Source organism: Streptomyces sp. NPDC030143, assembly GCF_055573695.1.
On the sequence record NZ_JBVIAY010000001.1, the window covers coordinates 629101 to 685600 of the forward strand.

The 56500-nt window shown below is 73.8% G+C and carries 50 protein-coding genes and 1 other RNA gene (2 of these 51 running past the window's edge); 25 read left to right on the plus strand and 26 right to left on the minus strand.

What is annotated here, in order from left to right; genetic code table 11:
• On the plus strand, window positions 1-108 hold the 3' portion of the coding sequence (locus ACZ4YY_RS02775) for a SpoIIE family protein phosphatase (protein WP_468283232.1). Its footprint begins 1716 nt before the window's first position; 108 of the gene's 1824 nt are visible here — the last part of the coding sequence; the start codon falls outside the window, past its left edge; its stop codon occupies window positions 106-108.
• Between the two features lie 3 nt (window positions 109-111).
• Here ACZ4YY_RS02775 and rnpB read toward each other — a convergent pair.
• Window positions 112-512, minus strand: an RNA gene (gene rnpB, locus ACZ4YY_RS02780) — RNase P RNA component class A.
• Window positions 513-1083: 571 nt separating this feature from the next.
• On the opposite strand from rnpB, the gene yaaA reads away from it, so the two are divergent.
• Window positions 1084-1866 (plus strand): peroxide stress protein YaaA, encoded by a 783-nt coding sequence (gene yaaA / locus ACZ4YY_RS02785; protein WP_468282967.1) that lies wholly within the window; start codon window positions 1084-1086, stop codon window positions 1864-1866.
• A 269-nt stretch (window positions 1867-2135) separates the two neighbouring features.
• Here yaaA and ACZ4YY_RS02790 read toward each other — a convergent pair whose 3' ends face one another.
• From ACZ4YY_RS02790 to ACZ4YY_RS02800, 3 genes are read right to left on the minus strand one after another with little or no spacing between them, the layout of a single operon-like run.
• On the minus strand, window positions 2136-3707 hold the full coding sequence (locus ACZ4YY_RS02790) for a bifunctional RNase H/acid phosphatase (protein ID WP_468282970.1): 1572 nt from the start codon (window positions 3705-3707) through the stop codon (window positions 2136-2138).
• A 13-nt stretch (window positions 3708-3720) separates the two neighbouring features.
• Window positions 3721-4464: a zinc ribbon domain-containing protein gene (locus tag ACZ4YY_RS02795; protein ID WP_468283235.1), complete on the minus strand. Its 744-nt coding sequence runs from the start codon at window positions 4462-4464 to the stop codon at window positions 3721-3723.
• Entirely contained in the window at window positions 4461-5300 is an 840-nt protein-coding gene (locus ACZ4YY_RS02800) for a Nif3-like dinuclear metal center hexameric protein (protein WP_468282973.1), read from the minus strand. The genes ACZ4YY_RS02795 and ACZ4YY_RS02800 overlap by 4 nt, the downstream gene beginning before the upstream one ends.
• 224 nt (window positions 5301-5524) lie before the next feature.
• On the opposite strand from ACZ4YY_RS02800, the gene ACZ4YY_RS02805 reads away from it, so the two are divergent.
• On the plus strand, window positions 5525-6754 hold the full coding sequence (locus ACZ4YY_RS02805) for a hypothetical protein (RefSeq protein ID WP_468282976.1): 1230 nt from the start codon (window positions 5525-5527) through the stop codon (window positions 6752-6754).
• A gap of 94 nt (window positions 6755-6848) precedes the next feature.
• Window positions 6849-7007 (plus strand): hypothetical protein, encoded by a 159-nt coding sequence (locus ACZ4YY_RS02810; RefSeq protein ID WP_468282979.1) that lies wholly within the window; start codon window positions 6849-6851, stop codon window positions 7005-7007.
• A 168-nt stretch (window positions 7008-7175) separates the two neighbouring features.
• On the opposite strand, the gene ACZ4YY_RS02815 is transcribed toward ACZ4YY_RS02810, so the two are convergent.
• The 5 genes from ACZ4YY_RS02815 to ACZ4YY_RS02835 all read right to left on the minus strand — a co-directional run bounded on the left by ACZ4YY_RS02815 (window position 7176) and on the right by ACZ4YY_RS02835 (window position 13138).
• Window positions 7176-8126 carry a 3-oxoacyl-ACP reductase gene (locus ACZ4YY_RS02815; protein WP_468282982.1) on the minus strand — a complete coding sequence of 317 codons (951 nt, stop codon included), beginning with the start codon at window positions 8124-8126 and terminating at the stop codon, window positions 7176-7178.
• An 11-nt stretch (window positions 8127-8137) separates the two neighbouring features.
• Window positions 8138-9214, minus strand: a complete 1077-nt coding sequence (locus ACZ4YY_RS02820) for a Zn-dependent alcohol dehydrogenase (protein ID WP_468282985.1) — start codon at window positions 9212-9214, stop codon at window positions 8138-8140.
• Between the two features lie 93 nt (window positions 9215-9307).
• Complete coding sequence (locus tag ACZ4YY_RS02825) at window positions 9308-10165, minus strand: MaoC/PaaZ C-terminal domain-containing protein (RefSeq protein WP_468282988.1); 858 nt, start codon at window positions 10163-10165, stop codon at window positions 9308-9310.
• Window positions 10166-10649: 484 nt separating this feature from the next.
• Window positions 10650-11306, minus strand: coding sequence for a class I SAM-dependent methyltransferase (locus ACZ4YY_RS02830; RefSeq protein ID WP_468282991.1), 657 nt, complete (start codon window positions 11304-11306; stop codon window positions 10650-10652).
• A 92-nt stretch (window positions 11307-11398) separates the two neighbouring features.
• On the minus strand, window positions 11399-13138 hold the full coding sequence (locus ACZ4YY_RS02835) for an MFS transporter (protein ID WP_468282994.1): 1740 nt from the start codon (window positions 13136-13138) through the stop codon (window positions 11399-11401).
• A 232-nt stretch (window positions 13139-13370) separates the two neighbouring features.
• On the opposite strand from ACZ4YY_RS02835, the gene ACZ4YY_RS02840 reads away from it, so the two are divergent.
• The 4 genes from ACZ4YY_RS02840 (at window position 13371) to ACZ4YY_RS02855 (ending at window position 18007) form a co-directional block, all read left to right on the plus strand.
• Entirely contained in the window at window positions 13371-14861 is a 1491-nt protein-coding gene (locus tag ACZ4YY_RS02840) for a DHA2 family efflux MFS transporter permease subunit (protein ID WP_468282997.1), read from the plus strand.
• Window positions 14862-14968: 107 nt separating this feature from the next.
• Entirely contained in the window at window positions 14969-15910 is a 942-nt protein-coding gene (locus ACZ4YY_RS02845; protein WP_468283000.1) for an N-acetylmuramoyl-L-alanine amidase, read from the plus strand.
• 167 nt (window positions 15911-16077) lie between these two features.
• Window positions 16078-16893, plus strand: a complete 816-nt coding sequence (locus ACZ4YY_RS02850) for a DUF5336 domain-containing protein (protein ID WP_468283003.1) — start codon at window positions 16078-16080, stop codon at window positions 16891-16893.
• 103 nt (window positions 16894-16996) lie between these two features.
• Window positions 16997-18007: an LLM class F420-dependent oxidoreductase gene (locus tag ACZ4YY_RS02855; protein ID WP_468283006.1), complete on the plus strand. Its 1011-nt coding sequence runs from the start codon at window positions 16997-16999 to the stop codon at window positions 18005-18007.
• Between the two features lie 4 nt (window positions 18008-18011).
• Here the strand turns inward: ACZ4YY_RS02855 and ACZ4YY_RS02860 are convergent, their stop codons facing one another.
• Genes ACZ4YY_RS02860 through ACZ4YY_RS02870 form a run of 3 tightly spaced genes read right to left on the minus strand, consistent with a single transcriptional unit; the run spans window position 18012 to window position 21629 of the window.
• Window positions 18012-18785: a hypothetical protein gene (locus tag ACZ4YY_RS02860; RefSeq protein ID WP_468283009.1), complete on the minus strand. Its 774-nt coding sequence runs from the start codon at window positions 18783-18785 to the stop codon at window positions 18012-18014.
• Window positions 18772-20346, minus strand: a complete 1575-nt coding sequence (locus tag ACZ4YY_RS02865) for a substrate-binding domain-containing protein (RefSeq protein WP_468283012.1) — start codon at window positions 20344-20346, stop codon at window positions 18772-18774. Before ACZ4YY_RS02865 ends, ACZ4YY_RS02860 begins: the two co-directional genes overlap by 14 nt.
• A complete protein-coding gene (locus ACZ4YY_RS02870) occupies window positions 20343-21629 on the minus strand; it encodes a hypothetical protein (protein ID WP_468283015.1) in 1287 nt (428 codons plus the stop codon). Before ACZ4YY_RS02870 ends, ACZ4YY_RS02865 begins: the two co-directional genes overlap by 4 nt.
• Before the next feature lie 150 nt (window positions 21630-21779).
• On the opposite strand from ACZ4YY_RS02870, the gene ACZ4YY_RS02875 reads away from it, so the two are divergent.
• Window positions 21780-22073, plus strand: a complete 294-nt coding sequence (locus tag ACZ4YY_RS02875; protein WP_468283017.1) for a hypothetical protein — start codon at window positions 21780-21782, stop codon at window positions 22071-22073.
• A gap of 73 nt (window positions 22074-22146) precedes the next feature.
• On the opposite strand, the gene ACZ4YY_RS02880 is transcribed toward ACZ4YY_RS02875, so the two are convergent.
• The 3 genes from ACZ4YY_RS02880 to ACZ4YY_RS02890 are packed head-to-tail and all read right to left on the minus strand — an operon-like array spanning window position 22147 to window position 25378.
• Window positions 22147-23217: a prenyltransferase/squalene oxidase repeat-containing protein gene (locus ACZ4YY_RS02880; RefSeq protein ID WP_468283020.1), complete on the minus strand. Its 1071-nt coding sequence runs from the start codon at window positions 23215-23217 to the stop codon at window positions 22147-22149.
• Window positions 23214-23966, minus strand: a complete 753-nt coding sequence (locus ACZ4YY_RS02885) for a class I SAM-dependent methyltransferase (RefSeq protein WP_468283023.1) — start codon at window positions 23964-23966, stop codon at window positions 23214-23216. Before ACZ4YY_RS02885 ends, ACZ4YY_RS02880 begins: the two co-directional genes overlap by 4 nt.
• Complete coding sequence (locus ACZ4YY_RS02890) at window positions 23960-25378, minus strand: glycosyltransferase family 4 protein (RefSeq protein ID WP_468283026.1); 1419 nt, start codon at window positions 25376-25378, stop codon at window positions 23960-23962. Before ACZ4YY_RS02890 ends, ACZ4YY_RS02885 begins: the two co-directional genes overlap by 7 nt.
• A 213-nt stretch (window positions 25379-25591) precedes the next feature.
• Here ACZ4YY_RS02890 and ACZ4YY_RS02895 point away from each other — a divergent pair, with 213 nt between their 5' ends.
• Window positions 25592-26212 carry a TetR family transcriptional regulator gene (locus ACZ4YY_RS02895; RefSeq protein ID WP_468283029.1) on the plus strand — a complete coding sequence of 207 codons (621 nt, stop codon included), beginning with the start codon at window positions 25592-25594 and terminating at the stop codon, window positions 26210-26212.
• On the opposite strand, the gene ACZ4YY_RS02900 is transcribed toward ACZ4YY_RS02895, so the two are convergent.
• Complete coding sequence (locus tag ACZ4YY_RS02900; protein WP_468283032.1) at window positions 26213-26395, minus strand: hypothetical protein; 183 nt, start codon at window positions 26393-26395, stop codon at window positions 26213-26215. It lies immediately after the preceding gene.
• Between the two features lie 170 nt (window positions 26396-26565).
• Here ACZ4YY_RS02900 and ACZ4YY_RS02905 point away from each other — a divergent pair, with 170 nt between their 5' ends.
• Entirely contained in the window at window positions 26566-30150 is a 3585-nt protein-coding gene (locus ACZ4YY_RS02905) for an NACHT domain-containing protein (protein WP_468283034.1), read from the plus strand.
• 259 nt (window positions 30151-30409) lie between these two features.
• Here the strand turns inward: ACZ4YY_RS02905 and ACZ4YY_RS02910 are convergent, their stop codons facing one another.
• A complete protein-coding gene (locus ACZ4YY_RS02910) occupies window positions 30410-30682 on the minus strand; it encodes a ferredoxin (RefSeq protein ID WP_468283037.1) in 273 nt (90 codons plus the stop codon).
• 6 nt (window positions 30683-30688) lie between these two features.
• Window positions 30689-32146 (minus strand): aldehyde dehydrogenase, encoded by a 1458-nt coding sequence (locus ACZ4YY_RS02915; protein WP_468283040.1) that lies wholly within the window; start codon window positions 32144-32146, stop codon window positions 30689-30691.
• Window positions 32147-32271: 125 nt separating this feature from the next.
• On the opposite strand from ACZ4YY_RS02915, the gene ACZ4YY_RS02920 reads away from it, so the two are divergent.
• The 7 genes from ACZ4YY_RS02920 to ACZ4YY_RS02950 all read left to right on the plus strand — a co-directional run bounded on the left by ACZ4YY_RS02920 (window position 32272) and on the right by ACZ4YY_RS02950 (window position 40364).
• Complete coding sequence (locus tag ACZ4YY_RS02920; protein WP_468283043.1) at window positions 32272-33321, plus strand: MBL fold metallo-hydrolase; 1050 nt, start codon at window positions 32272-32274, stop codon at window positions 33319-33321.
• A gap of 567 nt (window positions 33322-33888) precedes the next feature.
• Entirely contained in the window at window positions 33889-35130 is a 1242-nt protein-coding gene (locus tag ACZ4YY_RS02925; RefSeq protein WP_468283046.1) for a prenyltransferase/squalene oxidase repeat-containing protein, read from the plus strand.
• Window positions 35127-35768: an SCO2322 family protein gene (locus ACZ4YY_RS02930; RefSeq protein ID WP_468283049.1), complete on the plus strand. Its 642-nt coding sequence runs from the start codon at window positions 35127-35129 to the stop codon at window positions 35766-35768. The genes ACZ4YY_RS02925 and ACZ4YY_RS02930 overlap by 4 nt, the downstream gene beginning before the upstream one ends.
• 208 nt (window positions 35769-35976) lie before the next feature.
• Window positions 35977-37050 (plus strand): energy-coupling factor transporter transmembrane component T, encoded by a 1074-nt coding sequence (locus ACZ4YY_RS02935; RefSeq protein WP_468283052.1) that lies wholly within the window; start codon window positions 35977-35979, stop codon window positions 37048-37050.
• 60 nt (window positions 37051-37110) lie between these two features.
• The gene (locus ACZ4YY_RS02940; protein ID WP_468283055.1) at window positions 37111-38808 is read left to right on the plus strand and encodes an ABC transporter ATP-binding protein; all 1698 of its coding nucleotides are present in this window, start codon (window positions 37111-37113) and stop codon (window positions 38806-38808) included.
• Window positions 38805-39629 carry an ECF transporter S component gene (locus ACZ4YY_RS02945; protein ID WP_468283058.1) on the plus strand — a complete coding sequence of 275 codons (825 nt, stop codon included), beginning with the start codon at window positions 38805-38807 and terminating at the stop codon, window positions 39627-39629. Before ACZ4YY_RS02940 ends, ACZ4YY_RS02945 begins: the two co-directional genes overlap by 4 nt.
• 312 nt (window positions 39630-39941) lie before the next feature.
• Entirely contained in the window at window positions 39942-40364 is a 423-nt protein-coding gene (locus ACZ4YY_RS02950; RefSeq protein ID WP_468283061.1) for an aggregation-promoting factor C-terminal-like domain-containing protein, read from the plus strand.
• A gap of 290 nt (window positions 40365-40654) precedes the next feature.
• On the opposite strand, the gene ACZ4YY_RS02955 is transcribed toward ACZ4YY_RS02950, so the two are convergent.
• Complete coding sequence (locus ACZ4YY_RS02955; RefSeq protein WP_468283064.1) at window positions 40655-41890, minus strand: cytochrome P450; 1236 nt, start codon at window positions 41888-41890, stop codon at window positions 40655-40657.
• A gap of 170 nt (window positions 41891-42060) precedes the next feature.
• Here ACZ4YY_RS02955 and ACZ4YY_RS02960 point away from each other — a divergent pair, with 170 nt between their 5' ends.
• The gene (locus tag ACZ4YY_RS02960; RefSeq protein WP_468283067.1) at window positions 42061-43230 is read left to right on the plus strand and encodes a steroid 3-ketoacyl-CoA thiolase; all 1170 of its coding nucleotides are present in this window, start codon (window positions 42061-42063) and stop codon (window positions 43228-43230) included.
• A gap of 133 nt (window positions 43231-43363) precedes the next feature.
• On the opposite strand, the gene ACZ4YY_RS02965 is transcribed toward ACZ4YY_RS02960, so the two are convergent.
• Complete coding sequence (locus tag ACZ4YY_RS02965) at window positions 43364-45421, minus strand: bifunctional glycosyltransferase 87/phosphatase PAP2 family protein (protein ID WP_468283070.1); 2058 nt, start codon at window positions 45419-45421, stop codon at window positions 43364-43366.
• Between the two features lie 282 nt (window positions 45422-45703).
• Between ACZ4YY_RS02965 and ACZ4YY_RS02970 the strand changes: the two genes are divergently transcribed.
• The gene (locus ACZ4YY_RS02970) at window positions 45704-46867 is read left to right on the plus strand and encodes a DUF2330 domain-containing protein (protein ID WP_468283073.1); all 1164 of its coding nucleotides are present in this window, start codon (window positions 45704-45706) and stop codon (window positions 46865-46867) included.
• Between the two features lie 127 nt (window positions 46868-46994).
• On the plus strand, window positions 46995-47666 hold the full coding sequence (locus ACZ4YY_RS02975) for an O-methyltransferase (RefSeq protein ID WP_468283076.1): 672 nt from the start codon (window positions 46995-46997) through the stop codon (window positions 47664-47666).
• Window positions 47667-47677: 11 nt separating this feature from the next.
• Here ACZ4YY_RS02975 and ACZ4YY_RS02980 read toward each other — a convergent pair whose 3' ends face one another.
• Window positions 47678-48070, minus strand: coding sequence for a hypothetical protein (locus tag ACZ4YY_RS02980; RefSeq protein ID WP_468283079.1), 393 nt, complete (start codon window positions 48068-48070; stop codon window positions 47678-47680).
• A gap of 119 nt (window positions 48071-48189) precedes the next feature.
• On the opposite strand from ACZ4YY_RS02980, the gene ACZ4YY_RS02985 reads away from it, so the two are divergent.
• Window positions 48190-48606: a DnaJ family domain-containing protein gene (locus tag ACZ4YY_RS02985; RefSeq protein ID WP_468283082.1), complete on the plus strand. Its 417-nt coding sequence runs from the start codon at window positions 48190-48192 to the stop codon at window positions 48604-48606.
• Between the two features lie 71 nt (window positions 48607-48677).
• Here ACZ4YY_RS02985 and ACZ4YY_RS02990 read toward each other — a convergent pair whose 3' ends face one another.
• Window positions 48678-49376 carry a hypothetical protein gene (locus ACZ4YY_RS02990; RefSeq protein ID WP_468283084.1) on the minus strand — a complete coding sequence of 233 codons (699 nt, stop codon included), beginning with the start codon at window positions 49374-49376 and terminating at the stop codon, window positions 48678-48680.
• A gap of 3 nt (window positions 49377-49379) precedes the next feature.
• Entirely contained in the window at window positions 49380-50063 is a 684-nt protein-coding gene (locus ACZ4YY_RS02995; RefSeq protein WP_468283087.1) for a hypothetical protein, read from the minus strand.
• Window positions 50064-50208: 145 nt separating this feature from the next.
• On the opposite strand from ACZ4YY_RS02995, the gene ACZ4YY_RS03000 reads away from it, so the two are divergent.
• Window positions 50209-50724, plus strand: a complete 516-nt coding sequence (locus tag ACZ4YY_RS03000) for a GNAT family N-acetyltransferase (protein WP_468283090.1) — start codon at window positions 50209-50211, stop codon at window positions 50722-50724.
• Here the strand turns inward: ACZ4YY_RS03000 and ACZ4YY_RS03005 are convergent.
• On the minus strand, window positions 50717-52765 hold the full coding sequence (locus tag ACZ4YY_RS03005) for a DHA2 family efflux MFS transporter permease subunit (RefSeq protein WP_468283093.1): 2049 nt from the start codon (window positions 52763-52765) through the stop codon (window positions 50717-50719). The two genes, ACZ4YY_RS03000 and ACZ4YY_RS03005, sit on opposite strands and share 8 nt — an antisense overlap.
• A 170-nt stretch (window positions 52766-52935) precedes the next feature.
• Here ACZ4YY_RS03005 and ACZ4YY_RS03010 point away from each other — a divergent pair, with 170 nt between their 5' ends.
• On the plus strand, window positions 52936-54366 hold the full coding sequence (locus tag ACZ4YY_RS03010) for a peptidoglycan-binding domain-containing protein (RefSeq protein ID WP_468283096.1): 1431 nt from the start codon (window positions 52936-52938) through the stop codon (window positions 54364-54366).
• A 100-nt stretch (window positions 54367-54466) separates the two neighbouring features.
• On the opposite strand, the gene ACZ4YY_RS03015 is transcribed toward ACZ4YY_RS03010, so the two are convergent.
• On the minus strand, window positions 54467-55129 hold the full coding sequence (locus ACZ4YY_RS03015) for an HAD-IA family hydrolase (RefSeq protein ID WP_468283099.1): 663 nt from the start codon (window positions 55127-55129) through the stop codon (window positions 54467-54469).
• 186 nt (window positions 55130-55315) lie between these two features.
• Entirely contained in the window at window positions 55316-55897 is a 582-nt protein-coding gene (locus ACZ4YY_RS03020; protein WP_468283102.1) for a TMEM165/GDT1 family protein, read from the minus strand.
• A gap of 397 nt (window positions 55898-56294) precedes the next feature.
• Between ACZ4YY_RS03020 and ACZ4YY_RS03025 the strand changes: the two genes are divergently transcribed.
• Window positions 56295-56500, plus strand: partial view of an HNH endonuclease family protein gene (locus ACZ4YY_RS03025; RefSeq protein ID WP_468283105.1) — the 5' end (the start) only. The gene runs 439 nt beyond the window's last position; only the first 206 of its 645 coding nucleotides appear in the window; its start codon is at window positions 56295-56297; its stop codon lies beyond the right edge, outside the window.

Genomic DNA, 56500 nt, shown 5'->3' on the forward strand with positions numbered 1-56500 from the left:
TTCCTCGTGGACCAACTGGCGGCCCGCTGGGGAGCGACCCGGGTGAGCACGGGAAAGGTGGTGTGGTTCGAGGTGGCAGTGACGGGGGGTTCGGTCCCCCGACGATGAGGGCAGACGAGTCGGGCTGTACGCCGGGTTCTGTTCCGGGGGTTCTCGCGAACCCTCCGGTGACGGCCATCCATCTAGGGCCGGCGTTGCCGCCGGCCTCGTGCGGTCTACCCACGGACTCGGGCGGGCAGCCCTCGAACGTCCGCGCAGAAACACCGGGGTGTTTCCTTTTGACCTTGCTCCGGGTGGGGTTTACCTAGCTGCCCAGGTCACCCTGGGCACTGGTGGTCTCTTACACCACCGTTTCACCCTTACCGAGGACCGAGGTCCCCGGCGGTCTGTTTTCTGTGGCACTGTCCCGCGGGTCACCCCGGGTGGCCGTTAGCCATCACCCTGCCCTGTGGAGCCCGGACGTTCCTCGGGAAGCCCCCTGGGGGGCTCCACGCGGCCGTCCGCCCGGCTCGTCTGCCGTTCGACCATGGTACCGGGCGCAGGCCTCGCCTCGGTCCGCCGGCCGGGGCGCCGGCGGCGCGAGACGTCGCTCGACCCTGCCGCCGGGTCAACGCCTCCCCTGGTGCCAAGCGGATCGGAGGAATCGACGGTCGCTGGAGCTGACCGGGCCGGTCGTCCAGTCACGGGCCAGTCGTCCAGGTCACGTTCCTGGGGCGCCGGCGGGAGGTCGGCGTGGTGCGTCTGCACGCCGACGAGGCGCGGGACCTCGTCCGGGCCGTCAGGCGGGCGCGCACCGCGGTGTCGACGAGGGCAGCCTCCCGGCGGGCGTAGGGCATGGACGGGCGGGTCCATCCCACCCCGTAATCTGGCGCGGGGCCTCCACTGCCGGACGGTCCCACCGCGGGACGGTCCGACCGCCGGACGGTCCGCGGTGGACCCCGGTCCAGGACCGGACCCCGGGTCCACCGCGGGGACCCACCCCCGGGGCCCGCACGGGACCCCGCCCCAGGCGCCCCGCCGCGGGACCCCACCCCCGGCAGCCCGCCACGGGGCCGCCCCGAGTCCACCGAAGGAGAAACGCTCGTGCTCGTCCTGCTGCCGCCGTCCGAAGGAAAGGCCGCCTCCGGTCGTGGCGCCCCGCTGAAGCCGGAGTCGCTGTCGCTGCCGGGGCTCGCCACCGCCCGCGAGGCCGTCCTCGCCGAACTGGTGGAGCTGTGCGCGAGCGACGAGGAGAAGGCGCGTGAGGTGCTCGGGCTGAGCGAGGGGCTGCGCGGGGAGGTCGCGAAGAACGCGGAGCTGCGTACGGCGGGTGCCCGGCCGGCCGGGGAGATCTACACCGGCGTCCTGTACGACGCCCTGGACCTGGCGTCGCTGGACGCTGCGGCGAAGAAGCGTGCGGCGCGGTCGTTGCTGGTCTTCTCGGGGCTGTGGGGTGCCGTCCGGGTGACGGACCGCATCCCGTCGTACCGCTGCTCGATGGGGGTGAAGCTGCCGGGGCTCGGGGCGCTGGGGGCGCACTGGCGGGCCCCGATGGCGCAGGTGCTGCCCGAGGTGGCCGGGGACGGGCTGGTGCTGGACCTGCGGTCGGCGGCGTACGCGACGGCGTGGAAGCCGAAGGGTGAGGTCGCCGGGCGGACGGCGAGCGTGCGGGTGCTGCACGCGCCGACGCGGAAGGTGGTCAGCCACTTCAACAAGGCGACGAAGGGGCGGATCGTGCGGGGCCTGCTGGCGGCGGGGATCGCGCCCCAGGGTCCGGCGGAGCTGGTGGAGGCGCTGCGGGACCTGGGACACGTCGTGGAGGCGCAGGCTCCGGCTCGGGCGGGGACGGCCTGGTCCCTGGACGTGCTGGTGGAGGAGATCCACTGACACCGAGCGAGCGACGGACCTGCCGTTCGCGCTCTGTGCGAGCTCCGGCGCTCCGCGCGAGTGCCGGCCCCGTCCTTTGCGCGGGTGCATCGGGGGGTCACGATGTGGCCGTGGCGCGCCCCGTCCCTCCCGTTGGGCTGTCTCCGTCCTTCCCTTGGGCTGTCTCCGTCCTCCCCTTCGCATGTCTCCGTCCCGGACCTCGCGCCCGACGTGCCCGGCGGCGGCCCGCGCCGGCGCCTCCACCCGCTGCGGCGTCCGCGCCGGCGGGCTCACCCGCGCAGGTGGGACGTGTCGTTGAGGAGGCGGACGCTGGCGTTGCCGTCGGCGTAGTACGCCACCACCGACAGCGAGGCCGCCGACAGCTCCATGCGGAACAGCGACTCGGGCGGGGCGCCCAGGGCGAGCCGTACCAGGGTCTTGATCGGGGTGACGTGGGTGACCAGCAGGACGGTGCGGCCGGCGTACGCGGCGACCAGCTTGTCGCGGGTGGCGGCGATCCGGGTGGCGGTCGCCGCGAAACTCTCGCCGCCGCCGGTCGGTTCGGCCTCCGGGTCGGACAGCCAGCGGTTCAGGTCGTCGGGGTGGCGCTCACGGACCTCGCCGAAGGTCAGCCCCTCCCAGGCACCGAAGTCCGTCTCGCGCAGCCCGTCGTCGACGGTGACCTCCAGCCCCAGGCGGGCCGCGACCGCGCCGGCGGTCTCACGGGTGCGGGTGAGCGGGGAGGCGACGATGTGCTGGATCGTGCCGCGCCGGGCGAGCGCGGCGGCCACCCGCTCGGCCTGCTCGCGGCCGACGGCGGAGAGCGCCGGGTCGGTGCCCCCGCTGCCGGAGAAGCGCTTCTCGGGGGTGAGGGGCGTCTCACCGTGGCGGAGCAGCACGAAGGTGGCGGGCGCGCCCAGATCGGGGGCCGAGCCCCAGCCGACGGACGGCTTCGCGGTGGACGACGGGCCGGCCACCGTACGGGCGGCCCGCAGATCGGCGTCGGCCTTCGCACCGGCCGACCCGGCGGGCGCACCCCCCGAACCAGCCTCGGCCCCCGCACCGACAGACCCGGCAGGCACACGCCCCGGTCCGGCATCGGCCCTCACACCGACGGACCCGGCAGGGACACCCCCCGAACCAGCCTCGGCCCCCGCACCGACAGACCCGGCAGGCACACCCGGACCGGCATCGGCCCCGGCACCGAGGGACCCGGCAGGGACACCCCCCGCACCAGCCTCGGCCCCCGCACCGGCGGGGGCGGCCGGGGGACGGCTCTGGGCCAGCGCCTCCCGGGCCCTGGCCGCACCGGCGGCGGCGTCACCGGGCGGGCCCGACGGCTCCGGGGCCGGGGTCGTCGGGCCGCCCGTGGGCCTTCGGGCCGCCGATGCCGCGCCCGCGGGCGACGGCATTCCCGGCGCCGCCCCGGACGCTCCGGCGTCCCACTGCTCGCCCCGCTTGCCGGCGTCCATCGCCTCGTTCGCCAGCCGGTCGGCGTGTTTGTTCTGCTCGCGCGGGATCCACTCGTAGGCGACCTGTCCGGGCGGGAAGACGCCGGCCGCCTCCGCCGCCAGCGGCTTCATTGCGGGGTGCTTGATCTTCCAGCGGCCGGTCATCTGCTCGACGACGAGCTTGGAGTCCATGCGGACGCGCACCGCGGCGGACGGGTCCAGCTCGCGCGCGGCGCGCAGGCCGGCCAGCAGTCCCCGGTACTCGGCCACGTTGTTCGTGGCGACGCCGATGTACTCGGCCCGCTCGACGAGGGTCTCCCCCGTCGCCGCGTCGATCACCACGCTGCCGTAGCCGGCGGGCCCCGGGTTGCCCCGGGAACCGCCGTCGGCCTCCACGATGAACTCCCGCACGCCGCAGACCCCTTTACAGGCCGGACTCGGAGGTCCGCACCAGGATGCGGCGGCAGTTCTCGCACCGCACGACCGTGTCGGGCGCGGCGGAACGGATGTCGCTGAGCTCGGTGATGGCGAGCTCCTGGCGGCAGCCCTGGCAGGTGCGCTGGTAGAGCTTGGCCGCGCCGATGCCGCCCTGCTGCTCGCGGAGCTTTTCGTAGAGCTTCAGCAGGTCGGCCGGGACGGAGGCGGCGATGACCTCGCGCTCCTTGGTCGCCGACGCCGCCTCGCCGTCGATCTCCTCGACGGCCGCGTCGCGGCGCGCGGTCGCGTCGTCGATCTTCCCCTGGACGGCGCCGACCCGCTCGGTCAGCTCGGCGACCCGCTCCTGGGCGCCCTCGCGGCGCTCCATGACCTCCAGGACGACGTCCTCCAGGTCACCCTGCCGCTTGGCGAGGGAGACGATCTCCTTCTGGAGGTTCTCCAGGTCCTTGGGGGAGGTGACCGCGCCGGAGTCGAGCCGCTGCTGGTCGCGGGCGGCGCGCTGACGCACCTGGTCGACGTCCTGCTCGGCCTTGGTCTGCTCGCGGGCGCAGTCGCTCTCCTCGGTCTGCGCGGCCACGAGCAGGTCGCGCAGTTGCGTGAGGTCCTTGGTCAGCGATTCGATCTCGGCGTGCTCGGACAGCGACCTGCGCCGGTGGGCGAGCTGCTGGAGGCGGACGTCGAGGGCCTGGACGTCGAGGAGGCGGATCTGGTCGGCGGGCGCGGCGTTCAGTTGGGGGCTCCAAGTGACGGGGAGTGGCTGGTCCAGGGGTCGGTGACCGTCTTCGAGACGTGGACCCTCAGGCCCCATCCGTTCCGGTCGGAAATCTCGTCGAGCTGGGCGGCGGCCAGCTCGCACCAGGGCCATTCGGTGGCCCAGTGCGCCGCGTCGAGCAGCGCGAGAGGACTGTGGGCGCGGGCCTCCGACGCCGGGTGGTGGCGCAGGTCCGCGGTGAGGAAGGCGTCGACGCCGGCGGCGCGGACGTGGTCGAAGAGGCTGTCGCCGGAGCCGCCGCTGACGGCGACCGTGCGGACGGTGGCCTGCGGGTCGCCGGCCACGCGGATGCCCTGCGCGGTGGCGGGCAGCCGCTCGGCGGCGCGGGCGGCGAGTTCACGGACGGTGAGCGGATGGTCGAGCTCGCAGATCCGCCCGAGGCCGCGCCGGCCGGAGGGGTCGGTGGGGTCGGGCACGAGGGGCCCGACGACCCGCAGGTCCAGGGCTCCGGCGAGCGCGTCGCTGACGCCCGGGTCGGCGGTGTCGGCGTTGGTGTGGGCGACGTGCAGGGCGATGTCGTTCTTGATGAGGCTGTGCACGACCCGGCCCTTGAAGGTGGAGGCCGCGACGGTCGTCGTCCCGCGCAGGTAGAGCGGGTGGTGGGTGACCAGCAGGTCGGCGTTCAGCTTCACGGCCTCGTCGACGATCTCCTGGACGGGGTCGACGGCGAAGAGGACGCGCACGACGTCCTGGCCGGGGTCGCCCACGACGGTACCGACCGCGTCCCAGGACTCGGCCCGTTCGGCGGGCCACAGGTTCTCCAGCGCGGTGATGACTTCAGACAGACGGGGCACGGGGCAAGGCTACCTGGCCGTTTCCGGGGGGTGTACCGTTGCCGCCCCCCGGCGGGCGGTACGGCCGCGGCCTGCCGGGGCGGCGGCGCGGATGCGCACAGCACACCCCCGGCACCCCCCTCAGACGAATCGCTTCTGCACCACTCGTAAGGGGGAAGCCCCTGCTCGTCGGCCCCCCGCCCGTGCGTACGAAAACTAGCTTCGTCGCCGGAGGTGACCGAACGATGACCGCCTGTGCCATCGAAACCACCGCTGCGGACGGCGACGGGAACGGGGACCGGACGCCGAGCGCGGACTGCGTGATCACGGCGGACGGCGCCTACGCCGCACGCCTCGCCCGCGCCGGCGAGTCCTGGTTCCCGGAGCGCTGGACGCTGGACGGCCCCGAGCCGTACGCCGTGCCGCTGCCCTCGCACCAGCCGGAGGAGCCCGGCACGGAGGTGCAGCCGCTGTCCGACGGACGCGTGCTCATCCGGCGTGCGGTCCAGGGGCGGCACGCCTTCTCGCTCCTCTACCCGACCGGACCCGGCACGGGAGAACTGCCCCTGGGCGCCGTCGAGTGCCCGGACGAGGACACCCGGCTGCGTCTGCTGCCGCCGGCGCCGTGCGGTGAGCGGGTGTACGCCCTCGCCGTGGGCCGGCGTTCGACGGCGCTGTGGCGGGTGGCGGGCGGCGCCTTCGGCCCCGAGCACGTGGCCGAGATCCCCGGCCGCTGCTCGGGCGGGGTCTGGCTGGACCGGACGGGACGCATGCTGGCGCTGGACCGGGAGGCGGGCGGCCGCACCAAGGCGGTCGTGGTGGACCTGGAACGCGGTGGCGAGGTGTCGCCGCTGCTCCAGATCGCCGACGACAGCGACGACCGTCTGCTGCTCGCCGCCCCCGACAGCGGTCTGCTGGTCATCCGCTCGGACGCGCCCTCCCCCGGTGCGGCACGGCTGGGCTGGGGGGTGCTGGGCAGCACGTTCCCGGTGCGGTTTCCGCAGTCGCTGCGGCTGCCGGACTGCACGCTGACGCCGTTCGCGGTCCAGCCCGGGCAGGTGCTGCTGCCGGAGAGCTGCGCGGTGGCGTTGCGCGTCAACGGGCCGTTCGGCAGCTGGGTGGGCGTGTGGCGTCCCGCGGAACGCCGGCTGCACCACCTCGCCGCGCCCGAGGGGTGGCTGGCGGGGGCGGGGTGGTGGACGCGGGACGGTGAACTGCGGCTGCCGTACGCGACGGAGGCGGAGCCGTGCGGGGTGGCGCGGATGGCCGTACCGGCCTCGCCGCCGGCCGCGGAGGCACCGGCCACCGCCGCCCGCGCCCCGGGCCCCCCGGACTCCCCCGAACCGTCGGCCGACGCGGAACACGACGAGCCCGCCGCGCCCTCGGAGCGCACCCCGCGTCCTGAGCCGCGGCCCCTCGTCTCCCGTCCGGTCCCCCTCCGACACGCACCCCTGGATCGCCTTGTAACGAAGTAGCAGCGGTTGGCGTGGCCGCCTGGATCCGCCCCGCGGTGTGCCCGGTACACTCGCCCGGCTGTAAAAGATCATGTTGACGGGGTGAACACATCCGATGAGCGACGCAAGCACCGCGCAGCCGCTGAACGCCGACGCCCAGGAGGCCGCCGGACACGGCCGTCACCGGGGCCCGGTCTCGTCCCACGACGGCGAGTCCGCTCCTCGCGGCCGGCACCGCAAGCCGGCCGAGGAGAAGGCCGGGGTTGCCGTCTGACGGCAGCAGACGACAGGGCCCCGTCCGCCGGACCGGCGGACGGGGCCCTTCTTCCTGTCGGGAGTTTCCGCCGGACCGTCCGTCCGGGGCTTCGCCCGGAGGTCTTCCTCCGAGGGTCTTCCTCAGAAGGCCTGCCTCCGGGGTCTGCGTCCGGAGCGTCCGTCCGGGTCACTCGTCCGGTCGCCCCCTGCGCAGGGTCAGTACCTCCGCCGCCGCGAACGTCTCCCGCTCCGGGCGCGCCGCGTAGTGCGGTGTGAGGACCGCGTCCAGCTCCTCGTAGCTGAAGGAGTCCTCCTTGCTGTCGAACTTCGCCTGCACGCGGGGCCGTTCGACGACGGCGACCATGCCGCCGTGGACGACGAGCAACTGGCCGTTGACCCGGGCGGCGGCCGGGGAGGCCAGATAGCCGACGAGCGGGGCGACGTGCTCGGGGGCGAGCGGGTCGAGGCCCTCCTCGGGCCGTCCGAGGCCGGCGAAGACGTCCTCGGTCATCCGGGTGCGGGCGCGCGGGCAGATGACGTTGGCGGTGACGCCGTACCGGGCGAGCGCGAGGGCCGTGGACGTCGTCAGGCCGACGATGCCGCCCTTGGCCGCCGCGTAGTTGGGCTGTCCGGCCGAGCCCGCCAGGAACGCCTCCGACGAGGTGTTCACGATCCGCCCGTACACCGGACCTCCCGCCGCCTTGGACCGCTCGCGCCAGTGGGCGGCGGCGAAGCGGGTGGTGTTGAAGTGGCCCTTGAGGTGGACCCGGATGACCGCGTCCCACTCGTCCTCGGTCATGGAGAAGACCATGCGGTCGCGCAGGATGCCCGCGTTGTTGACCAGGACGTCCAGCCTGCCGAACGCGTCGATCGCGAAGGCGACGAGGGCGCGGGCCTGCGCGAAGTCGGAGACGTCCCCGGTATGGGCGAGGGCGCGGCCCCCGGCCGACCGGATCTCCCGCGCGACCTCCTCGGCGGGGCCGGCCGAGGCGGCGCCCGAACCGTCGCGGCCGGGCTGTCCGTAGTCGTTGACGACGACGGCCGCGCCCAGCCGGGCCAGTTCCAGCGCCTCGGCGCGGCCGAGGCCGCGTCCGGCACCGGTGACGATCGCGGACAGCCCCTCGAGCGGCAGCGTCATGGCGCTCCCCCTCACATCTCCACGCAGGTGCGCAGGGCGGACCCGGTGCGCATCCCGTCGAGGGCCTCGTTGATCTCGGCGAGCGGCACGCGGTGGGTGATCAGGCCCGCCAGGTCGATCCGGCCGGCCCGCCACAGGGCGATGGTCCGTTCGTAGGAACGCAGGACGTCGCCGCCGCCGTACATCGACGGCAGGATGCGCTTCTCGTCGAAGAACAGCTCGAACATGGTGAGCTGGAGGAAGTCGTCCATGGCGCCCGCGCCGACGACGACGAGGGTGCCGCCGCGCCGGGTGGTGTCGTAGGCGGTGCGGGCGGTGGCGGAGCGGCCGACGACCTCGAAGACGTAGTCGAAGCCCTCGCCGCCGGTGATCCGCTGTTTGGCGTCGGCCAGTTCGTCCGGCGCGACCGCCTCGGTGGCGCCGAAGCGCAGCGCGGCGTCGCGGCGGGAGGCGACCGGGTCGACGGCGACGATCTCGGCGGCTCCCTGGAGCCGGGCCCCCTGGATCGCCGACACTCCCACTCCCCCGCAGCCGATGACGGCGACGGACGAACCGGCCTCGATCCGCGCGGTGTTGAGGGCGGCGCCCAGGCCGGTCGTCACCCCGCACCCGATGAGGGCGGCGATGTCGAAGGGCACGTCGTCCGGGACGGGGACCGCGCAGCCCGCGTCGACCACGACCTCCTCGGCGAAGGTGCCGGTGCCGGCGAAGCCGAACACGTCGCCCCCGGGGCGGCGGAAGTTGGGGGTGCCCGCGTTCATGAACCCGGCCAGGCACAGCTGGGTCTGTCCTCGCCGGCAGGCGGGGCAGGTGCCGCAGGCCGGCAGCCAGCACACCACCACGCGGTCGCCGGGCTTGACCCGGGTGACGCCCTCGCCCACCTCCAGGATTTCGCCCGCGCCCTCGTGGCCCGGTACGAACGGCGCCGGCTGCGGCAGCACGCCGCCCATCGCGGACAGGTCCGAGTGGCACAGCCCCGTTGCGCGGATGCGGATCCTGACCCTGCCCGGGCCGAAGCCCACCGCCTCGACGTCGTCGAGGACCTCCAGCTTGTCCTGGCCGATCTCGTGCAGTACGGCTGCGCGCATGGTGCGGCTCCCCTCAAATCCCCTCGGGTGACGGGTGGTTCAGGACTGTTCGACGATCGTGGCGGTTCAGAGGTGTTCGACGGTCGTGGCGGTTCAGAGATGTTCGACGATCGTGTCGGTGAGGACGGGCGCGTCGTCCCGCTCGACGGCGCTCACGGCCACCCGCACGGCGGCGTTCCCCCGCCACATGCGGATCCGCAGGGTCTCGCCGGGGTACACGACGCCGGCGAAGCGGGTGGCGTAGGCGCGGACCCGGCTCACGTCCCCGTCGAGCAGCGTGTCGACGACCGCCTTCAGCGTCATGCCGTAGGTGCACAGGCCGTGCAGGACGGGCCGCTCGAAACCGGCGCGCTTGGCGAAGTCGGGGTCGGCGTGCAGCGGGTTCCGGTCGCCGGAGAGACGGTAGAGCAGCGCCTGGTCCTCGCGGACGGGGCGCTCCACGGTCCGGTCGGGGGCGCCCGCGGGCGGGGGGAGGCTCGTGGAGGGGCCCCGGTCGCCTCCCCAGCCGCCCTCTCCGCGGACGAAGATCTGGGCGTCGTTCGTCCACAGCGGGCCGTCGGCGTCGGCGACCTCGGTGCGCATGACGAGGACGGCGGCCTTGCCCTTGTCGTACACCGCGGCGATGCGGCCGGTGGCGGTCGCGGTGCCCTCGGCGGGCAGGGGCCGGTGGAGGGCCAGGGACTGGCCGCCGTGCAGGACGCGGGCGAGGTCGACGTCGACGCCGGGCATGGACAGTCCGCTGATCACCCCGGGCGAGCCGGCGCCGGCGACGGTGGCGAAGCTCGGCAGGACGTGCAGCCGGGTCTCCAGGGTGTAGCGCAGTTCGTCGGGGTCGGTGGCGGGGACGCCCGCGCCGATGCCGAGGTGGTAGAGCAGGACGTCCTTGCGGTCCCAGGAGATCTCGCCGGTCCGGGGCTCGGCGGCGAGCGCCTTGGCTGCGTCGATGGGCATGGGGCTCCAAACGGGACGGGTGCGTTCGGGGCGGCGTGCCGAGACCTCGGCACGGCCGTCCGCACCGTCGGCCGCACCGAGGTCGTCACGGGGCCGCGGAACCCGCCCGGGGTAGAACGCGTTCCAGTGCGGCGACCCTCTGTATAGCCGAGCCCCCGACAGTTGTGAAGGCTCCTGACGGTATGTCAGACACGGGGTGCCGCCCGGCCCGCCCAGGCGTTCCCCCCGCCCGGACCGGCCCCCGCTCCCCGGCGTCCCGGCGCGCCCGCGCGCCCGCGCGCCCGCGCCGGAGGGTGGCCCCGCATCCTTTGCCGGAGGGCGGCCTCATGTCCCGGGACCGGGACCGGGACCGGGACCGGGACCGGGACCGGGACCGGGACCGGGACCGGGGCCGGGACCAGACCGCAACCGCAACCGCAACCGCAACCGCAACCGCAACCGGCGACGGTACCGGTACCGGTACCGTCGCCGGGCGCACGGGGGCCTAGGTGCCGGGGCCCGTGCGCCGCAGCACCCGCAGGGAGCCGGTGTCGGAGACCTCCTCGAAGGCGCCGGAGGCCAGGGCGCGCAGGTAGACGCGGTAGGGCGCCTGGCCGGTGAACTCGTCGGCCGGGTGCGGGAAGACGTCGTGGATGACGAGGAGGCCGCCCTCGGCGAGGTGCGGGGCCCAGCCCTCGTAGTCGGCGTTCGCGTGCTCGTCGGTGTGGCCGCCGTCGACGAAGACGAGACCGAGGGGGGTGCCCCAGATTCCGGCGATCTGCGGGGAGCGGCCGACGAGCGCGACGACGTGCTCCTCCAGGCCCGCCCGGTGCAGGGTGCGGCGGAAGGCGGGCAGCGTGTCCATCAGGCCGATCTCGGGGTCGACGGTCTCCGGGTCGTGGTAGTCCCAGCCCGGCTGCTGCTCCTCGCTGCCGCGGTGGTGGTCGACGGTCAGGGCGGTGACCCCGGCCCGGCGGGCCGCGTCGGCGAGCAGGAGCGTGGACCGCCCGCAGTAGGTGCCGACCTCCAGCAGCGGCAGCCCGAGGCGTCCCGCCGCGGCGGCCGCCGCGTACAGGGCCAGCCCCTCGTCGGCGGGCATGAACCCCTTCGCCGCCTCGAACGCGGCGAGGATGTCGGGCTGGGGCTCGGGTGCCGCGGTCATGGGGTCCCTCTCGGTTCGTGCGGGCGTGCAGCGCCCCATGCTGTCGCACCCCCCGTCGGCCGGATGACGGGGGGTGCGGCGGAGCCGGCTCGCTACGCCGTCACCGTCCCCCCCGGCAGCGACAGGTCCAGGTCGACCGCCCGCGCGTCCCCCGCATGGGTCGCCGAGGAGGCGAGCGGGGCGTGGCCGGCGGCCTTCGCGGCCAGGACGTAGGCGCCCTCGGCGGGAACGGCCAGGATGTAGGTGCCGTCCTGCGACGACAGCGTCGCGCCGGCCTGACGGCCCCGGCGGTCGATGAGGGTGACCGTGGCGCGGGCGACCGGGGCGCCGCCGGCGTCCAGGACCCGGCCGCGGAAGCCGCGCAGCGCCTCCTCGACGCGCTCCGGGTGGGCGTCCTCCTCGCTGCCGGCGCGCGGCTGCGGCGTGGCCGCCGGGGTGCGGCCGGGCAGGAACAGGGCGAGGAGCAGGCCTGCGGCGACGGCACCCGTGGCGATGAGGAAGGAGATACGGAAGCCGTGCATGGTGGGGATGTCGACGCCGCCCACCGTGTTCGCCGTGTCGGCCAGCACCATGCCGATGACGGCGCTGGAGACCGACGTGCCGATGGAGCGCATCAGCGTGTTCAGGCCGTTGGCCGCACCCGTCTCCGAGGCCGGGACCGCGCCGACGATCAGCGCGGGCAGGGAGGAGTAGGCGAGGCCGATGCCCGCGCCGAGGACGACCGCGATGACGAGGCTCTGCCAGGCAGCGCTCATCAGGCCGAGGCCGGCGCCGTAGCCGATCGCGATGATCAGCATGCCGAGGATGAGGGTGACCTTGGGGCCGTACCTCGCGGAGAGGCGGGCGTAGACGGGGGCGGTGAACATCATCGTCAGGCCGAGCGGCGCGACGAGCAGACCCGCGACGACCATCGACTGGCCGAGGCCGTAGCCGGTGGCGGTGGGCAGCTGGAGGAGCTGGGGCAGGACGAGCGAGACGACGTAGAAGCTGACGCCGACCATGATCGAGGCGAGGTTGGTGAGCAGGACCTCGCGGCGGGCGGTGGTGCGCAGGTCGACGAGCGGGGCCGCGACCCGCAGTTCCATCACGCCCCACAGGAGGAGGACGAGGGCGGAGGCGGCGAACAGGCCGAGCGTGGTGCCCGAGGTCCAGCCCCAGTCGCTGCCCTTGGTGATGGGCAGCAGGAAGAGCACGAGACCGGCGGACAGTCCGAGCGCGCCCGGCAGGTCGAAGGACCCCTCGGCCCGCATCGGGGACTCGGGGACTACGAGCAGGGTGAGGCCGATGGCGAGGACGCCGAGGCCGGCCGCGCCGTAGAAGAGGGCGTGCCAGTCGGCGTGCTGGGCGACGAGGGCCGCGGCGGGCAGGGCGAGGCCGCCGCCGACACCGATCGAGGAGCTCATCAGCGCCATCGCCGAGCCGAGCCGCTCGCGCGGCAGCATGTCCCGCATCAGGCCGATGCCGAGGGGGATCGCGCCCATCGCGAAGCCCTGGAGGGCGCGTCCGGCGATCATCGTGAGCAGGTCGCTGGTGACCGCGCTGACCAGGGCGCCGACGACCATCACGGCGAGGCTGGTGATCAGCATGCGCCGCTTGCCGCAGAGGTCGCCGAGGCGGCCCATGATCGGCGTGGCGACGGCCCCCGACAGGAGCGTCGAGGTCAGCACCCAGGTGGCGTCGCCGGGGGCGCTGCCCAGGAGCTGCGGCAGGTCCTTGATGACCGGGACGAGCAGGGTCTGCATCACCGCGACCACGATCCCCGCGAAGGCGAGCACGGGTACCACGGCACCGCTCGCGCTGCGTCCGGGCGGGTCGGTCGGCGTGTGCGTCATGGAGCGGGGCCTCCAGGCCTTGGGGTGACGGACGGAGATACGTGCAGACTGAACTATGTATGCGTGGGCAACTATTCCTGTGCTTCGCCTCACTAACGAATTCTTGACCCCCTCTTGGGAAACGGTCGGGGGTGCCGGTTCGGGGGTTGCCGTCCCGGCGTCCCGGCGTCCCGGGTACGGCGGAAGCCCTACGTCTCTGTCCCGATGCACGGGCGCGGCCCGGTTGGGGAAGATGGCCCCCATGCCCGAAGCCGCCCGCACGTCCAGCAGCCGCACCCCGTCCCCGTCTCCCTCCGGGTCCTCGTCGTCGTCCCGCGCCTGGCTCGTCGTGGCGCTGGCGTGCGCCGGGCAGTTCCTCGTCGTCCTCGACGTGTCGGTCGTCAACGTGGCGCTGCCGTCGATGCGGGCGGACCTGGGGATGGGCGCGGCCGGGCTCCAGTGGGTGGTGAACGCGTACGCCATCGCCTTCGCCGGATTCATGCTGCTCGGCGGGCGCGCCGGTGACCTGTACGGGCGCAAGCGGATGTTCCTCGTCGGGCTGGCCCTGTTCACGCTGGCCTCGCTCGCCGGCGGCCTCGCGCGGGACGACTGGCAACTGCTGCTCGCGCGGGCGGTACAGGGCCTGGGCGCCGCGGTGCTGGCGCCCTCGACGCTGACGATCGTCACCGACGCCGTCCCGCAGGGCGCCGCGCGCGCCCGGGCGATCGCGACGTGGACGGCGGTCGGCGCGGGTGGCGGGGCGGCGGGCGGGCTGGTGGGCGGGGTCCTGGTCGACCTGCTGTCCTGGCGCTGGGTGCTGCTGATCAACGTGCCGGTCGGCGCGGTGGTCCTCGTCGGCGCGCTCCTCCGCCTCGGCGAGAGCCGCGCCGGGAACCGCCCCCGCCTCGACCTGCCGGGCGCCCTGCTGGTGACGGCGGGGCTGGCCACTCTGGCGTACGGCATCTCGCGGACGGAGGCCGAGGGGTGGACCGCGTCGGCGGCGCTGGTGCCGCTGGCGTCCGGTCTCGCCCTCGTCGGGCTGTTCCTCGCCGTCGAGGCGCGGACGGCGGCCCCGCTGATGCCGCTCGGACTGCTGCGGCTGCGGTCGGTGTCCTCGGCGAACGCGGCGATGTTCCTGACCGGCTCGTCGATGTTCTCCATGTGGTTCTTCATGACGCTGTACGCGCAGAACGTGCTCGGCTACAGCCCGCTGGAGGCCGGTCTGGCGCTGGTGCCGAGTTCGCTGGCCGTGGTCCTCGGCTCGAAGCTCGCACCGCGCTGCATGCGGGCGGCCGGGGCCCGCACCGTGGCGACGGTGGGCACGCTGGTGGCGGCGGCCGGCTTCGGCTGGCAGTCCACGATGAGCGCGGACGGCGCCTACGTCACGGCGATCATGGTGCCGGGCGTGCTGATGATGCTCGGCGCGGGCCTGACGGCGACACCGCTGGCCGCGCTGGCCACGTCGGGGGCCGGCCCGGGCGAGGCCGGCCTGGTCTCCGGCCTGGTCAACACCTCCCGCACGATGGGCGGGTCACTGGGTCTGGCCGCGCTGTCCACCCTCGCGGCGACCCGCACGAGCGGGCGCACCACCCCCGAGGCCCTGACGGACGGCTACGCGCTGGTCTTCCGCACGGGCGCGGGGGTGCTGCTGGCCGGAGCGGCACTGATGCTGACCTGGCTCCCCCGCGAACCGGCCCACCCGACCCCGGCCCCGGCCCGACCGGCCGAGGCACCCCCGAACTGACCCACCCGGCCGGCGCCGGGGGCTTTCGGCCGGTGCGGCGAGCGGGCGTGCCCGGCGCCGTGGGTGCTGTGCGGGACTTTCGAAAAACACCCCATAGGGTGGCTGGCGTGTCGTACTCAGGCCCGGAAATCGATCCCTCCACTCCCCGTCGCTCCCGGCTGCGCCGCCCGCTGGCGGTGGCGCTCGCCGCGCTCGTACCCGGTGCGCTGCTCGGCTGGCTGGCCTACGAGGCGCTGGGCGGGTCGGGGGACGGCGGGCCCGAGCGGACGACCGGTGCCGCGTCGAGCGGTCCGGCGTCCCGGTCGGCCGGCCCCGGCAAGGACCAGAAGGCCCCCTCCGGGTCCCCGTCGGCCTCCACCGGTGCCGGCGCCGGCACCCTGCGCGGCAAGGTCGTCGTCATCGACCCGGGGCACAACCCCGCCAACCACCTGCACACCGCCGAGATCAACCGCAAGGTCGACATCGGCACCCACTCCAAGGAGTGCGACACCACGGGGACCTCCACCAACGACGGTTACAGCGAGGCGGCGTTCACCCTGGACGTCGCCCACCGGCTGCGCGCGCTGCTGCAACAGCAGGGCGCCACGGTGAAGCTGACGCAGGACGCGGACCGTCCCTTCGGGCCGTGCGTCGACGAGCGCGCCCGGATCGGCAACGCCGCGCACGCCGACGCGGTCGTCTCCGTCCACGCCGACGGCGCCGGGTCCGGACAGCGCGGCTTCCACGTGATCCTGCCCGGCGCGGTGCGCGCGGGCGACGCCGACACCGGTGCCATCGTGGCCCCTTCACGGGATCTCGGGCAGCGCATCGCGACGGACTTCGCGCGCGTCACGGGCAGCGCGCCCTCCGACTACGTGGGCGACGGCACCGGTCTCGTCACGCGTGAGGACCTGGGCGGTCTCAATCTGTCAACGGTTCCCAAAGTGTTCATCGAGTGCGGCAACATGCGCGATACCAAGGACGCGGCGCTGCTGACCAGTGGCGCCTGGCGGCAGAAGGCGGCGCAAGGGATCTCTGAGGGAATCGTGAGTTTCCTGCGCGGGTCGTGATCAGCGGGCTCATCCCGGCGGACAGCCTGATCGTACGGACGATAGTGTCATCCCTACGATGAGGGGCCACCCCCGCGCTTCACACCCGGGCCTGACGGCGACATGGTGTCAGCGACGCCTCTACCGATGCGTGTACCGATGACGAGACGACTGACGAAGGACCTGAAGTGAATATCCGCTCCCTCACTCGAGGCGACGGCGTGGTGATCGGAGCAGCGGTATTGCTGTTCATCGCGTCGTTCCTGGACACGTTCGACGGCTCCGGCGACGACGTCCCCAACGCATGGGACAACCTCGGCCTGGTGATGAGCATGTACATCGGCGGGATCATCGGGGCGGTGTTGATCGTCATCGGCCGCGCACTCCCGCAGCAGCGCAAGATCGCCGGCATCGACCTCGGGCAGTTCGGCGTGGCGCTGTCGGTCTTCGCGGCGTGGACGGCGTTCTGGACGATCATCGACCCGCTGGGCGCGTTCAGCGACACCCTCGGCAGCTCGGGTGTGGACACGGGCGCGGGTCTCATCCTCGGTCTGATCGCGACCCTGTTGCTGGCCGCCGGCGCGGTGGCCACCCCGCTGGTGCCGGCCCTCCAGGGTGGTCTGGTCCCCGCTCCCAAGCCGCCGACGCCCCAGCCGTACGGCGCCCAGCCGCCCGGTGGCTACGGCTACCCGGGCGCGCAGCAGCCGCCGTTCGGCGGTCAGCCGCAGCCGGGACAGCCGGGGCAGCCGGGTGCGCAGCCGTTCGGCGGCGGTCAGCCGGCTCCGGCGCAGCAGCCGCCGGCCGCGGACTTCTCGCCGTTCTGGTTCGCCGTTCCGGTGCCGCGTCCGCTGTTCGCGGAGGACGGCGGACCGATGCAGATCGCCGAACTGGCGCCGGGCACCTGGTACCTGGCCGTCGAGCAGGGCGCCCAGGGCCTGGTCGCGCAGACCCAGGACGGCCGTCGCGGCGTGCTGCGGGACACCTCCGGGATCCAGCGCGGCTGAGTCACTCCCCCGCCACAGGCTCACGGCCCCTCGCCCTTCCGGGCGGGGGGCCGTTGCCGTACAGTCGCCCTCCCGGTTTCTGACGTGTCGTCAGGAGGCAGTGATGCGGCTCGGACTGGCGCTCGGCTACTGGGGGCGCGGCCCCTCCCCCGGCCAGGTGGAGCTGGCGCGGGAGGCGGAGCGGCTCGGCTACGACTCGGTGTGGACGGCCGAGTCGTGGGGGTCGGACGCCTTCACCCCGCTCACCTGGATCGCGGCGCGCACGTCGAGGATCGCCCTGGGCACGGCGGTCGCCCAGATGGCGGCCCGGTCGCCGACCGCGACCGCGATGCACGCGCTGACCCTGGACCACCTCAGCGGCGGGCGGATGCTGCTGGGGCTCGGCCTGTCGGGGCCGCAGGTCGTCGAGGGCTGGTACGGGCGCCCGTTCCCCGCCTCGCCGCTGACCGCGACCCGGGAGTACGTGGACGTCGTCCGGCAGGTGCTGCGGAGGGCCGGGCCGGTGGAGCTGGACGGGCGGTTCCACGCCCACCCCTACCGGGGTCCGGACGGCACCGGGCTCGGCAGACCACTGAAGCCGATCACGCACCCCCTGCGCGCCGACCTGCCGGTCCTGCTCGGCGCGGAGGGGCCGAGGAACGTGGCGCAGACGGCCCGGATCGCCGACGGCTGGCTTCCGCTGTACTGGTCGCCCAGCCGGCCGGACGCGTACGGGCCGGCGGTGGCCGACCTGCCGGAGGGCTTCCGGGTCGCGCCCATGGCGCAGGTGCGCCTCTGCGACGACGTCGGTGAGGGCCTGGTGCCCGTCAAGGCGATGCTCGGCTTCTACATCGGCGGGATGGGCCACGCCCGCCGCAACTTCCACGCCGACCTGATGGCGCGCATGGGCTACGAGGCGGAGGCACGGCGCATCCAGGAGCTGTTCCTGTCCGGCCGTCGCGAGGAGGCCGTCCGCGCCGTGCCCGACGCCTTCGCCGACGAGATCTCCCTGGTCGGCCCGCGCGAACGCATCGCCGAACGCCTGGACGCCTGGCGCAAGGGCCCGGTGACGGACCTGCTGGCGCTCGCGCCCGACCCGCACACCCTGCGGGTGCTGGCCGAGCTGAACTCCTGACGTCTCAGCGGAAGATGGCGATCGGGTCGAGGGTCAGTTCGCCCGAGCGGCGGTCCCAGGTGCGGACCTTGCCCAGACAGCGGGCCTGGAACTCGCCGGTGTAGTAGGCCTCGTCGCGGAACTCGCCGCGGCCCTCGGCCTCGGCGCAGGTGATCTTCACATGGGCGGCCGGTTCACCGGTGCCGTACCGGGCGCGCAGCTCGACGTCGCCGTTGTCCGTGCGGCGGGCGGTGAACCGGCCGGTGACGGACACCCACTCCGCCATGACGGCGCTCAGCGGGACGTGGCCGCTGTCCGGCCCGTCGCGCAGGGCGTCGGCGAGCGAGCGGTTCAGGACCAGGCGGCCGGTGGTGAGGTCGGCGTGCACCACGACGTCCTCCCGGCGCATGGTGTCCATGAGCACGCCGATCACGTTCATCGGCGTGCTCTCGCGCAGGTAGGTGGTGACGCGTTCCTTGGTGACGCCCCGGTCGGCGCGGCCCAGCCAGAAGAACAGCCGGCCCCACACGCCGAAGTTGCTGGTGACGTTGATGCGGTCGGCGACCTCCTGGGCGAGGGACTCGGTGAAGCGGCCGGCCTCGTAGATGTCCATCACCCGCTGTTTGTGCAGGTAGAAGCACATGCCGAGGACGGTTCGCCCGCCGCGCGGGCGGCGGCGCGGCCGGCCCGGCCGTGTCAGCGCGTACCGGAGCAGGACGGCGACGCAGGCCGCCGTCAGCGCCCAGACGGCCAGCCACGGCCACCACAGGCTCCACCACTGACTGTCAATGACACCCACGGATCTCCTTGAACGCCTCGGAGAGCGAGGAGAGGCCGGCGTCGACCATACGGCCGCCGGTCGCGGCCGCGGCCGTCTCCAGGGCGCCCGCGTCGGCCTCTCCGATCTGGACGGGGAAGGTGGGCACCGTCCCCGCCGCGCTGCCGAGCGCGGCGTGACGGCGCAAGAACTCCGCGTACGACAGACCGGCGTTGTTCTCGCCGTCCGTCATCAGCACGATGGCGACGGGCCGTTCGGGCGCGGCGCGCACCGCGTCGGCCGCGATGCGGTAGCCGCGGTCGAGGGCCGACCAGACGGCGGTGGCGTCGTCGAAGCCGCCGTCGGCGACGATCCGGGCGAGGGTGTCCAGATCGGCGTCGGAGCGCACGGTCACCGTGTGCTCCTGCAGGACGCGTCCGCCGAAGCGGACGACGGTCAGGCGCTCTCCCCGGTAGAAGCGGGCGAACTTCCCCGTCGCGGACCGGTCGGCGCCGCTGAGTCCCGCGAACGCCTTCCGCAGCTCGGCGATCCGCCCACCGCGCATCGAGGTGGAGAAGTCCAGCAGGAACACCACCTGGTCGCCGGTGGCGTGCACGGGGTCGCCGTAGTCGTCGACGAGCCGCTCGACGATGGACAGCCGGTCGGGGAACGACAGGGCGTTGCCGACCGGTGTCCTCAGCTGCGGGGAGGGTTCGACGTCCTGGTTCACGGGCCGCCGGAAGGTGCGCTGCATCAGCTCGCGCTGGACCTCGGCGCTCAGCAGCCAGTCGACGACCTTCCCGTACGCCGTGCGCCGGCTCGGGTCGAGGAGGAGCAGCGGGAAGTCGGAGAGGACCATGCCGTCGTCCGGGTGGACGATCTCCAGGGGGCGGCCGATCCTGCCGCCGGTGTTGAGGGAGAGCAGCTCGGACTCGTGGGCGATCAGCGCGTCGGCGGCGTCCTGGTCCTCGACGTAGGCGTCGAGGAGTTCGCGGGAGCTGGCGCCGGTGAGGGTCTGCCCGGAGCGGAAGCCGCGCAGCCGGTCGCAGGAGACGTCCTCCTCGCGCAGGGCGCTGCCGGTGCCGGCGGCCGCGGTGGCGACGCCGACGAGCGCGGCGCGTCCGGTGTCGCTGCGCCGCGGGTCGGCCATGCCGAAGCGTACGGTGCCGTCGGCGGCGGCGTCGGCGAGATCGGCCCAGGAGATCCGGCCGCCGGGGGCGCGCCGGCGCAGCTCGGCGGCGGCGTCGGGGGCGAGTCCGACGACGACGGGCGAGCGCATGACCGCGGTGGACTCGGGTCGGGTGAGGCGTCCGCCGGAGTCCTGCACGCGCAGCAGGTAGGAGCGGTCGGAGGCGAGCCAGGCCAGGTCGTAGGAGGACGTCCCGGCGACGGGCGGCCGGTCGGCGGTCGCGGTGTACTCGATCTTCAGCTCGACGCCGGTGTCCTCCTCCAGTTCCTCCAGCAGGGGCTGGACGTCGGCGAGTTCGGGGCTGGCGAGGACGCGGAGGGTGACGTGGTCGGCGTCGCGGGTGCAGGCGGAGGTGAGGGGGGCGAGCAGGGCCAGCGCGAGGGCCGCCGCCAGGGGGTGCCGGAGCCGTCTCACGAGGCGTCCTGGACGGGGGGCGGGCAGGAGCCGACGGAGGAGATGATCCGCTCCAGGACGTCCAGGTCGGGTTCGTAGGACTTGGTCTGGTCGGGGTTGGGGGCGGGGACCTGGATGCCGTGGGCGCGCAGGTAGTCGTTGAGGCGTTCGCTGGTGCCGTCCTCGCCGGAGAAGCGGACCCGGAACCCGAGTTCGATCGCCCGGTCGCGCAGCTCCTCGTCCTGCTCGATCAGCCGGACGAGACGGTCGCCTCCGTCGGTGAGGGAGATCAGCTGGGGTTCGGTGAGGGCGTAGGGGGTGGGGTACAGCAGCACGCGGCCGGTGTCCTGCTCGCCGTGCCTGCCGTGGTGGGTGATCTGGTGCGCCAGGTACTGGTGCTCGTAGAGGAGGGAGAGGGGGGCGATGCTCTCGCCGAGGTCGGAGAAGTAGCTCTCGGCCTGTTCGTCGGCCCACATGCCCTGGAGGCTGATCAGGGGCTTGATCCGGGCGGCGAGGTCGGTGACGGTGTCCCGGGCGAGTTCGGGGTCGTCGACGTTCTGGGTGCCCGGGGTGCTGTTCCGGTTGGCGACGAAGGCGAGGAGGCTCAGGTAGGCGCCGGCGGCGTTGGACTCGCAGACGTTGGAGGTGCGCACCAGGACGCGGCCGCTGTTGCTGTGGCCGCCGGTGTTGTCGTAGCCGATGCCGTTCCAGGTGTCGGCGCCCTCGGTCCTGCCGTCGCCGTCCTGGTCGGCGGTGCCGGCCCGGCCGTCGAGCAGGCCCATGAAGGTGCGCATGTCGAGGTCGTAGTAGAGGGTGGGCCCGCCGTCGGGGGTGGGCTGCGGGGTGGCGACGCCGGCTTCGACCAGCGTCTCGGCGTAGGCGCGGAAGGTGCCGAGCACCAGCGGGGTGACGAAGGGGCGGACCGAGCGGACGGAGCGCTGCTGCCGCTCGAGGACGAGCTTCGCGGCGGGCTGGCCGGAGGGGAAGACGACGTCCATGCCCTTCAGGGACTGGGTGGCGATGCCTCGGGAGCCGAGGCGGTGGATGTCGACGCGTATACCGTGCCGCAGTAACAGCCGCTGAACCTCGGGGTCCCTGAAGAAGTCGGACTTGGAGGCCATCTTCGCCTCCAGCGTGGTGATCCGCTCGAAGGGCCTGAGCGTGTTGCCCGAGACGAGCAGGGAGAGCAGCCCGGCCACGGCGAGCGGGAGCGCGAGGAGCACGTGCCGGGGGACGCGGCGGCGTCCGACCTGACGGGTGGTGAGTCTCGGCTCCTGGAACGTGGGTCTTCCGGCGTCGGACAACGGCCCTCCTGCCACTCAAGGGGGCAGGATCATCAATGACCCCGTCGACCATCGTCCCCCGGAAGGGCCAACTCCACACCAACGCGGGGAAAAGGTCCTCGGTGGGAACCGGCCGGGTTTCATCCGGACGCGAACGGCAAACCGAGGTTCATGTCCCCTCGATATCGGAACGGTGCGCATTCGGCCGGCACGGTCATCGCCGTCGTCGCCGACGTCATGGCCCTCATCCTGGGCCTGTGGATCCTCATGTACCTGCTGGGCGCCAACCCGGGCAACGAGTTTGTGCAGTTCGTGCACGACGTGGCCCGCTGGCTGGCGGGCTGGTCGCACGACCTGTTCACCTTCGACGAGGCCTGGGCGAGGGTGGTGGCTGGCTACGGCCTGGCCGCGGTGGTGTACCTGTTCGTGGGTCACGCCATCGCCAACCGGGTGAACCGGCACTGAGAGCTCCGAACAACGGGGAGCCCGGCCCGCGGCCGAGCTCCCCGAGGCCACCGGGGCGCCCGCCCGCCGGAAGCTATCCGCAGCAGTCCGGGTCCAGGCCCGTCGGCAGGTGTTCACCACCGAAGACCGTGCAGGTGGCCTCGTGGCCGCCGAGGGCGGCGACCGCGAGGAGGAGGGAGCCGGCCGTCCAGGTGGTGAGCTCCCGCGGCCAGATGGCCCGGTCCTCGAAGACGTAACCCGTCCAGTACAGGCCCGACTCGGTGTCGCGCAGGTGCTGGATGGACTGGAGGATCTCCAGCGCCCGGTCGGACTCGCCCATCGCCCACAGCGCCAGGGCGAGTTCGGCCGACTCGCCGCCGGTCACCCACGGGTTGGGCACGACACAGCGGACGCCTAGGCCGGGTACCACGAACCGGTCCCAGTCGGCCTCGATCCGGGACTTGGCCTCGACGCCGGTCAGCGCCCCGCCCAGCACCGGGTAGTACCAGTCCATCGAGTAGCGGTCCTTGTCGAGGAACCGCTCCGGGTGCCGGCGGATGGCGTGCCGCAGCGCGCCCACCGCCAACTCCCAGTCGGGCTGGGCCTCTTCGCGCTGCCCGGCGATCGCGAGCGCGCAGCGCAGTGCGTGGTGGACGGAGGAGGAACCGGTGAGCAGGGCGTCGGGGGTGGGGGTGCCGTCGTCGTCGCGGCGCCAGCCGATCTGCCCGCCCGGCTGCTGGAGCCGCAGCACGTACTCGACCGCCGCGTAGACCGAGGGCCACATGCGGTCCAGGAACGTGTCGTCGCCGGTGGACAGGTAGTGGTGCCACACGCCGACGGCTATGTAGGCGACGAAGTTCGTCTCGCGGCCCCGGTCGGTGACGTCGTCGAAGGCGCCGTCGGCGTAGGCCGCGTACCAGGAGCCGTCCTCGTTCTGGTGGCGGGCGAGCCAGGTGTACGCCCGCTCGGCGGCCTCGTGCTCGCCGGCCGCGTCCAGGGCCATCGCGGCCTCGGTGTGGTCCCAGGGGTCGAGGTGGTGGCCGCGGAACCACGGGATCGCGCCGTCCTCCCGCTGCACGGCGAGGATGCCGCGGACGGTCGCGGCGGCCTGCTCGGCGGTGAGGACCCCGGGCAGGACGAGGTGTTCTGTCCGGGGGGTGGTCACGTGGCGTCCACCTCGGAGGAGTCGGACAGACGCGGCAGGTGCGGCTTGGTCGCGTAGGCCACGAAGCTCTTGCCGATGAGCGGGTTCAGCGCCTGCTCGGCGACCCGGGTGGCCAGCGGCTTCTTCATGATGTCCCAGACCAGCAGCTTGTGGTACGCCCGCACCGGCAGCGCCTTGTCGTTGTCGACGCCGAACGCGCACTTCAGCCACCAGTAGGGGGAGTGCAGCGCGTGGGCGTGGTGGGTGCCGTACGGCTTCAGCCCGGCCCCGCGGATCTTCGCGAGCAGTTCGTCCGCCCTGTAGATGCGGATGTGGCCGCCCTCGACCTCGTGGTAGGCGTCGGACAGGGTCCAGCAGACCTTCTCGGGGCCGTAGCGCGGGACGGTGATCGCGATGCGGCCGCCCGGCCTGAGCACGCGGACCATCTCGGCGAGGACGCCCTTGTCGTCGGGGATGTGCTCCATCACCTCGGAGATGATGACGACGTCGAAGGACTCGTCGGGGAAGGGCAGCGCGAGCGCGTCACCCTCCATGGCGGTCGCGGTGGCGCCCTCGGGGGCCTCGCCGGCCTCCTCCATCGCCGCGAACCACTTGGCGACCTCGCGGATCTCCTCGGCGTTCTGGTCGAGGGCCACGACCCGGGCGCCCCGCCGGTAGCACTCGAAGGCGTGCCGTCCGGCCCCGCAGCCGAGGTCCAGGACACGGTCGCCCGGGGCGAGCGGGAACCGGGAGAAGTCGACGGTCAGCACGTGGCCCTGCTTTCGCGATCGGATACAACGTCAACAACGGGGGAGGCGGCGGCCGGACGGCGGGGGGCCGGCACCGCGGGCTCGCCCGGCCGTCCGCCTCCGGCGCGTTCGACGGCCTCGCGGTAGCGGGCCACGGTGCCCTCGGCGGCCCGGGTCCAGGTGAACCGCGCCAGCACCCGCTCCCGGCCGGCCGCGCCGAGGCGCGCCCGCAGCCCGGGGTCGGCCAGCAGTCGGCCCAGCGCGGCGGCCAGCGCGCCCGCGTCGCCCGGCGGCACGGCCAGACAGGTCTCCCCGTCGCGTCCGGCGACCTCGGGGATCGCGCCGCCGGTGGTGGCGACGAGCGGCGTCCCGGTCGCCATGGCCTCGGCGGCCGGCAGCGAGAAGCCCTCGTACAGCGACGGCACGCACGCGACCTCCGCCGAGCGCACCAGGTCGACCAGTTCGGCGTCGGAGATGCCCTTGACGAACTCGACGGCGCCCTCGAGGCCGTAGCGCTCGATCGTCTGGGCGACGGGACCCTCCTCGGGGCGCTTGCCGACGACGACGAGGTGGGCGTCCGGGTGTTCGGTGCGCACCTTCGCCAGGGCCTCGACGAGGAAGACCAGGCCCTTGAGCGGCACGTCCGCGCTGGACGTCGTCACGATCCGGCCCGGGACGACGGGCACGGACGGGTCGGGGGCGAACAGGTCGGTGTCGGCGCCGATGTGGACGACGTGGATGCGGTCCTCGCGCACGCCGAGGTGGTCGACGATCTCCTGGCGGGAGGTGCCGGAGACGGTGAGGACGGACGGCAGGCGGCGGGCGACGCGCTTCTGCATGCGGGTGAAGGCGTACCAGCGGCGCACCGAGCAGCGGCGCTGCCAGCCCTCGGCGGCGTCCAGCTCCAGCTGCCGGTCGACGGTGATGGGGTGGTGGACGGTGGTGACGAGCGGCGCGCCGACGTCCCCCAGGAGGCCGTAGCCGAGCGTCTGGTTGTCGTGCACGACGTCGAACTCGCCGCGGCGGGAACGCAGATGGCGGCGGGCGCGCAGGGAGAAGGTGAGCGGCTCGGGGAAGCCGCCGGTCCACATGGTGGCCACCTCGAGCGCGTCGATCCAGTCGCGGTACTCGTCGCGCTTCGGGGTGCGGAAGGGGTCCGGCTGGCGGTAGAGGTCGAGGCTGGGCAGCTCGGTGAGGGAGAGGCGGTCGTCGTGGCCGTCACCGAGGACGTCGAGCACGGGATACGGCTGGGAACCGATCACCTCGACCCGGTGGCCGAGCCGGACCAGTTCGCGCGACAGATGCCGTACGTAGACGCCCTGGCCGCCGCAGAACGGGTTCCCCTTATAGGTGAGGAGCGCGATGTCGAGCGGTCGCCCGCCGTCCGCGGCGAGGTCCTGCGGGGACCCCGCCTGACTGGCCTCAGCGGTCACTCCGGGCCCCCTTCTGCCTGCGATTGTCCCGCGAGACTACGACGGGACGCTAATCTAGAACAAGTTTCAGACTTGATCGTTCGGGAGGCTCTGAATCTACCGGCAGGTAAGGGCGCTGTGACCCGTGGATCAGGTGATTCGCACCACGACCGGAAGCCCTCGTTCTGCTGAGTGATCGCACCCCTCACCGACTGTCACGGAACGGGACCACCCATGCCTGCGGAAGCCAGTACCCAGCGCCCCTCCTCCCCGCCCCTCACCGAGCGGCAGGAGGCCCGTCGCCGTCGCATCCTGCACGCGAGCGCGCAGCTGGCCAGCCGGGGCGGGTTCGACGCGGTGCAGATGCGGGAGGTCGCGGAGTCCTCCCAGGTGGCGCTGGGCACGCTCTACCGGTACTTCCCGTCCAAGGTGCACCTGCTCGTCGCCACGATGCAGGACCAGCTGGAACACATGCACGGCACGCTGCGCAGGAAGCCCCCGGCGGGCGACACCCCGGCCGAGCGGGTCGCGGAGACCCTGATGCGCGCCTTCCGCGCCCTGCAGCGCGAACCGCACCTGGCCGACGCGATGGTCCGCGCGCTGACCTTCGCCGACCGCAGCGTCTCCCCCGAGGTCGACCAGGTCTCCCGCCAGACGACGGCGATCATCCTGGACGCGATGGGCCTGGCCGACCCCACCCCCGACCAGCTCTCCGCGGTCCGCGTGATCGAGCACACCTGGCACTCGGCCCTCATCACCTGGCTCTCGGGCCGCGCCTCCATCGCCCAGGTACGCGTCGACATCGAAACGGTGTGCCGCCTGATCGACGTGCCGGGCCCCGGCGAGCGCTCCTGATCAACGGTTCCTCCAGCGACGCAGCACGCCGAGCAACTGGGTCAGCACCTTGAGGGCGGCCGCCCGCCGGGCCGGCTTGCGGGACCAGACGGCGGGCAGGACGACGCCGACGTAGACGGCGGTGAGGACGGCGGCGACGAGCAGCACGGGCAGGGCGGGCAGGTGAGACGCCTGGAACGGCATGGGACGGCCTCCTGAAGGAGTGGTCGGCTGGTGACGGGTCGACGATCGCCCGCCCGGAGCGCCGCCCGGCCGAATCCCGACTCCCGCCGAACTCCCGGCGGAACGCGCAGGTGGGGCCGTACGCTTCGGAGACGTTCGCCGAAACGCACCGAAGGGTGGGGGAGTTGGCCGTGGTACAGCCGACGGGCCCCGTCGCGGACTTCTGCAAGGCGCTCGGTCGGGTCGTGCGTGCCTGCGGCGTGCCGCAGAAGGCGGTGGCCAAGCGGATCGCCAAGAGCGACAGCACGGTTTCCGCCCTGCTCAACGGGCACCGCGTCACCAAACCCGACTGGCCCGACGTGCGGGTGGTCATCGCGCTGTGCGCCGAGCGGCAGCCGGCCCCGCCGCCGGGGGTGAACCTGGACATCGGGTGGTGGAAGCGCCGGTACGAGGAGCTGGAGTGGGCGGTGGAGGTGCCGCGCGCTCGGGCCGCGCCGCCACCGTCGCCGTCCCCGGACCTCCCCGCCTCACCGCCGAGGCTCGACCCGGCGGGGCTCGACCCGGCGGATTGCGCCGCCATGGACGTGACGGAGGCGATGCGCCTGCTCGCCGACGGCTGCGGAGTGCGCGGCGGACCCCACCTCCTGGACCACCTGCTCGCCCGCTTCCCGGAGCGGGTGCGCGCGGCGCAGGGTGTCACACGCGGCGCTCTGGTCCAGGCCGCGCGGGTGGTCATCGCGCGGGTGGCCGTGGAGTCGTCCGGGGCCTCGGGGCACAACGTCACCGGGGTGGTCCGGGACCTCACGGACGGCATGCATCCGACCTGTCTGTCCCCGCTCGCGGAGACCGAGGAGACCCTGACGGCCCGGGCGGCGTCAGCGATCACCGACCACTACCTGGAGCTGGCCTCCCCGCTCGCCGCCTCCTGCCCCGAGTTCGCGTGGGCGGCGGGCCTGGCCGACGCCGCCCCGGACCCCCGCACGGAGGGCGCGCGGGGAACGGGACTGGCCGGCCTGGCGGAGCTCCTGTCGGGATGCGCCGCCGGGGACGGACACCGGGGCGGTGCCACACGGCTGCTCCGCACCCCCATCGCCTCGCTCGACTCCCCCGGTCCTCGGCTGCCGAGCCTCGCGGAGGGGTACGTCAACCCCCGCTTCCGGCTGGTGACCGGTGCGGCCGGCGGCGGTATCGCCTCGGACAAGTGGTGGGAGCAGCAGCCGGCTTACGACGACATCGAGGAGTTCCTCGCCTCCCATCTCCTCGGCCTCGCCGCCCTGCTGACCCCGCTCGTGGTGCTGGGCCACCCCGGCGCCGGCAAGTCGCTGCTCACGAAGCTGCTCACCCAGCGGCTGCCGGACAGCGAGTTCCGTCCGCTGCGGGTGGAGCTGCGGCACACGCCTGCGGAGGCGGACGTACGCACGCAGGTGGAACACGCCCTGAGCCGGGCCGGGGAGGAGCCGGAGACCTGGCGGGACTGGTACGCGGCGGGATCCGACGCCCTTCCCGTGGTCCTGCTGGACGGCTTGGACGAACTGCTCCAGGCGGGCGCCCAGAGGATGGACTCCGCACGCCAGTGGGGGTACCTGCGGGAGGTCGAGGCGTTCCAGGAGGCCGAGGCCCGCGCCGGACGCCCCCTGATCGTGATCGTGACGAGCCGCACGGTGGTCGCCGACCGCGTGCAGATCCCCCGGGCCAGCGCCGTCCTCCGCCTGGAGCCGTTCGAGGAGCCCGAGGTCGAGCGGTGGCTCGCCATCTGGAACGCCACCAACGCGGGCTACTTCGACCGGCACGGTCTGCGACCGCTGGACCCGGACGTCGTCCTCTCCCATCCGCACCTCGCGGCCCACCCCCTGCTGCTGCTCATGCTCGCGCTGTACGACGCCGTCGGCAACGCGCTGCGCGAACTGCGCGACGAGGACATCAGCCGGACGCAGCTGTACGACCGGCTGCTCGGGGAGTTCGTCCGCCGCCAGGTCGGGAAGGACGGCCCGCTGCCCCCTTCCCGGGTCGCCGCCGCCGTCGAACGCGAGCTGCACGGGCTGTCCGTGATCGCCGCCTCCATGGTCCACCGGGGCTCCCAGTCCCTCACCGCCCAAGAGGCGGACCGGGATCTGCGAGCACTCGGCGCGCAGACGCCGGAAGCGGCGGAGGACGGCTCGGGACCGGTGTTCGGGCGGTTCTTCTTCGTGCACGAGGCGCAGGCCGTCGTCACGGAGGAGCGGCTGCGCAGTTACGAGTTCATGCACGCGACCTTCGGCGAGCACCTGGCCGCAAGGCTGATCGACGGGGCGCTACGGCGGCTGGCCGACGGCCACGCTCCCGTGGACGACGGCGAGTTGTACGCGCTGCTGTCGTTCACCCCGCTCACCGACCGGGCTCAGGTCGTGCAGAACCTCGCGGACATGCTGCGGGCCCGGCCGCAGGGGAGTACGCGTCGCGACCTGGTGAGCAGGCTCATCACCGTGTTCCGCGCGGCGCCGTGGGACCCCGAGCACCGCACCGACCTCGGGTACGCCCCGGTCCGGCTGCGCAGGACGTACCGGGAAGCGGTGTACGAGGCGAACCTGGTGCTGATCGTGGTGCTGGCGGTGGGCGAGGTGCACGTGTCGGAGCTGGTGGAGCCCGGCGACGACCCGGTGGCCGCCTGGCAGCGGCTTGCCCTGGGCTGGCAGGGTCAGCTGTCCGAGGACTCGTGGAAGTCGCTGTGCTCGACTCTCGTATCCGTGCGCTGCCTGCGCGCCAACACCGCGCAGCCGGACATCCTCGTCGGCAGGCGGCGCCGGACGCCTGTGCTCCACCACGAGCTCGGCTGGTGGGTGGGCCACGAGGCCGGCGCCGGTCCACCGCTCCCGGAGGAGGCGGAAGCACGGCTCTCCGCGGCAGGGGTCCTCGACCTGATGGAACGGGTCTCGTTCGCCGGCGTCCTGGACACGGAGCTTTTCCTCCACGCCTGCCACCCCCTCCTGCTCCAGGTGCCCAGCGCCATCGTGAGGGGCCTCCCGAGGACGGGCACCCCTTTCCGGTCGGCGGCACATGCCCTCGTGGCCCTGTCCGCCCCCGGCGTGTACGGGCCGGCGGCGCTCCCCGGCCTGTACCTGGACTGTCTGGCACACGTCGGACGACTGGAGCCCTCCGACCGCGTTCCCTACCTGGAAATCGTCCTGCGCCACCTGGTCCATGACGCTCCCGTCCTGGCGGACGAGGCGCTGGTGTCGGTCATGTCCGCGCTGCGTGAGTCCCTCATGGCAGCAGGCCGCTCCCTCACCACCGAGACGGAACGGCTGTTCCTCGCCTGCGTCCGCCACGCCCTGGACCGGGGCAGCTCTCGCGTGACCGACGCCCTCAGACTCGACCTCATGGTCCTCGTCAGGGCCGACGACCCCGCTGACGAGCGCGACGGCCCCCTCCAGAACCTCCTGCGGCTGGCCCGGACGAGCGGCTCCACGCACACCTGGCGCTGGGCGGGCTCCCTGCGCGGAGAGAGTGCCGTCCGGACGCTCGACGAGCTGCTCGCCGGCCTCGACCTGCCCGCCGTCGCCACCACCCACCCCTGGGCCCTGGTCGAACTGCTGCGCCTCGCGGCGGAGCTGGGCCTCGACGACTGGCTCGCCACCCGTACGGCGGAGATCATCGCAGCCCTCCCCGACGGCGCCTTCGGCCTCCTGCGCCCCAGCGACCTCCCGCGGCTGCGCGCGGCCCTGCCGGAGGGCGCCTGTGCGGACCGGTTCGAGGAGGTGGAGTGGACCTGGCGCGGTCCGGAACCGACGTCTCTGTGAGCATGAAAAACCTACGAGACGGGTTCCCTTCGCCGGTATTGCCCGGATCAGGTAATGGGGGTCGCCGTCCGGCTCAACTGCCGCCTTCCGGCCTCTCAGCCCGACCGTCGACGTCGGCTGCCGGCGGATGCCGTGGCTCTCGCCATGGCGTCTCGCCGAAGTCGGCTACTCCGGTCGAACTCCCTCACTCGCCTCGTAGGCCAATAACAGGATATAACGACTGCCGCCGTACATAACCCCCCAAGTTCATGATTTTTTCTCAGTCCTCCGGCGGGAAGACCGGTTCCCCGTTCCCCGCCAGCGTGATCGTGATCGCCTCCACCGGACAGCTCTCGGCCGCCTCCAGCACCCGTTCGCTCGCGTCCGTGTCCGGGTCGAGCGGGCGGGACTGGCGGGCGGGGTCCAGGCGGAAGCCGTCCGGTGCGTGGTGGACGCACTGGGCTGAGCCGATGCACAGGGAGCGGTCGACCTCGACGTGCCAGCGGTCGGCCGCCCCCGCGCTCGGGTGCGCTCGCGCGGGAGGTACCCCCATCGGGCCTCAGCCCTCCCAGCCGGCCGGGAGGTGGATCATCTTGTGCTCGAGGTACGCGCCGTAGCCCTCCGGGCCGAACTCCCGGCCCAGTCCCGAGTTCTTGTAGCCGCCGAACGGGCCGAGCATGTCGAGGCTGAAGGTGTTCACCGAGTAGGTTCCGGTGCGCACCGCGCGGGCGACGTCGATGCCGTGCTCGACGTCCGCCGTCCACACACTGCCGCTGAGGCCGTAGTCGGAGTCGTCGGCGATCTTCACGGCCTCGGCCTCGTCGCCGTAGGGCAGCAGGCAGATCACCGGGCCGAAGATCTCCTCGCGGGCGATGCGCATGGAGTTGTCGACGTCGCCGAAGAGGGTCGGTTCGACGTACCAGCCGCGCTCCAGGCCGGCCGGGCGGCCGCCGCCGACGAGGATCTTGGCGCCCTCCTCCTGGCCGAGGCGGATGTAGTCGAGGTTGCGCTGTTGCTGGCGGCGCGCGACCAGCGGGCCGACCTGGGTCGCCGGGTCGAGCGGGTCGCCGACGACCAGCGCGCTCGCGGCCGCCGCGAAGGCCTCGGCGAACTCGTCGTAGCGGGAGCGCGGCAGCAGGATGCGGGTCTGGGCCACGCAGGCCTGCCCGTTGTTCATCCAGGCGGCCGGGACGATACCGGCGACCGCCGTCTCCAGGTCCGCGTCCGGCAGGACGACCGCCGCCGACTTGCCGCCCAGCTCCAGGGTCACCCGGGTGAGGTTGCGGGCGGCGACCTCCATCACGCGCTTCCCGGCCGCCACCGATCCGGTGAAGGAGACCTTGTCGACGCCGGGGTGGCCGACCAGGTACTCGCTGACCTCGCGGCCCGCCGGGAGGATCGACAGCACGCCCTGCGGAAGCCCCGCCTCCCGTGCGATGTCCGCCAGGATGTAGGCGTCCAGCGGCGACTCCGGCGACGGCTTCAGCACCACCGTGCAGCCGGACAGCAGCGCGGGAGCGAGCTTGGCGGCGGCGACGAACTGCGGGACGTTCCAGGGGACGACCGCCGCGACCACCCCGACCGGCTCGCGCCGCACGAGGATCCTCCCCAGGACGCCGTCGCGCCGCTCCTCGTGGGGGAAGCCGCGGGCGACGGTGATCGCCGCGTCCCACACCATCATCGCGCCGAGGGCCTGCGCGAGGACGCTCCAGGAGTAGGGGGAGCCGTTCTCGGAGGAGATCACCCGGGCGATCTCCTCGTGACGGGCGGCGATGCCGTCCTTGATGCGGGTGACGACGGCGATCCGCTCGTCGAGGGAGAGCCGCGGCCAGGGTCCCTCGTCGAAGGCCCGGCGGGCGACGGCGACCGCGCGGTCCACGTCGGCCGTGGAGGCGTGCGGGACGCGTCCGACGACCTCCTCGGTGTGCGGGGAGATCACCTCGATGACGTCCCGGCCCAGAGGGTCGGTCAGCTCCCCGCCGATGAACAGCTGTGCGTGTTCCACGAGTTCGGCCATGGCGACCCTCCTGAGGAGCCGACCGTCCGTTTCTGACGGTGTTTCAGGAACTGATACCAGTTCTCGTTATAGTGGGCAATGGCCGTGAGCCGCGGGGCGCGGGGCGCAGGGGCGGAGGGCAGCAGATGAACAGCAGCCAGGACGAACCCGGGACGCACGTCCACGACCACGGCGGCGGGGTCCGCTCCCTGCGGGTCCCCATCCCGGACAACCCCCTGGGCCACACGCTGGTGTACGTCGTCGACACCGACCGCGGTCCGGTCCTGGTCGACACCGGCTGGGACGACCCGGCCTCCTGGGACGCCCTCACCGCCGGACTGACCGCCTGCGGCACCTCGGTCGCCGAGTTGTACGGCGTCGTCGTCACCCACCACCACCCCGACCACCACGGTCTGTCGGGCCGGGTGCGGGACGCCTCCGGGGCGTGGGTGGCGATGCACGCGGCGGACGCGGCGATCGTGCGGCGGGCCCGGGGAACCCGCCCCGACCGCTGGTACGCGTACATGACGGACAAGCTGGTGGCGGCCGGCGCGCCCGAGGACCACGTGGCTCCGCTGCGCTCCGCTCGGCGCCGCACCCTGCCCGGCCTGTCCCCCGCCCTGCCCGACCGGGAGATCACCCCCGGCGAACTCCTCGACCTGCCCGGCCGCCGGCTGCGCGCGGTCTGGACGCCGGGCCACACCCCCGGCCACGTCTGCCTCCACCTGGAGGAGGAGCATCCCGCGCGGCTCCCGGGCCGCGGACGGCTGTTCTCCGGCGACCACCTCCTCCCCGAGATCACCCCCCACATCGGTCTGTACGAGGACCCCGACGACACCACCGTCACCGACCCCCTCGGCGACTACCTGGACTCCCTCGAACGCGTCGGCCGCCTCGCCCCCGCCGAGATCCTCCCGGCCCACCAGCACGCCTTCACCGACGCCCCCTCCCGGGTGCGGGGGCTGCTCGCCCACCACGAGTCCCGCCTCAGCGGCCTGCTCGCCCTCCTCGCCGAGCCCCTCACCCCCTGGCAGCTCGCCGAGCGCATGGAGTGGAACCGGCCCTGGGAGCGGATCCCCCACGGTTCGCGGAACATCGCGGTCTCGGAGGCGGAGGCCCATCTGCGGCGCCTGGTGAAGCTCGGCCGCGCGGAGGCGGCGGCGGGGGGCGAGCCGGTGCGGTACGTGGCGGTGTGAATCCGGTCGCGGGGGGCGGACGGGTACGCGACAGCGACGACGTACGCACCCCTCGAACCCGGCGGAACCCGGTGCCCCGCAGACGCCTCCGCCCCCGCGGGACCCGCCGTCGCCTCGCCCCCTACCGCGTGTACGGCCATCAGGGCGGCATGGTGACCACCGGACAATCGTCCGGATCGGCCACCACGAGGACGGCCTGTGCCGCGTCGCGCGGGCCGGGGCGGTGGCCGGGCGGGCGGGGACCCGGGCGTCCTCCCCGTGGTCCCCATGGCGGTCGGGACGCCGAACCCGGCGGCCGGACGGGTACCCCCTCGGGGGGTTGGTTACGGGCGAGTAGAGTGGCCGGGTCGTCATCACACCCGTACGGGGGGAAGCCGGTGCAATTCCGGCGCTGACCCGCAGCCGTGACCACCTCGAGTGGCAGCCGGACCGCCCCGGACGGGACGTGACCGGCTCACGCGCGCCGGCAACACGCCGTCGCACGGCACCGTCGAGGTCTACGGAGCCGAGCCGCCGGGGTGTCCCGTGCTGCCCGGCTCCCCGAGCAGGGAGAGGCATCCGCCGATCATGAACGTCCGCCGCAGTGCCGCGGTCCTGGCCGCCACCGCAGTGATCGGCGCGGCCGCCACGCCCGCCGTCGCCGCCGGCCCGACCCCGTCCGCCTCGCCGTCCGCGGTGCTCCCCTCCGGCCTGTACGGCGGCACCGACCCGACGTACGACGGGGTGTGGCGGCAGTCCCTGGCCCTGCTCGCGCAGGACACGGTCGGGGTGCGTCCGGCGCGGCAGGCCGTGGACTGGCTGACGGGGCAGCAGTGCGCCGACGGGGCCTTCGCCGCCTTCCGCGCGGACCCCGCCGAGGCCTGTGACGCCAAGCTCATGGTCGACACCAACAGCACGGCCGCCGCCGTCCAGGCCCTCGCCGCCCTCGGCGGCCACGACGCCGCCGCTGAGCGGGCCGTCACCTGGCTGAAGTCCGTGCAGAACGCCGACGGCGGCTGGGGCTACACCCCCGGCGGGGCCAGCGACACCAACTCGACGTCGGTCGTCGTCGGCGCGCTCGCGGCGGCCGGCGAGCGGCCCGGGGACGTCCGCAAGGGCGGCCGGTCGCCGTACGACGCCCTGGTGAAACTCTCCCTGCCCTGCCAGGGCGCCGACGCGGGCGCCTTCGCCTACCAGCCCGACAAGCGGGGCGGGCTCGCGGCCAACGCCGACGCGACGGCGGCCGGTGTCCTCGGCGCGCTCGGCAAGGGCCTGGCGCCCACGGCCGGTCCGAAGGCGGACGCCACCTGCGCCGGCACCGGCACCCCGGCACCGCAGCGGGCCGCGGCCAACGGCGCCGCCTACCTGGCGAAGGCCGTCGCCAAGGACGGGTACCTGACGTCGGTGCTCCCGGGTGCCGAGAACCAGCCGGACTACGGCAACACCGCCGACGCGGTCGTCGCGCTCGCCGCGCAGGGCGGCGCCGAGCGCGCGCGCAAGCCGCTGACCTGGCTCCAGCGGAACGCCACCCCCTGGGCGAAGCAGAGCGGCCCCGCCGCCTGGGCCCAGCTGGTGTTCGCCGCCCACGCGACCGGCACCGACCCGCGCGCCTTCGGCGGCACGGACCTGGTCGCGGCCCTGAACGCGACGGGTCCGGCGCCCCGGACGAGCGGGCAGCCGCCGGCCTCCGCACCGGAAGCGGACGAGCGGCAGGAGGACGACAAGGACTCCGACGACGGCTACGGCACCTGGTGGACCGTCGGCGTCTTCCTCGTCGCCGGCATCGGCATCGGGTTCCTGATCAGCGGCCGCAGGAAGCGGCAGCCGTGATACGCCGGGGGGGCGCCCTCGTCCTGGCCGCGCTGTTCGTGATCCTGGCCGGCCCCGGCCGGGTGGAGGCGGCCGGGTACCGGTACTGGTCGTTCTGGGAGCGCGACGGCGACCGCTGGACCTACGCCACCCAGGGTCCCTCGACCGCCCGCCCCGCCGACGGCGACGTCCAGGGCTTCCGGTTCGCGGTGAGCGAGGACTCCCGGGACGCCTCCCAGCCGCGGGGCGAGGCCTCCTTCGCGGCGATCTGCGCGCGGACGCCCGCGCGGGAGGGCACCAAGCGGGTGGCCCTGGTCATCGACTTCGGCACCCGTGAGGACGCCCCCGGTGGCCGGACCCCGCCCGCCGCCCGCCCGGCGTGCGCCCGGGTCCCCGAGAACGCGACGACCGCGGAGGCTCTCGCCTCCGTCGCCGAGCCCCTGCGCTACGACGCGAACGCCCTGCTGTGCGCGATCGCCGGGTATCCGCGGACGGGCTGCGGAGAGCAGGTGGCGGCGGGCGGGGACGAGCCGGCGTCCGCGCGCCGGCCGGAGAGCGACGGCGGCGGCCCGTCGGTGGGGGTGTACGCGGGCGGAGCGCTGGTCGCCGCGCTGGCGGCGGCGACCGTGTGGCAGGCGCGGCGGCGCGGGCGTGGCTAGGGCCCTTCCGATGGATCTCCGTGGGAGAAGGAGCGGCGTCCGGTGCGTGCTCTCGGCGTGCGGCGCGGAAGTCCTCGTAGCGGCGCTGCTTGGGCTTTCGCGCGGTGCGGCGAGAGTGCGTGCCGGGCGTCGCGACGCCGCGGAGATCCATCAGAAGGGCCCCAGGCCGACCGCCTCGGCCGGGCACGCCGGGCACCCCGTGCGCGCCGTGCCGTCCGGTGCGTCGGTGCACCCCGCCGCCTGGTGGGTGTGGGCCCTCGCCCTCGGCACGGCGGCCACCCGCACCACCAACCCCCTCCTGCTCGCCGTCCTGCTCACGACGTCCGCCTACGTGGTCGTCACCTGCCGACCGCACACGCCCTGGTCCCGCTCCTGGTCGGCGTTCCTGCACCTGGCCCTCGCGGTCCTCGTCATCCGTCTGCTCTTCGTCGTCGTCCTCGGCTCCCCGGTCCCCGGCACCCACGTGATCGTCACGCTGCCCGAAGTCCCGCTCCCCGACTGGGCGCGGGGCGTCCGCCTGGGCGGCCGGGTCACCGCCGAGGGCACCCTCTTCGCCCTGTACGACGGCCTCCGCCTGGCCACCCTCCTGGTCTGCGTCGGCGCGGCGAACGCCCTCGCCAGTCCGTCCCGGCTGCTGAAGACCCTGCCCGGCGCCCTCTACGAGACGGGGGTCGCCGTCGTCGTGGCGCTGACCTTCGCCCCGCACCTCATCGCGGACGTGCAGCGGCTGCGGGCCGCCCGCCGACTGCGCGGCCGCCCGGACAAGGGGCTGCGCGGACTGCTCCAGGTGGGTCTGCCCGTCCTCGAGGGCGCCTTGGAGCGCTCCGTCGCCCTCGCCGCCGCGATGGACGCCCGCGGCTACGGCCGCACGGCCGATGTTCCCGCCCGCGTCCGCCGGACGACCGCCGCGCTCACCCTGGGCGGCCTGCTCGGGGTGTGCGCGGGCACGTACGGTCTGCTCACCGCCGCCGGCGGTGCCCACGGTCTGCCGCTGCTGCTCGCCGGAGTCGCCGCGGCCCTCGCCGGACTGCGGCTCGGCGGCCGCCGTTCGCCACGCACGCGCTACCGCCCGGACCGCTGGACCCCGCGGGCGTGCCTGGTCGCGGCGTCCGGTGTCGCGGTCGCCGCGCTCCTCACGCTCGCGTCCGCCGTCGACCCGGTCGCGCTGCACCCCGGCGTGGTCCCGCTGACCGTGCCCACACTCCCCCTCCGGCCGGCGGCGGCCGTCCTCGTCGGTCTGCTGCCCGCCTTCCTCGCCCCCACGAACCACCGGCCGTCGTGAACCACAGGCCCCGATGAGACACCAGGCCCCCATGAACCCCCAGGACCACAGGGAACCGTCGTGATCCGCTTCGAGAACGTCTCCGTGACGTACGACGGCGCCGCCGCACCGACCGTCCGGGACGTGGACCTCACCGTCCCGGAGGGCGAACTCGTCCTGCTCGCCGGCCCGTCCGGCGTCGGCAAGTCGACGCTGCTCGGCGCGGTCGGCGGGCTCGTCCCGCACTTCACCGGCGGCACCCTGCGCGGCCGGGTCACGGTCGCCGGCCGCGACACCCGCACCCACCGGCCGAGGGAACTGGCCGACGTGGTCGGCACGGTGGGCCAGGACCCGCTCTCCCACTTCGTCACCGACACCGTCGAGGAGGAACTCGCCTACGGCATGGAGTCGTTGGGGCTGCCGCCGGCCGTGATGCGCCGCCGGGTCGAGGAGACCCTCGACCTGCTCGGCCTGGCCGCCCTGCGCGACCGTCCCATCGCCACGCTCTCCGGCGGGCAGCAGCAGCGCGTCGCGATCGGCTCGGTCCTCACCCCGCACCCGCAGGTCCTCGTCCTGGACGAGCCGACCTCCGCCCTCGACCCGGCCGCCGCCGAGGAGGTCCTCGCCGTCCTCCTCCGCCTGGTCCACGACCTGGGGACGACGGTGCTGCTCGCGGAACACCGCCTGGAACGCGTCCTGCAGTACGCCGACCGGGTCGTCCTGCTGCCCGCCCCCGGCGCGGCCCCGCTGCTGGGCACCCCGGCCGACATGATGGCCGTCTCGCCGGTGTTCCCGCCGGTGGTGGACCTGGGCCGGGTGGCGGGCTGGTCCCCGCTGCCGCTGACCGTGCGCGAGGCCCGGCGGCGGGCCGGGGAACTGCGAGAACGGCTGGAGGGGAAGGCTCCGGGCCACGCCCCCGCGCCGGCCGCCGAGCCGCCTTCGCCCCCGCCCCCGCCGCCGCGACCGGCCCGCCCGGCGCTGCTGCGTCGGCGGCGCCGGCCGTCCCCGTCCGAGCCCACCGCCGCCGCACCGCCCGCCGAGGTCAGCGCCCTCGCCGTGCGCCGGGGCCGCGTCCAGGCCCTCCGCCACGTCGACCTGACCGTCTCCCCCGGTGAGACGGTCGCCCTGATGGGCCGCAACGGCGCCGGGAAGTCGACGCTGCTCAACACCCTCGTCGGCCTGGTCGAACCGTCCGCCGGGACGGTCCTCGCCGGCGGGGCCGTCCCGCACCGCAGCACCCCCCACGACCTCGTGCGCCGCGTCGGCCTCGTCCCGCAGGAGCCCCGTGACCTGCTGTACGCCGACACGGTCGCCGCCGAGTGCGCGGCCGCCGACCGGGACGCGCGGGCCGCGTCCGGCACCTGTCGTGCCCTGGTGTCGCGGCTGCTGCCCGGCGTCACCGACGACACCCACCCCCGCGACCTCTCCGAGGGGCAGCGCCTCACCCTGGCGCTGGCGATCGTCCTGACCGCCCGCCCTCCGCTGCTCCTGCTCGACGAGCCGACCCGGGGCCTGGACTACGCGGCGAAGGCCCGGCTGGTGGCCCTCCTGCGGGAGCTGGCCGCCGGCGGACACGCCATCGTCCTCGCCACGCACGACGTGGAACTCGCCGCCGAGCTGGCCCACCGGGTCGTCCTGCTCGCCGAGGGCGAGGTGATCGCGGACGGCCCGACGGCCGAGGTGGTCGTCTCCTCACCGTCCTTCGCCCCGCAGGTGACGAAGATCCTCGCGCCGCAGGAGTGGCTGACGGTGGCACAGGTGCGGGAGGCCCTCGAATGACGACGGCCGGCAGGGCCCGGCCGCGGGCCGTCCGGCTGGGCCCGCGCTCCCTGGTCGCCCTGGTGCTCGTCAGCGCGGTGGGGGTGATCGCGTTCACCTGGCCGTTCCTCGCCCCGCCCGCCTCCACCCTGAACGCCCACGCCCAGGACGCCCCCTGGCTCTTCGCGGGCCTGCTGGTCCTGCTGGTCGCGGTCGTGACGGCGACGATCTCGGAGTCGGGGCTCGGCGCGAAGGCGGTCGCGATGCTGGGCGTGCTGGCGGCGGCCGGGGCGGCGCTGCGGCCCCTCGGGGCGGGCACGGCGGGCCTCGAGCCCATGTTCTTCCTCATGGTGCTCAGCGGCCGGGTCCTCGGGCCGGGCTTCGGCTTCGTCCTCGGCTCGGTCACGATGTTCGCGTCCGCCCTGCTCACGGGCGGGGTGGGCCCCTGGATGCCGTTCCAGATGCTGGCCATGGGCTGGTTCACGATGGGCGCGGGGCTGCTGCCGGGCGCCGAACGCCTGCGCGGCCGTGCCGAACTGCTGCTCCTCGCCGGTTACGGCTTCCTGGCGGCCTTCGCCTACGGCACGGCGATGAACATGGCCGGGTGGCCGTTCATGGGCACCCTGGCCTCGCGGATCGCCTTCGACCCGGAGGCGGCCGTCGCCACCAACCTGGCCCGCTTCGTCGCGTACTGCGTGGCGACCTCCCTCGGCTGGGACCTGGGGCGCGCCGTCGTCACCGTCGTCCTCACCTGCACGCTGGGTCCGGCGGTGCTGAGGGCGCTGCGGAGGGCCACGCGGCGGGCGGCGTTCGAGACCCCGGTCACCTTCGAGGGCCGGTGAACGGTGAAGCGCCCCACATGACCCAGGTCACCTACGATCCGGCGTAGTGGGCCGATTCGGCTGCCATGTACACGCAGGTGACCCGTCTGACCTGCGCGTCGAGATCCCGGTCACAGGGGCGGCCTTCCCCCCGCATGCGGCCGCAACTAGTAAAAGGGGTCATTGCGGGCATCTGGCGAGCCTGCTTCTCTGGATGACGTCGCACGGCGCCGACGTGCCCCCACGGGCCTCGGCGCCGACGCATGTCCCGGCGCCTCCACACGGATCCGGCACGCACCGCGACACCCCTGCCCCCGAACGAAAAGGTTCTCCGTGCCCGTCTCCGTCATCCGCCGCATCGCCTCCCCGAAGAAGGCCCTGACCGCCGCCGCCGTGGCCGCCGCCACCGCCGGGATGGCCCTGACCGCGGCCCCCGCCCAGGCCGCGTCGGCCAGGACGGCCTCCGTCTCCGAGGCCAAGGCGATCGCCCACCGGATGATCCCGGACGCCGCGCAGTTCGACGCGTTCAGCCACATCGTCCAGCACGAGAGCGGATGGGACGTCGACGCCACCAACGCCTCGTCCGGCGCCTACGGCCTCGTCCAGGCCCTCCCCGGCTCCAAGATGGCCTCGGCCGGCTCCGACTGGAAGACCAATGCCGAGACCCAGATCGAATGGGGCCTGGACTACATGGACTCCCGCTACGGCAGCCCGGTCGGCGCCTGGAACTTCTGGCAGGCGAACGGCTGGTACTGAGGGGTTCCCGCAGAAGAGAAGCCCGGCTCGCGACGTCCCCTTCTGCTCGGAGCTCAAGCCACCCCCAAAAACGCGAAAGCGGCGGCCCTCGATCCCCGGGCCGCCGCTTTCGCCCTGTTGTCCGCCCCGGGCCGCCGCTTCCGCCCTGTCCGCCCCGGGCCGCCGCTTTCGCCCTGTCCGCCCCGCCCCGCGGTGAACTGTGCGGATGACCGGGCCCACGGAACCGGAGACCGTCGACCCCGAGGCCCGCGGGCTGCGACTCGTCCCCGTCCTGCTGCCTGAGCGCCGGGTCAGCCGGCGCTGACCCGCAGCTCCTTCACCCCGTTGATCCAGGCCGACCGCAGCCGCCGCGGGTCCCCGGCCGGCCGCAGTCCGGGCAGGGCGTCGGCGAGGGCGTTGAAGATGAGGTCGATCTCCAGGACGGCGAGCGACTTGCCGAGGCAGAAGTGCGGCCCTCCGCCGCCGAAGCCGAGGTGGGGGTTGGGGTCCCGGGTGACGTCGAAGACGTCGGGCCGGTCGAACACCTCGGGGTCGCGGTTGGCGGAGGCGTAGAAGACGCCGACCCGGTCGCCTTTCCTGATCGGCTTCCCGCCGAGCTCGGTGTCCTGGGTGGCGGTCCGCTGGAAGGCGACGACGGGGGTCGCCCAGCGCACGATCTCCTCGGCGGTGGTGACCGGCCGTTCCCGCTTGTAGAGCTCCCACTGGTCGGGGTGGGTGAGGAAGGCGTGCATCCCGTGGGTGATGGCGTTGCGGGTGGTCTCGTTGCCCGCGACGGCGAGCATCAGCACGAAGAACCCGAACTCGTCGGAGTTGAGGTTGCCCTCGTCCTCGGCGGCGACGAGCGTGGAGACGATGTCGTGCGCCGGGCACCGCTTGCGCTCGGCGGCCATGTTCATGGCGTACGCGATCAGCTCGGCGGCGGACTGGGCGCCGACCTCCGCGGTGATGGCGTACTCCGGGTCGTCGTACGCGATCATCTTGTTGGACCACTCGAAGATCCTGGCCCGATCGTCCTGCGGGATGCCGATGAGTTCGGCGATGGCCTGCAGCGGCAGCTCACAGGCGACGGAGGTGACGAAGTCGAAGGGCCCGTCGATGTCCCGCGCCGCGGCCACGATGGCGGTGGCCCGCGCCCGCAGCCGGTCCTCCAGCGCGCGGATGGACCGGGGCGTGAACCCGCGCTGCACGATCTGCCGCACCCGGGTGTGCTCGGGCGGGTCCATGTTCAGCAGGATCAGCCGCTGGGCGTCGATCGAGTCGCGCTCGATGTGCTCGTTGAAGCGGATGATCGCGGTGTTGAGGGTGGAGGAGAACAGCTCGGGGTGGGTGGAGACGTACTTGACGTCCGCGTGGCGGGTCACCGCCCAGTAGCCCTCGTCCTGGAAGCCGGCGACGTTGCCCGACTGCGGTATCCAGCGGACCGGTTCGGCCCGGCGCAGCTCGGCGAACTCCGGCAGGGGCACGCGGTGGTGCAGCAGGTCGGGGTCGGTGAAGTCGAACCCGTCGGGAAGCGCTGGACAGGGCATGGGGCGGCTCCAGCCGTCTGGCGTCACATCTGACGGTTCATCAGAAAGAGTGCGGCGAAGGTAGTCGAGGCACCTGAAGGCTGCAAGACCCTTGCGGTGACCTACGTCACGTCAGCAGACTGCTGGCAGTTGAACTAGAACACGTACTAGTTCGAAGGGATCCCGCACCCATGGCTGCCGAACCCGTGATCGTGGAAGCCGTCCGCACCCCCATCGGCAAGCGCGGCGGCGCGCTCGCCAACCTGCACCCCGCCTACCTCCTCGGCGAGACCTACCGCGAACTCCTCGACCGCACCGGCATTCCCGCCGACGCCGTCGAGCAGATCGTCGGCGGCACGGTGACCCACGCCGGCGAACAGTCCATGAACCCCGCCCGCACGGCCTGGCTGACGATGGGCCTGCCGTACGAGACGGCGGCGACCACGGTCGACTGCCAGTGCGGCTCCTCGCAGCAGGCCTCGCACATGACGGCGAACATGATCGCGGCGGGCGTCATCGACGTCGGGATCTCCTGCGGCGTGGAGGCGATGTCGAGGGTCCCGCTGGGCTCGGGGTCGAAGCACGGCCCGGGCAAGCCGTTCCCCGACGAGTGGAACGTCGACCTCCCCAACCAGTTCGAGGCGGCGGAACGCATCGCGCGCCACCGGGGCCTGACCCGGCAGGACGTGGACCGGCTGGGCCTGGTCTCCCAGGAACGGGCGGCGGCGGCCTGGTCCGAGGAACGCTTCAAGCGCGAGACGTTCGCCGTCCAGGTCCCCACCACGGAGGAGGAGCAGGCGGCCGGCCAGGGCATGTGGCGCCTGGTCGACCGCGACGAGGGCCTGCGCGACACGTCGACGGAGGCCCTGTCCGGTCTGAAGCCGATCATGCCGCAGGCGGTCCACACCGCCGGCAACTCGTCGCAGATCAGCGACGGCGCGGCCGCGATCATGTGGGCGTCGAAGCGGATGGCGCGGGCGCTGAAGCTCAAGCCGAGGGCCCGGATCGTCGCCCAGGCCCTGGTCGGCGCGGACCCCCACTTCCACCTGGACGGCCCGATCGACGCGACCAGGGCCGTCCTGGGCAAGGCGGGCATGTCCCTGAAGGACATCGACCTCGTCGAGATCAACGAGGCCTTCGCCTCGGTGGTGCTGAGCTGGGCGCAGGTCTTCGACGCCGACCTGACCAGGGTCAACGTCAACGGCGGCGCGATCGCCCTCGGCCACCCGGTCGGAGCGACGGGCGCCCGCCTGATCACGACCGCGCTCCACGAACTGGAACGCACGGACAGGGAGTTCGCCCTGATCACGATGTGCGCGGGGGGCGGACTGGCGACGGGGACGATCCTCCAGCGGTTGTAGGCCGGCGCGGGAGGACACCCACGGGTACAGGGCCGGTGCGGGAGGACACCCACGGGCACAGGGCCGGCGCGGCCGACGAACTCCCCTGGCGGGGCCCGGGGTGACAGCGGAGCCCCGCCCGACGTGCCGAAGGTCAGCCGGACGCCCCGTCCTTCTCCAGTACCGCCCGCCGGTCGCTCACCGGAGCCGGCGCGGGCGTCGGTGTCCGGCCGGCTCGGGGGCCCTGGAGGAGGTGGGTCAGGGCGAAGCCCCCGACGACCACCGCCGCCCCGCCCGCCGCGTCCAGGACCCAGTGGTTGCCGGTGGCGACGATCGCGGAGGCCGTGAAGAGCGGGTGGAGGAGGCCCAGGGCCTTCGTCCACGGCTTCGGCGCGACGATCGCGATCACCATGCCGCACCACAGGGACCAGCCGAAGTGCAGCGACGGCATCGCCGCGTACTGGTTGGTCAGCTCGGTCAGCGTGCCGTAGTCCGGCTTGGAGAAGTCCTGGACGCCGTGGACCGTGTCGATGATCCCCAGGGCCGGCATCAGGCGCGGCGGGGCCAGCGGGTACAGCCAGAAGCCCACCAGGGCCAGCAGGGTCGCGAAGCCGAGGGCCGAGCGGGCCCAGCGGTAGTCGACCGGGCGGCGCCAGTACAGGAGCGCCAGCACGGACAGCGGGACCGCGAAGTGGAAGGACTCGTAGTAGAAGTCGAAGAAGTTCCGCAGCCAGGGCACACCGACCACCCAGTGGTTGACGGCGTGCTCGACGTCGAGGCGCAGGAGGCGTTCGAGGTCGAGGATGTCCTGGCCGTGGGCCTCCGCCCGGGCCCGGCCGCCCGGGTTCGAGCCGCCGGTGGCCGCGAGGCGGACCTGCTGGTAGGCCGCGTACGTCACGCGGATCAGCAGCAGCTCCAGCAGGAGGTTCGGGCGGGTGAGGACCCGCCGCAGGAAGGGCAGCAGCGGTACGCGTCTCCAGCGGCCCGGGACCGGCGCGGCGTACTCGGCGGGGACGGGGGCGCGGTAGTACGGCGAGGTCCGGGAGAGGAACGGGAGGACCGTCGCGGCGGCGATCGCGGCCAGCAGGACAGCGTTGTCCCGCAGCGGGTACAGGGTCGCCATGTTCGGCAGCAGCATCTTCGCCGGGAGGGTCGTCACCAGGACGACGGCCACCGGCCAGACCGGTCGGTCCGAGGCGCGTCTGCCGACCCGGCCGACGACCGCGAGCAGGACCCACAGCAGCTGGTGCTGCCACGTGGTCGGGGACACGACGATCGCCGCGCAGCCGGTGATCGCGACCGCGAGCAGCAGTTGGCCGTCGCGGGCGTGGCGCACGGCCCGGCGGACGCCGAGGACGGCGACGGCGGCGCCCAGCGTGAGGAACAGGGCGATCTCCGGCGGCCCGGACAGGCCGAGTCGGAGCAGGGCGCCGTGCAGGGACTGGTTGGCGAGGGCGTCCGCCGGGCCGCCGAGGCCGGCGCCCGCCAGGTGGTGGACCCAGTAGGTGTACGAGTCGTGCGGCATCGCGGCCCAGGCGAGCAGGGTCGCGCCGGCGAACGTCGCGCCGGTGGCGAGGGCGGCGTTGCGGCGGCCGGTCAGCCACAGGAGGGGCGCGAAGAACAGCATCGTCGGCTGGAGGGCGGCCGCCACGCCGATCAGCGCGCCGCCGGACCTCCGGCCCCGTACGACGAAGCAGCCGAGCAGCACCAGCAGGACCGGGATGACGCTGGTCTGGCCGAGCCAGAGGGTGTTGCGGACGGGCAGGGACAGCATGAGCAGGCTGATCGCCACCGGGGCGGCCAGGAGCGAGGTGCGTCTGCTCACCGGTTGCGGCAGGGCACGGGCGGCCACCAGGCCCAGGGCGACGACCAGCAGCAGCGTGCCGAAGGTCCAGCCCCAGCCGAGGGCCTGCTCCGCCGCCCGGGTGAAGGGCTTGAGGACGAGTCCGCCGAAGGGCGTGCCCGTGAAGCGCGTGGAGTCGTAGAGCGAACCGTTGACGTGCAGGACGCCGTTCGGTCCGACCCAGGTCTCCAGGTACGTCAGCCGCTCTCCGCGCGGGGTGCCGAGGACGACGGCCACCTGCCGTACGGCGAGGAGCGCCGCGACCAGCCAGAGGCCGACGCGGGCCACGCGCAGGCGCGCTCTCCCCGTGCCGGCCGCCGTCGCCCCCGAGGCCTGCGCAGGTCGCCCGCTGTGCTCCACATTCGCCACGCCTCGTCGGCCTCCCGCCCCGTTCGTCCCACGCGTGCCGGCGCATGGGGGTTGCCCGGACGAACCCTGTGAGGCTCGACGCGCCCCTGGAGAGAGACGCAGGCCGCCCGGACTTCACCTGACGTCTGCTCCCCTTTTGTCCCGAAGACGATAGTGCGCCGGAGGGGGGGGCCGCCTCCGCAGAGCGCGGCGTGCGTCGCGGCGGGAACGGAACCACCGCCTTCGCCGTGCCGTCGTAGCCTGCGCGAACGGTGATCGACGAACGGTGGAGGTCTGCGAGGCATGGTCGGTTTCCCGCGGGAGGGGCACATACGGCGGACACGGCGGGCACGGCTGTGGACGCTGCTGTTCGCCCTGCTCGCCACCCAGCTCGGCTCGCTCGTCGCGCCGGCCTACGCGTGCGGCTGCGGCGCGCTGGTCCCCGGTGACCAGCGTCGTGTGGCGGTCGGCCGCGAGGAGTCCGTCGTGCGGTGGGACGGCACGCAGGAGCAGATCGTGATGAGCCTGACGGTGAACGGCGACGCCGACCGGGCCGCCTGGATCATGCCGGTCCCGAGCCGGGCCACGGTGAGGCTGGGCGACCCGGAGATCTTCGAGCAGCTGGCCGAGGCGACGGCGCCCGAGCACCGCACCCGCCACTACTTCTGGCCGCAGGACGGCGACTGGCCGCTGCCCGCGGGTGACGGGCTGTCGGGGGCCATGCCCGGGGACGGCGCCGCCGCCGGGGTGGGCGTGGTCGGGCGGGAGCGGCTCGGGCCGTTCGACGTGGCCCGGCTGACCGCGACCGACCCGGCCGCGCTGGAGGACTGGCTGGGCGACAACGGCTTCACCTTCCCGCCCCGCCTGGAGACGGCCCTCCAGCCGTATGTCGACCGGCGCTGGGAGTACGTGGCGGTACGGCTGGCCCCGCAGACCCCCGGCACCCCGCTGGGCGGTCAGCTCGACCCGCTGCACCTCACCTTCGCCAGCGACACGCTCGTCTACCCGATGCGGCTGTCGCGGCTGGCGAGCACCCCGCAGTCGCTGGGTCTGTACGTACTGGCCGCCCACCGCATGGAACCGGTGTCCGGGATCGGCGGCGAGCGGCCCCGGGTCACCTTCGCCGGACGCGTCGACACCGCGGCGGGCCCGCTGGGCGAGCTGGCGGCGGGCACGCCGTTCCTGACGGCCGTGGCCCAGGAGTTCCCGGAGCCGTCGCGCATCTCGGCGGACCACGAGCTGCGCCGCACCGCGCGGGACACGGCGTACCGGCAGGTGGTCCACGACGACCGGTTGCTCACGGTGGGCGGGTTCCCGGTCTGGCTGCTGACGGTCGGCGGCGTCCTCGCGGCGCTCACGGCGGGGGTGGTCGCCGTCGTCGTACGCCGGGGACGCGCGGACCGGATCGTGCCGGAGCCGCCGTACCCGCACCCGGACGTGCCCTTCTCCCCTGGTCCGAACGGCTGAATTCACCCGGTGGGCCACCCGGCCCACCCGGTCGGAGGGGAACTCCGGTGCGGTGGGCGCCGTTGACCGAGTAGTTAGCCTGCCTAAGCAGACGGTCGGGCACGGGATGACACGAGAGGCAGAGCGCATGAGCGAGTCGCAGGTCTGGGACGCCGTCGACGCCTACTTCACCGCCCACCTCGCGCCGGACGACGAGGTGACCGCGGCCGCGCTGCGCGACAGCGAGGCCGCCGAACTCCCCCAGGTCAACGTCACCGCGAGCCAGGGCAAACTGCTCCAGCTGCTCGCCGAGATCCAGGGCGCCCGCACGATCCTGGAGATCGGCACGCTCGGCGGGTACAGCACGATCTGGCTGGGCCGGGCCCTCCCGGCCGACGGCCGGCTGATCTCACTGGAGTACGAACCCCGGCATGCGGAGGTCGCCCTGCGCAACATCGCCCGCGCGGGACTCGACAAGCAGGTGGAGGTGCGGGTGGGAGCGGCACTGGACTCGCTGCCGCTGCTGGCCGACGAGAACCCGCCCCCGTTCGACCTGGTCTTCATCGACGCCGACAAGGTCAACAACGCCCACTACCTGGAGTGGGCGCTGCGGCTCACGAGCGCGGGCAGTCTGATCGTCGTCGACAACGTCGTGCGGGGCGGCCGGGTGGCCGACGCCGACAGCGCCGCGGAGGACGTGCGCGGCACCCGCGCCGCGATCGAACTCATCGGCGCGCACCCGAGGTTGACCGGCACCGCGATCCAGACGGTCGGCGCGAAGGGCTACGACGGGTTCGCGCTGGCGCGGGTCCTGGCGTAGCCCGGCCGGTGTCAGGCCTCGTGGTAGAAGCCGACGTTGACGCTGCGCGGCCCGGTGCGGTCCACGACGACGATCTCGCCGGCGCCGCCCCGCGGCAGCTGCACGGTCCCGCCGTAGGCGATGGGCCGGGCGTACTCGCCGACCACCAGCCGGACCTCGGAGGAGGGGTCCGGCTGGGAGCCGCGCAGCCAGGAGACCTGCCAGACGCCCTCGGGGCCGCAGAGGAACTCCAGGTGGACGCGGGAGACGAACAGCCAGTCATCGGGGGTCACGAGGCGGCACACCGACTTGTCCCGGCCCACCCGCAGCACGGCGCCCGGGTCGCTCGGCGCGTCGGCCATGAGCATGCCGGCCGTGGCACCCTCTTCCGCCCCGGAGACGGTGGCCATGGTGAGTTCGAGCACGTGCGCTCCTCGTGAGGTGTCCGACGGTGTCTGAAGGCCTGCTGGGCCGCCGCAAGTGACCTTGCTCGGCCGCCGCATACTAAATCGCCCGGGCCCGTCGCGTCCGGCACAATGGACGCATGACCGAGCGAAAGCCACCCGGCGTTCCGTTCGAGTCCTGGGTGGACAAGCAGATCCGCGACGCGCAGGCCCGCGGCGAGTTCGACCAACTCCCGGGTGCGGGCAAACCGTTGGCCCCGGGCACCGACTCCTCGTATGACGAACTGTGGTGGGTCAGGCGCAAGATGGCGCGGGAGGGGCTGTCGGTGCTTCCGCCGGCGCTCGCGTTGCGCAAGGAGGCCGAGGACGCCCTGGCGGCGGCGTACGCGGCTCCGTCGGAGCGCCTCGTCCGGAAGATCCTCACGGACGTCAACGTGAAGCTCCGCGACATGATGTTCAAGCCGCCGCCCGGCCCCCCGCTGGGCATGAAGCCGTACGACGTCGAGGCGGTCGTACGGCAGTGGCGGGAGCGCCGGGCGGCGGGGGAACTGCCTTAGAGCTTGGAACAAAAAGGGAGCCCGGCTCGCGGCGTCCCCTTTCGGTCCGGAGCGCTTAGTCATCCATGCGGTCACACGTGCAGCAGCCGCTCCGTGAGTTCGCGGTAGTCCCGCAGGGCCAGGCGGAGCTGTTCGGTGTCGGCGCTCGTGGCGGAGTCGCCCTTGCGGCCCTCCGCGAGCTGCCAGGAGCCGCGCAGGGTGCGGCGGTGGCGGTCGACGGCGTCGGTGAAGCGCGCGGCCAGTTCCTCCAGGACATGGTCGGCCTCCTCGACGGCGCTCCGGGGGTGGTCGACGAAGTCCGCGACGGCGTGCCGCATGCGCGAGGAGAGCTGGTCGCACTCCTCGTGCGGGAGCAGCGGGGAGGCGCTGCGGCCGTCATCCGTCCGCCCCTCTCCGGGGCCCGTGCCGCCCGTCCGCCCTGCGCCGGGGCCCGTGCCGCCCGGTCCCGATCCGGGGTCCAGGTCGCCGATTCCCCTGCCGGGGCCCGCTCCGGTTCCCGTGCCGGGGCCCGTGGTCCCGGGCGCCGGGGCCTCGCGGCCCTCGACACCGGCCCTGGCTCCCCTGGCGTCCCCGGACCCGCCGCTCTCCCGGAACTCCCGGGCGTCGCGGGTGTCGCGGGTGTCCCTCGTGTCCGCGGTGAACGCGGCCCGCGCCTCCGCGGTCGTCGCCGGGGCCTGCTGGTCGCCCGCGGCCACCACGGGGGGCCGCTCCTGGGGCCGGGCCTGGGGCCGTTGCTCGGGGCCCGGCCCGCTGGGTGTCACGTCCCGCATCTGTCAGCCCTCCTTGGTCTGGTGCCGGTGGAAGCCGAACGGCATGTGGTGGCCCTGGCGGGCCCGGTTCGGGCGGTCGTCGGCGGACCGGGCGGCCACGCGGTGCCGGCCGGTCTCGTGCCGGCCCTGCCCGATCAGTTCGTCGAAGAGGCGGCGGGCCTCGACCATGGCGGTCCGAAGCTCCTCGGTGCCGGGCGTCCGGCCGTCCGCCGCGCCGCCGTCGGCCCCCACCCGCGCCGCGTGGTGCACGTGCCGGTAGCCGTTGACGTGGTCCGCGTGGTGCACGGCCAATGCGGCGACCTGCTCCTCGTACTGCGCGCCGTCGGGGTAGCCCCGGGCGCCGGCCAGCTCCGCGACCAGCCGGTCGGCCTCGACGACGGCCTCGCGCGGCGAGTCGACGAAGCGCTCCTGCGCGGCCGTCCAGCGGGCCTCGAACCGCTCGCGCTCCGCGGGCTCCAGAGGCCGCTCGCGCAGCCCGCCGTGCCGCTCCACGAGGGCTTCGAGTTCCCGCTCGGCCGCCTTGACGTCGCCGTCGTGGCGGGCGACGGCCCGGTCGTACTCGGGTCCGAAGCGGTGCTTCAGACTGCGTCCCGCGTGGGGCCCGCGGGCCCGCACGGCCAGGACGGCCGCGACGGCTACGACGGCCGCCACGATCACGATCAGAGCGATGATCACGCCTGTGGACATGGTTGCCTTCCGGTGTGTCGGCCCCACGGGCCGGTTCACGGTTCGGGTTGCCCGGACCGGCGCGGGCAAACGGCGCGCTCCCGGGGCGGGCCGGAGCGCCAATTCGTTTGCGGGGCGGGCGGTGTCGGTCCCGACAATGGCCGCCATGAACTGGACCATCACTGCCGAACCCGTGGACTCACCCGTCGCCGCCGCCCTGTGGCGGGCCTACTACACCGAGGTCAGCGACCGCTGGTACCTGCTGCACGAAGGGCGCCGCACCGACCCCGACGAGCTGGAGCGCGAGATCGCCGCCGACACGGGCGACGGGCTGGCGCCGCCGGATGGACGGCTGCTCGTCGCGCGCCACGACGGTGAGCCGGCCGGCATGGCGGGCGTGCGGCTGGTGGACGCGGCCACCGCCGAGCTCAAGCGGGTCTTCCTGACGCCGCAGGTCCGGGGCAGGGGCGGAGCGGCCCTGCTGGTCGGGGCCGCCGAGGACACCGCCCGCGCGCTCGGCGCCGGGCGGATGATCCTCGACACCCGCGGCGACCTGGTGGAGGCCCGTGCGCTGTACGCGCGGCTCGGCTACGCGGAGACCGAGGCGTACAACGACGACCCGTACGCCGAGCACTGGTTCGCCAAGGAACTCGTCGGCCGGGCGCACGGGAGCGTCAGCTGAACCGGGTCACCGGCCGGACGTCGTGGGGCTGTTCGCGGACGGAGCCGCACAGCTCGCCGTTGAGCTCATGCACCAGGTGCTGCAGGTCGGTGGGCCGGTCCGGCCCCCACCAGTCGCCGAGCAGTGCGGCGAGGGACTCCTCGCGGGCCGTGGCGAGCCGTTCGGCGACCTCGCGGCCCCGCGGGGTCAGGACCAGGTCGAGGCCCTCGCGCAGGGCGAGGCGCCGCTCCTCGATCTGCCGGGCCGCCTCCAGGATCACCGGGAGCGGGACGGGGGCGCGCTGGGCGAGCACGGCCGGCTCGACACTGCCGTAGCGCCTGATGCGCAGCAGCATCCAGCTCGCCGACGGGAGGAGGTCGTAGCCGGCCCTGGCGGTGATCCGGCGGTAGATCTCGCGGCGGCCCTCGCGGGTGCCGAGGACGGACAGCGCACGGCACACCTCGTCGTGGGAGGAGCGCTCGACGGGGTTGCTGGCGAGTGTCTCGGTCACGTCCGGGGCGGTGACCGAGCCGCGCAGCGGGTCCTCGCGCAGGAACCAGGCGAGGACGAAGCCGAGGAGGGCGACGGGGGCGGCGTACAGGAAGACGTCGGTGATGGAGGACGCGTAGGCGTGCAGGACCGGTGGGCGCAGGCCGGGCGGCAGTTCGGCGACGACCCGCGGGTCGGCCTCCAGCGCGTCGGCGGACACCCCGGCCGGCAGGCCGACGCCCCGGAAGGCGTCGGTGAGTTCGTCGCCGAGCCGGTTCGCGAAGACCGTGCCGAAGACGGCGACGCCGAAGGACGCGCCGATGGAGCGGAAGAAGGTCGCGCCGGAGGTGGCGACGCCGAGGTCCTCGTAGGAGACCGCGTTCTGCACGATGAGCACCAGGACCTGCATCACCAGGCCGAGCCCCAGCCCGAAGACGAAGAAGAACGCGCTGATCTCGGCCGTGGAGCTGTTCTCGTCGAGCCGGTGGAGCAGGAGCAGGCCGATGGTCGTGACGGCGGTGCCCGTGACCGGGAAGACCTTCCAGCGACCGGTGCGGCTGACGATCTGTCCGGACACCGTCGACGACAGCAGCATGCCGGCCACCATCGGCAGCATGTGCACGCCCGACATGGTCGGTGAGACGCCCTGCACGACCTGGAGGAAGGTCGGCAGGTAGGTCATCGCGCCGAACATCGCGAAGCCGACGACGAAGCTGATGACGGCGGAGAGGGTGAAGGTGCGGACGCGGAACAGTTTGAGGGGCAGGACGGGTTCGGCCGCCCTGCGCTCCACGGCCACGAATGCCACCGCCAGGATTACGCCCAGCACGGCCAGCGCGACGATCTGCGGCGAACCCCAGCCCCAGGTGGTGCCGCCGAGGGAGGCCACCAGCACGAGACAGGTGGCGACGGAGGCGATGAGGAGGGTGCCGAGGTAGTCGATGACGTGCCGGGTCGCCCTGCGCGGGATGTGCAGCACGGTCGCGATGACGGCGAGCGCGACGACCCCGACGGGCAGGTTGACGTAGAACACCCAGCGCCAGCTCAGGTGCTCGGTGAACAGGCCGCCGAGCAGCGGGCCGAGGACGCTGGTCGCGCCGAACACCGCACCGAACAGGCCCTGGTAGCGGCCGCGTTCGCGCGGCGGGACGATGTCGCCGACGATCGCCATCGACAGCACCATCAGCCCGCCGCCGCCGAGCCCCTGCACCGCCCGGAAGGCGATCAGCTGGGGCATGTTCTGCGCCGTTCCGCACAGCGCCGAACCGATCAGGAAGATCACGATCGCGGTCTGGAACAGCCGCTTGCGCCCGTACTGGTCGCCCAGCTTGCCCCACAGCGGCGTGGCGGCCGTCGAGGCCAGCAGGTACGCCGTGACCACCCAGGACAGGTGCTCCATGCCGCCGAGTTCGCTGACGATGGTGGGCAGCGCGGTGGAGACGATCGTCTGGTCGAGGGCCGCGAGCAGCATGCCGAGCAGCAGGGCGCCGATCGAGACGAGGACGTTGCCGGAAACACGCTCCTGGCGCGGATCGGGTGGATCCGCCGTCCGGGCGTGCGCGTCCAAGGCCATGGATGCCTCCTGAGGCTCGCGTGCACCTTCCATCGTGATCGGTGTGACCCGTTATGGCCTCTTGAGTCCTGCGCCACCGTGTCGGAAGCCCCTGTTCCGGGGGCCGAGGGCGCACGGTTGTGTGGAGGATCTGCATAATCTCTGGAATTCGTATGGGGAGGGACGAACAGGTGAACGATCCGACGGGGCGGCAGAGGCGACCGGGGCAGCACGGGCTTCCGTGCCCGGAGTGCGGAGCGCTGCGCGCGGCGGACAACACCCCGTCGTGCTCCTGCGCTCTGCGCGCGTCGGAGGCCCTGCGCGACACCCGCGAGGCGGAGGCGGCCGCGGCCGAGGACTTCGACCCGCTGCGGATACGCCCCTACGTGGAGCTCGGCGAGGCAGCCGGAGCACCGCGACGGGACGACACGGAGGGGCCGGGGGGCCGGGGCGGCGGCGCCGGGGCGGCGCCGGGCGGCGACCGTGCCGGGGCGCCGGGCGCCGTCGGCGGCCGCACCGCATGGGGCGAGGGAACCGGACAGACCGCGCACGGCGGCGGCGCGGGGCCGGCAGCGGGCGGCGGCGTGAGGCCGACGTCCGGGGCGTCGGGCGCCGGAGCGGGAGCCGAGGACGCGACGACGGACGCCGGAGCCGGACGGACCGCGCGGGGTGAGGATGCCGGGCAGGCGTCAACGGGCGTCGGACCGCTTGCCTGGGGCGGCGGACGCACCGGGTCCACGGCGGCGGGCGGCTCGGCCGGGTCCACGACGGCGGGCGGCGCGGCCGGGGCCGCCGGGCTCGGTACCGGTGACGTCTCGGCGGACGAGGTGACGGTGGCGCTGCCGGCCGTGCCGCCGGTCGCTGGGGAGCCGCTGACCACCGTGCTGCCCGTGCCGCTCGCCCCGGCGGGCGCCGAGCCCCGCACCACCGACCTGAGCCTGTTCGGACCGGGGGACGGCGGCCCGCGGTACGGCGAGGACGGCGACGGCGTGCGGCCGCGCACGCGGCGCCGCCGCACCCTGCTGGTCGCGACCACCGGTGCGGTCGTCGCGGTGCTGGCGGCGGCCGGGGTCGCGAGCGGGCTGTTCTCCTACGAGAAGCCGACCCGGGACGAGGCCGCCCCCGAGGACGTGCGGGCGGCCGTGCCGGAACCGTCGACCAGCCCTGCCTCCGCCTCCCCGTCGTCGCCGAGCCCGTCCCCGCCCCCGCCCCCGTCGAGAACCGGCGCCTCCGCGTCCCCCTCCCCGAGCGAGAGCGCCTCGCCGTCCCCCGAGGTCTCCACCGCCGCGCCGTCGCCCTCGCTGTCGGTGGAGCCGAGCGCCGGCGAGCCGACGGCGGGCGTCGGCGGCTCCCTGCCGCCGGGCAACGGCGCCGACGCGGCCCTGCCCAGCACCGAGGTGACCGTGCTGCGCCGCGGCGACCGCGGGGCGGAGGTGACCGAACTCCAGCTACGCCTCGGGCAGTTGCTCCTCTACAGCGACGAGGCCGACGGCCAGTTCACCGACCGGGTCGAGAGCGCGCTGCGGAACTACCAGTGGTCCCGGGGCGTCCGGGACGACGAGCTCGGGGTGTACGGGGAGGCGACGCGGGAGCGGCTGGAGTCGGAGACGAAGGAGCCGTAGGCGGGGCGTCCCGCCCACGGAAGAAGGAGCCGTAGCCGGGGCGTCCCGCCCACGGAACGAAGGATCCAGGCGGGGCGTCCCGCCCACCGGTGCGCTGACGTCATCCCACGTGGACGCGGATCTCCGCCCCCACGGCCTCCACCCGCACCCGCGTGAGGTCCGGCACCACCACGTCCGGCCGGTACGGCGCCGCCCGCCCGCCGACCCCCACGACCCGCATGCCGGCCGCGCGCCCGGCGGCGATCCCCGCCCCGGAGTCCTCGAACACGACACAGTCCGCCGGGTCCACCCCCAACTCGGCCGCGCCCTTCAGGAACCCCTCGGGGTCGGGCTTGCTCGCCCCCACCGACTCGGCGGTGACGCGCACCTGCGGCAGCGGCAGTCCCGCCGCCGCCATCCGCGCCGTGGACAGCGGGACGTCCGCCGAGGTGACCAGCGCGTGCGGCACGCCCCGCAGCGACGCGAGGAAGCCGGGCGCGCCGGGCACAGGCACGACGCCGTCCAGGTCGGCGGTCTCCTCGGCCAGCATCCGCGCGTTGTCGGCGTGGTTCAGCTCCATGGGGCGGTCGGGCAGCAGTACGGCCATGGAGGCGTGACCCTGGCGGCCGTGGACGACCTTCATCACCTCGTCGCCGTCGAGCCCCTGCCCCTCGGCCCAGCGCCGCCAGACGCGTTCCACGACCGCGTCGGAGTTCACGAGGGTGCCGTCCATGTCGAGCAGGAGGGCGCGGGCGGTCAAGACGGTGGACACGGCGGCCGGCATCGGCGACTCCAAGCGCGTACGGGCCCTGCGGGCAGGGGAACAAGGCGGCCCCGCCCGCCGGTCAGGGAAAACGGGCGGGAGCCACTTTGTTCCTCCACGGTACAAAACAATGCGGGGGTCACGCCACCCTCCCGGGAAGGCGTTCACCTCCCGTTCAGCCCGCCCGGCCGGCCGGCGGTCGCGGAATCACCCGGTGACCGCCTCCCACAGGCTCCACACGCCGAGGGCGAGCATCAGCACCGCCGCGATCTGCGTGATCAGCTTCAGCGGCACCCTCTTCATCAGCGCCTTCCCGCCGACGATGCCGAGCCCGGCCACCGCCCACAGTGCCAGCACCGCGCCGAGGCCGACGGAGAGCGGGTCGTCGTAGCGGGCGGCGAGGTTCGCCGTCATGATCTGGGTGAGGTCGCCGAACTCGGCGACCAGGATGAGCATGAAGCCCGCGCCGGAGACCTTCCAGAAGGACTGGTTCTCGGGCTTGCGGATCTCCTCCTCGTCCTCGTCCTTCTTCATCAGCAGCACCGCCGCGCCGCCCAGGAACAGCACGCCGGTCAGCGCGTGCACGATCTGCTGGGGCAGCAGCGTCAGCACACTGCCGGCCGCGACGGCGAGCGCGACGTGCAGCGCGAAGGCGGCGGCCACGCCGGCGAAGACGTACGAGGCGCGGTAGCGGGTGCCGAGGACGAGGCCGGCGAGGGCGGTCTTGTCCGGCAGTTCGGCGAGGAAGACGACGCCGAAGACGAGCGCCGTCACGGTCAGGCTGATCAAGGGTCCTCAATCGGTCGGGGCCGCCCCACCGAGAGTGCTGCTTCCTTCGCACGGGACACCTCGGCACGGCAGCACACGGCATCCGCGCCGTACGGCACGGATGGGCACTGCTTGCCGAAGGTCTCGCTGGCCGGCCCCACCGCGGGCCTGCCTCCGGGCGCCGGCCCAGACGGGCTGAGCAGTGTGTCGACGGTCCGGCGAAGAGCTACTCCCCTTCAACGCCGTCCATATTACGTGACCGTCACACCGGCGCCGTGACAGGGAAAACCCGCCGCACACCTTGTCATGTCATGTACGCGTCACTAACTTCTCACCGCGCGCACATCTCCCCGCAACGGGGCGCCGCGAGCATTCCCACGCTCGCACCCCAACGCCCCACTTCCTCCCTGGAGTTCGCATGCCGAAGTTCTACGCGCGTCGACGGGTCAGCATACTCGCGGCGCTCACCGGCCTCACAGCCTGTGTGACGCTCCTGTCCGCCCCGAGCGCCTCCGCCGCCCTCCCCACCCCGGTCAGCGCCGCCACCGCCCGCACCTACCTCGCCTCGCTCACCGTGGCGACCGAGGACCGCACCGGCTACAGCCGTGACCTGTTCCCGCACTG

Coding starts and splice junctions, on each gene's coding strand:
- ACZ4YY_RS02805 (WP_468282976.1), top strand. CDS start 5,525: ATGACCGCCTGTGCCATCGAAACCACCGCTGCGGACGGCGACGGGAAC.
- ACZ4YY_RS02810 (WP_468282979.1), top strand. CDS start 6,849: ATGAGCGACGCAAGCACCGCGCAGCCGCTGAACGCCGACGCCCAGGAG.
- ACZ4YY_RS02815 (WP_468282982.1), bottom strand. CDS start 8,126: ATGACGCTGCCGCTCGAGGGGCTGTCCGCGATCGTCACCGGTGCCGGA.
- ACZ4YY_RS02820 (WP_468282985.1), bottom strand. CDS start 9,214: ATGCGCGCAGCCGTACTGCACGAGATCGGCCAGGACAAGCTGGAGGTC.
- ACZ4YY_RS02825 (WP_468282988.1), bottom strand. CDS start 10,165: ATGCCCATCGACGCAGCCAAGGCGCTCGCCGCCGAGCCCCGGACCGGC.
- ACZ4YY_RS02830 (WP_468282991.1), bottom strand. CDS start 11,306: ATGACCGCGGCACCCGAGCCCCAGCCCGACATCCTCGCCGCGTTCGAG.
- ACZ4YY_RS02835 (WP_468282994.1), bottom strand. CDS start 13,138: ATGACGCACACGCCGACCGACCCGCCCGGACGCAGCGCGAGCGGTGCC.
- ACZ4YY_RS02840 (WP_468282997.1), top strand. CDS start 13,371: ATGGCCCCCATGCCCGAAGCCGCCCGCACGTCCAGCAGCCGCACCCCG.
- ACZ4YY_RS02855 (WP_468283006.1), top strand. CDS start 16,997: ATGCGGCTCGGACTGGCGCTCGGCTACTGGGGGCGCGGCCCCTCCCCC.
- ACZ4YY_RS02875 (WP_468283017.1), top strand. CDS start 21,780: ATGTCCCCTCGATATCGGAACGGTGCGCATTCGGCCGGCACGGTCATC.
- ACZ4YY_RS02895 (WP_468283029.1), top strand. CDS start 25,592: ATGCCTGCGGAAGCCAGTACCCAGCGCCCCTCCTCCCCGCCCCTCACC.
- ACZ4YY_RS02900 (WP_468283032.1), bottom strand. CDS start 26,395: ATGCCGTTCCAGGCGTCTCACCTGCCCGCCCTGCCCGTGCTGCTCGTC.
- ACZ4YY_RS02910 (WP_468283037.1), bottom strand. CDS start 30,682: ATGGGGGTACCTCCCGCGCGAGCGCACCCGAGCGCGGGGGCGGCCGAC.
- ACZ4YY_RS02915 (WP_468283040.1), bottom strand. CDS start 32,146: ATGGCCGAACTCGTGGAACACGCACAGCTGTTCATCGGCGGGGAGCTG.
- ACZ4YY_RS02920 (WP_468283043.1), top strand. CDS start 32,272: ATGAACAGCAGCCAGGACGAACCCGGGACGCACGTCCACGACCACGGC.
- ACZ4YY_RS02925 (WP_468283046.1), top strand. CDS start 33,889: ATGAACGTCCGCCGCAGTGCCGCGGTCCTGGCCGCCACCGCAGTGATC.
- ACZ4YY_RS02945 (WP_468283058.1), top strand. CDS start 38,805: ATGACGACGGCCGGCAGGGCCCGGCCGCGGGCCGTCCGGCTGGGCCCG.
- ACZ4YY_RS02955 (WP_468283064.1), bottom strand. CDS start 41,890: ATGCCCTGTCCAGCGCTTCCCGACGGGTTCGACTTCACCGACCCCGAC.
- ACZ4YY_RS02960 (WP_468283067.1), top strand. CDS start 42,061: ATGGCTGCCGAACCCGTGATCGTGGAAGCCGTCCGCACCCCCATCGGC.
- ACZ4YY_RS02970 (WP_468283073.1), top strand. CDS start 45,704: ATGGTCGGTTTCCCGCGGGAGGGGCACATACGGCGGACACGGCGGGCA.
- ACZ4YY_RS02975 (WP_468283076.1), top strand. CDS start 46,995: ATGAGCGAGTCGCAGGTCTGGGACGCCGTCGACGCCTACTTCACCGCC.
- ACZ4YY_RS02985 (WP_468283082.1), top strand. CDS start 48,190: ATGACCGAGCGAAAGCCACCCGGCGTTCCGTTCGAGTCCTGGGTGGAC.
- ACZ4YY_RS02990 (WP_468283084.1), bottom strand. CDS start 49,376: ATGCGGGACGTGACACCCAGCGGGCCGGGCCCCGAGCAACGGCCCCAG.
- ACZ4YY_RS02995 (WP_468283087.1), bottom strand. CDS start 50,063: ATGTCCACAGGCGTGATCATCGCTCTGATCGTGATCGTGGCGGCCGTC.
- ACZ4YY_RS03000 (WP_468283090.1), top strand. CDS start 50,209: ATGAACTGGACCATCACTGCCGAACCCGTGGACTCACCCGTCGCCGCC.
- ACZ4YY_RS03005 (WP_468283093.1), bottom strand. CDS start 52,765: ATGGCCTTGGACGCGCACGCCCGGACGGCGGATCCACCCGATCCGCGC.
- ACZ4YY_RS03015 (WP_468283099.1), bottom strand. CDS start 55,129: ATGCCGGCCGCCGTGTCCACCGTCTTGACCGCCCGCGCCCTCCTGCTC.